Raw genomic sequence first — 55609 nt, forward strand, 5'->3', positions numbered from 1 at the left:
GGGCAAGGTCGCGCTGGTCGCCTGCATGCGCAAGCTGCTGGGCATCGTCAATGCCAGACGGCGTGACGAGCTGCGTGCGGAAGGGGCCTTAACTGCCTGACAGCTGGGCTCACAAGACAGTTGCTGAGTTAAGCCGACTTGCGTAGCGGAGCCAACAACATGGCAAGCTTTTCCTGCCATGTTGTTGGTGTAGCGAAGCAAGTTCGGCTTGAACGAATTGTTAGGCCGCTGCTTGACGCCTATTGCGCCGTGCTGGGGTCTGCTACAGCCGGGAGGGGAGCCAACACTGCGGGCTCATTTGCGCGAATGTCATCAAGGAACTTCTGAAAAATCATGCCGCCTTTCTTCATGGTGCTCTCTTCAGTGCGGCGATGATTCTTATCTTCAGCCGCGACGATCAGCTTCTTTGCTTGGGAGAGGGCTGTTAGATCTTCTGCAGAAATTGGCGCCATTACGGTCCATGACCATGTGCAGAGGTGTCGATTGATGCAATCAACGGTTGGCGTATTGGTGTTGCTGGCGACCAAGCGAATTGTGCGCTGATCATCCAGGCGGAAAAGCAATGCATCAATGTTTAACGGGTCGCCGTTAGTCATGATGAGCTTGCGGTAATACATCTTTCCATCTTTTGTCAGGATTTGATTCCCGACTCCGGCCATTCCAATTGTGTCGGTTCCATAGACACAAGCTTTCTCGCCAGTGAACGTATCAGGCGCACATTTTGGCGCGGCCAATGCCAAGCCCGGCAGCATAAGCAATGCAGTCAATGCCAAAACCCATGCTTTGTTCATTCTGTCCCCCTTCACTACGGTTTGTGTGGTTCGGCGGTGGCCTAACGCCCAAATTAAGCCGCGCCGCGGAGCGGCGGCTTGATTGAATTGTTGGGCAGCGGCCGATTGTTACTCTTCAAGCAGGCCATGGTAGCGACCAACTGAAGCCACAGCGTTTACAAATTCCTTGGCCGTAGCGAGATCCATGATCACGGTCTTTCCGTCGATCGTCAGATAGATGCTGTCCTCCGGGTAAAAGGAAGAGCGACCAAGCCCGATCTCGAACGACAACTCCCCGCCTTGGTCTTTTACGACTTTGTCGAAATACATTGTTGTAGCCATGCTGCTCTCCTTTGAAATGCGAACAAGTTGCCTGCTGCGGCCTAACTTGCTAGTAGACCCCAGATACGGGGTGATATCCGATTCTTGACCGGTCGCCAGGGTCCCGTCAATCGGAAAAATCCTAGCAGTAATCAACGGTCTTCCCGATTCTGACGGAGTGGCTGGGGCGGTCACCATGGTGTGGATTGTGACGAATCGGAGGCGGTATGAAATATCAACCCAGGGACGGGGTGCTATCTGGACGGGAACCCCTGCAGGAGCCGTCGTCCGCTGGGAAGCGTGACGCTGGTGGAATGGGGCTGGTGGGTGTGGAGGGGCCGGCTGCCCGGCCACCGCGCCTGCTTGATCAGGTACGCGCCCGTTGCCGCGTCCTGCACTACAGCATCCGCACCGAGCGGGCTTACGTGGCCTGGATCCGCCGCTTCATCCTGGCCAATGGCAAGCGGCATCCGCGCGAGATGGGACGCAGGGAGGTCGAGGCCTTTCTTTCCAGCCTGGCAACGCAGGGTGGGGTGGCGGCGAGTACACAGAACCAGGCCTTGTCGGCGTTGCTGTTCCTGTACCGGCAGGTGTTGGGCGTGGAACTGGAGTGGATGGAATCGGTGGTACGGGCCAGGCGGCCGGGACGGTTGCCCGTGGTGTTGTCGCGTGACGAGGTGGCGCGCTTGCTGGCCCTGCTGGATGGACAGTGCTGGTTGATGGCGGCGCTGCTTTACGGCACCGGAATGCGCCTGATGGAATGCCACCGGTTGCGGGTCAAGGATGTCGACTTCGAACGCAATGAAATCGTGGTGCGGAACGGCAAGGGAGCGAAGGACAGGCGGGTGCCGTTGCCGCAGCGATTAAAGGACGATCTGCAGCATCAGCGGGACAGGGTGAAGATCCTGCACGGGCAGGACCGGCTCGATGGAGTGCCCGGGGTTTATCTGCCGCACGCGCTGGCGGAGAAGTATCCGGGCGCGGGTTTCGAGCTGGGCTGGCAGTACCTGTTTCCGTCGTCGCGCCTGTCGCGCGACCCGCGCAGCGGGGAGCGGCGCCGGCATCATGCCGACGAGGCAGTGCTTCAGCGCGCGATCAAGGTGGCGAGGGTCAAGGCCGGGATCGACAAACCGGCCAGTTGCCATACGTTGCGGCATTCGTTCGCGACCCATCTGATCGAAGCGGGGCAGGACATCCGCACCGTGCAGGAACTGATGGGCCACAAGGACGTGGCAACGACGCAGATCTATACCCATGTGCTGGGACGCGGTGCGGGCGATGTCCTGAGCCCGCTGGACCGGCCCGGCGTGGCCGAGCCGTCGGTGCGGTACGGCTCTGCCGGTTCGGGAGCGGTGGCGATACCGAAGCCGGAGGAAACAGCGCCGGGTATCGGCTGAACTGACGCCGGATTCGATCAGCCCGCCTTGCCCAGCATCAGCAGCAGTCCCTTGGCGGCGGCCAGGCGGGCGATGGCGTCCGGCAGCTCCAGCGTCACCCGAAGCTTGTCGGGGCCGTCCATCCGGTAGTGCTTCGGCTGGCCCTGGATCAGCTTGATGATCGCCATCGGGTCGACGTCGGGTTTCTCTACGAACTGCACGCGGCCGCCGTTCTCGCCCAGGTCGAGCTTGCGGATCCCCAGCGCGGTGGCATCGAGCTTGAGCTCGGCGATCGCGAACAGGTGTTTGGCCGGGTCCGGCAGCAGGCCGAAGCGGTCGATCATCTCCACCTGCATCTCGCGCAGCCCCTCCTTGTCGCGGGCGCCGCTGATCCGTTTGTACAGGGTCAGGCGGGTATGCACGTCCGGCAGGTAGTCCTCGGGGATCAGCGCCGGGATGTGCAGCTCGACCTCGGCACCGCGCGCGTCGGCTTCGTCCACGTCGGGCAGCTTGCCCTGGCGGATCGACCGCACCGCGCGTTCGAGCAGCTCGGTGTACAGGCTGAAACCGACCTCGGCCATCTGCCCGCTCTGGTCCTCGCCCAGCAGCTCGCCGGCACCGCGGATCTCCAGGTCGTGGGTGGCGAGGGTGAAGCCGGCGCCGAGCTCGTCCATCGAGGCGATCGCGTCCAGGCGCTTCTGTGCGTCCGGCGTGATCGAGCGGCGGTCGGGGATGACGAGGTAGGCGTAGGCGCGGTGATGGCTGCGGCCGACGCGTCCGCGCAGCTGGTGCAGCTGGGCCAGGCCGAACTTGTCGGCGCGGTTGATGATGATCGTGTTCGCGTTCGGGATGTCGATGCCGGACTCGATGATGGTCGAGCACAGCAGCACGTTGAAGCGCTGCTTGTGGAAGTCGAGCATGACTTTTTCCAGCTCGCGCTCGGGCATCTGGCCGTGGGCGATGCCGATGCGCGCCTCCGGTACCAGTTCCTGCAACTGCCGCTGCATGCGGCCGATGCTCTCGACGTCGTTGTGCAGGAAGTACACCTGGCCGCCGCGCGACAGCTCGCGCTGGAACGCCTCCCGCAGCTGGGCGTCGTCCCAGGGCACGACGAAGGTCTGCACTGCGAGCCGGTGCGCGGGCGGGGTGGCGATGATGCTCAGGTCGCGCAGTCCGGCCATCGCCATGTTCAGCGTGCGCGGGATCGGCGTCGCGGTCAGCGTCAGCAGGTGCACGTTCGCGCGCAGCGCCTTCAGCGCTTCCTTCTGGCGTACGCCGAAGCGCTGTTCCTCGTCGACGATCACCAGGCCGAGATCCTTGAACCGCACGTCCTTCTGCAACAGCCGGTGGGTGCCGACGATCACGTCGATCCCACCCTCGGCGAGCCTGTCCAGTTCGGCCTTGATCTCCTTGCTGGTCTTGAAGCGCGACAGCACCTCGACCCGCAGTGGCCAATCGGCGAAGCGGTCGCGGAAATTGCGGTAGTGCTGCTCGGCGAGCAGGGTGGTCGGCACCAGCAGGGCGACCTGGCGGCCGGCGCTGGCGGCGACGAAGGCCGCGCGTACCGCGACCTCGGTCTTGCCGAAGCCGACGTCGCCGCAGACCACCCGGTCCATCGGCTGGCTGGACTGCAGGTCGCGGATCACCGCCTCGATCGCGGCGTGCTGGTCGGGCGTCTCCTCGAACGGGAAGCCGGCCGCGAACGGCTCGTACATTGCGCGATCGACGTCGATCGCCAGGCCGGCGCGAGCCTGCCGCTTGGCCTGGATCTCCAGCAGCTCGGCGGCGACGTCGCGGACTTTCTCGGCCGCCTTCCGCTTCGCCTTCGTCCACTGCTCGCCGCCGAGCGAGTGCAGCGGCGCGGTCTCCTCGGCGGCGCCGGAATAGCGGTTGATCAGGTGCAGCTGGGCGACCGGCACGTACAGACGGTCGCCCTTGGCATATTCGATCTCGAGGTATTCACCGGGCTGGCCGCCGGCCTCGAGCACGATCAGTCCGCGGTAGCGGCCGACGCCGTGGTCCTCGTGGACGATCGGCGCGCCTTCGCGCAGCTCGCCGAGATCGCGGATGATCGCCTCGGGCTCGCGGCCGGCACGACGACGCCGGCGCGGCTGGCTCGCCCGCTCCGGGAACAGCTGGCGCTCGGTGAGCACGACGATCCGGGGCGCATCGAGCGCGAAGCCGTCGTCGAGCGGGGCGACCGCGATCGCGAAGCGCTCGTCGCCTTCGAGGAACCCGCGCCAGCCCGACAGCGTCGCTGGGCGCAGCCGGGCCGGTTCGAGCACTTCCAGCAGCGCCTCGCGGCGGCCCGGTGAGTCGGCAGCGATCAGCACGCGGCCGGGGTAGCTCGACAGGAACGACTTCAGCGCCTCGGCCGGTTCCTGGTCGCGCGCCGCCACCGGCAGCGCCGGCGCGGGCTGCTCGCCCAGCGGCTGCGCACGCTCGCGCTGCGGATGCGCTTCGCCGCAGATTTCCACGCGCGCCGCCTGGTTGAGCCGTTCGCGCAGCGCGTCGGGCGGCAGGTACAGCTCGGCCGGCGCCAGCACCGGGCGCTCGATGTCGTGCCGGCGCTGCTCGTAGCGCTCGCCGGTCTGCTTCCAGAACGCGTCGGCCGCCTCGTTGACGCCGTCGCCGATCACCGGCAACGCGTTCTCGCCGAGATAGTCGAACAGCGTCGCGGTCGCGTCGGCCGCGTCCTTGCCGCCAGCGCCCCTGCCGAAGAACAGCGGCAGGTAGTACTCGATGCCGCCGGGGGCGACGCCGGCCTTCAGGTCCTGGTACAGCGCGCTGTTGCGGGTGTCGAGGTCGAAGCGCTCGCGCAGCGCATCGAGCACGTCCTTGATCGCGCCTTCGTCGAGCGGCAGCTCGCGGCCGGGCAGCATCCGCACTGCGTCGATCTTCTCCAGCGAGCGCTGGGTCTCGGGATCGAAGCCGCGGATGGTGTCGATCTCGTCATCGAGCAGTTCGACCCGGAACGGCTGTTCGGCGCCCATCGGGAACACATCGAGCAGGCCGCCGCGGACCGCGAAGTCGCCCGGATCGAGCACCTGCGGGACGTGACGGTAGCCGGCCGACTCCAGCCTCCGCTTCTCGGCGTCCAGGTCCAGCCGCTGGCCGACCGCGATGTCGAAGCTGGAACCGATCACGTGCCGCTTCGGTGCCAGTCGCTGCAGCAGGGTCTGCACCGGCACGATCACGATGCTGCCGCGCGCGAGGTTCGGCAGCCGGTGCAGGGTGGCCAGGCGCTGGCTGACGATGTCCGGATGCGGACTGAAGACGTCGTAGGGCAGGGTTTCCCAGTCCGGGAATGCGAGTACAGGCATCGTCGCCGCGTCGCCGGCAGCGCCGTCGTTGCCGATCAGGGTGCGCAGGTCGGACTCGAGCTGGTGCGCACTGTGATTGTCGCGGGTGATCGCCAGCAGCGGCCCGTCGTGCGCGCGGGCGGCCCGCGCGATGTGCCAGGCCAGGGCCGACGCCGAAGCCGGCGCGCGCCACCAGGCGCGAAGCTGGCCGGCGCGGCGCAGGGGAGGGACGGGAAGGAGGGACAGGTCGGTCTCGGGTCGGCTCATCGGGGGGCGCAAAACGACGGCAGCGCCGGACACCGGGGTGTCCAGCGCATTCGGGTCGCGCATTCTACCGTGAGCCTGCTGACAGTCCGCGGCAGCAGTCCGCGGCGCGGGGGGCGAAGCTACGGCCTCGCTTCGAGGACCAGGTTGAACGGCGTCTCGGTCGCGCGCCGGAAGCGTCCGAAGCCGGCCTCGTCCATCACCCGCCGCAGCCGTGCTTCTCCGGCCTGGGCGCCGAGCGCCGGACCGTTGCGGGCCAGCGACACCGGCACGCAGATCTGCGACGAGGCGCCGTAGTACAGCCGGCCGACCGGGTTGAGGTTGCTCTGCACGGAATCGCCGGCGAATGGCTCGACCAGCATGCAATGGCCGTCGTCCTTCAGCGCCTGGCGGGCGTGGCGGGCGGCACCGACCGGGTCGGCCATGTCGTGCAGGCAGTCGAAGAACGCGATGACGTCGAAGTCGCCGTCGTCATAGCCGGTCGCGTCGGCGACCTCGAAGCGGGCGTTGCCGAGCCCGGCGTCGTGGGCGCGCTGGCGGGCGACCTCGATCGACGGCGCGTGGTAGTCGTAGCCGACGAACTCGCTGGCAGGGAAGGCCCGCGCCATCAGCAGGGTGCTGGCGCCATGGCCGCAGCCGACATCGGCGACCTTGCCGCCGTCGTCCAGTTTGTCGACGGCGCCCTCCAGCGCAGGCAGCCATTCGCCCAGCAGGTGGGCGTTGTAACCGGCGCGGAAGAAGCGTTCGGTGCCGTGGAACAGGCATGCATGGTGCTCGCCCCACTCCATGCCGTTGCCGCTGCGGAAGTTCTCCCGGGTGCGTTCGAGCGCATGGAATACCGCCTCGATGATGCTGTACGCGCCGGGGACGTCGACCGGACTGTCGGGATCGGCCATGCAGAGGGCCTGTTCCTCGGTCATCGAATAGGTGTCGCTGTCGGGGTCGTACTCGACATAGCCGCCGGCGGCCTGGTTGGCCAGCCATTCGCGCACGTAGCGCTCGTGGGTGCCGGTCGCCCGGGCCAGCCCGGCCGGTGTCGTCGGTTCCTTCGCGAGTGCCCGGTACAGGCCGAGCTGGTCGCCGACCAGGACGAGGGTGGCGCTCATCGCACCGCCGAGGTCGCCCAGCGCGCGGCCGAGGAACTGGTTGAGTCGGTCCTGATCGATCATGTGGGCTCCTGGTGTCGGGCCCATCCGTGGGGATGCGGCGGCGCCCGCCGCAGGCTCCCCCTGTGCTGCGGTCAACGCGGGAACGACGAGGGAACGGCCATGTCCGGAACGGGCGGGAAGGATGACGCCGGCCGCGCGGCCGGGGTCAGGACGCCGCCTGCAGCGGCGGCGGATCGAGATTGAGCACCACCCGTACCAGCCCTGGCGCTTCCTGCACGTGCTCTCGGACGAAGCCCAGCGACTGCGCCAGCTGCAGCATCGGCTGGTTGTGCTCGAACACGTCGCCATAGACGCGGCGCACCTTCTTGCCGCGCGCCCACTTGACCAGGCGGGTCATCAGGTAGCGGCCCAGTCCCATTCCGGCGATGTAATGGCTGACCAGGATCGCGAATTCGGCATCCTGCCCGTCATCGTCGATCGCGATCCGGGCGACCGCGCCGACCAGCGCCTCGCCCGGCGGCAGCGGCTCGGCGGCGACGAGGGCGAACTCGGTCTTGGGATTGATCCGGGCGAAGCGCTCGGCCGCCTCGGGCGTCAGCTCCTTGACCGCGTGCAGGAAGCGCTGGCGGACCTCGTCGGGCTGCAGCAGGCTGAAACCCTCGCGCAGTGGAACCGCGTCCTCGGGCCGGATCGGACGTATCAGGACCTCGCGCCCGTTGGGCAGGCGCTGGTACTCGTGCCAGGGGGGGAGCCGTTCACGCAGGGCCATGGTCGGATGATCGCACAGGGGGTGGGGGCGTCTTCTTCATGCGACTGTCACGTCTCTCTTACATCTCTCTTACATCCGGGAACCGGAGGCCGGCGTCTGCCATCAGTAACGGGAGCGGTGCGATGCAACGGTCGTGGCGGCCGTCGTACCTGCAGGCTGGGTGACGGACGTTCGCCCGCCGGTGCTAGACTCGCCGCCCCGTGGAACCTGCGCGCCCTCGGGCAGTCGCGGATACATGTGCCGGAAGGTCCGTCCGCCACTTGGACGGATGCCGCTCGGGGTCGGGCGGAACCCGCCCGCCTGTACCCTGCCGTCGGCCGCCGTTGCCGGCCCGCGGTGACTTCCATGCCTTGTCGAACCGATATCCCCCCAACCCGATTCCGATGGAGTGACCCGATGGCCGGTGCTGGTGATTCGACCCGAGCGATCTTCTTCGCGCTGGGCGCCAACTTCGCGATTGCCTGCGCGAAGGGCGTGGCGGCGTTCTTTACCGGTTCCGGCGCAATGCTCGCCGAGACTGTCCACTCGCTGGCCGACTGCGGCAACCAGGGCCTGCTGCTGCTGGGCATGAAGCAGGCCACGCGTCCAGCCTCGCCCGACCACCCGCTGGGCTACGGCAAGGCGGTGTACTTCTGGTCGTTCCTGGTCGCGGTGATGCTGTTCTCGGTCGGCGGCATGTTCTCGCTCTACGAGGGCATCCACAAGCTCCAGCATCCCGAGCCGCTGAAGCAATGGTGGTGGGCGGTGGGCGTGCTGGTGTTCGGCATCGTCGTCGAGGGCATCTCGATGCGCGCCTGCATGCAGGAAGTGAACAAGTCGCGTGGCGATCGCGGCATCTGGCAGTGGTTCCGCGAGAGCCGGCAGAGCGAGCTGGTGGTGATCTTCGGCGAGGATCTCGCGGCGCTGCTCGGCCTGGTGTTCGCGCTGGCCGCGGTGGTGCTGGCGGTGGTCACCGGCGACCCCGTGTGGGATGCGATCGGCACGATCGGCATCGGCGTGCTGCTGATCGTGATCGCGGTGCTGGTCGCGGTCGAGGTCAAGGCGATGCTGATAGGGCAGAGCGTGGATCCGGAGCGGCAGCGCCAGATCCAGGCCTTCCTCGACGCGCGGCCGGAGATCGAGCGGGTGATCAGCGTGATCACCCTTCAGCTGGGCAACGACATGATGGTCTCGGTACAGGCGCAGATGCGCGACGTGCCGAAGGACGATGTGCTGGTCCAACGGATCAACGGCGTCGAGCGGGCGATGAAGGAAGCCTTCCCCGAGGTGCGCTGGAGCTTCTTCGAGCCGGACGTGAAGGCCGGCATCTGAAAGCCCGGATTGGCTCCCGGGCTCAGGCCGCCCTCTTCAGCCAGTCCAGGCGCCAGGACGCGCCGGCCCGGCCGAGATGATCGACGAGCACCGGCAGGGCGGCAGCGAGGGCCGTGTCCAGTTGCCAGGGCGGATTGAGCAGCAGCAGCCCGCTGCCGTTCATCCGCAGCGGGGAGTCGTCCGGATGCACCATCAGTTCGGCGACGAAGGACGACTTCGCCGGCAGCGCGGCCGCGCGACGCAGGAACGGCTGCAGGGCGCGCCGCCGCTTGATCGGGTACCAGAGCGCGTAGACCGCTTGCGGCCAGCGCTCCAGCGCCTGTCGCAGCGCCGCGAGCGCGTGGTCGAACTCCTCCAGCTGGGCCTCGTAGGGCGGGTCGATCAGCACCAGGCCGCGGGCGAACCGGGTTTCGCCGATCCGCGGCGGCAGCAGCGCCTTGAGCGCGGCGTAACCGTCGCGCGAATGAACCGCGACCCGGCGGTCGCGGGCGAAGACCGTCCGCAGGGCGGCGGCTTCCTCGGGCTGCAACTCGCACGCGGCGATGCGATCGTGCTCGCGCAGTGCGTGGGCGAGCAGCCACGGCGAGCCCGGGTAGGCATCGGCGCCATGCGCCATCCTGCAGGCCTGCACCGCCTGCAGGTAGCGTTCGACCGGCGCGCACTGGGTGGGCAGCTCGAGCAGCCGTCCGATGCCGTCTGCGGCCTCGCCGGTGCGTCGTGCGGCATCGGCATCGAGCCGGTACAGCCCGCGCCCGGCATGGGTGTCGACAGCGAACAGCGGTGCCGGCTTGGCGATGAGGGCGTCGCAGACAGCCAGCAGCGCGACGTGCTTGAGAACGTCGGCGTGGTTGCCGGCATGGAAGGCGTGGCGGTAGTTCATGCGTCGCTGAGGGCTGGAAAGTGTCCGCATTCTGCCTGCTGTCGAGGCGCGGACGTGAAGATCGGGCGATGAGGCCCGGATTGCATAAGATTGTCCAGCCCTCAGCCCTCAGCCCTCAGCCCTCAGCCCTCAGCCCTCAGCCCATGCGCATCCTCCTGGTCGAAGACGAATCCGCGATCGCCGCGACCGTGCAGTACGCCCTGCAGGCGGCCGGGTTCGGCGTCGACCACTGCCTGACCGGTGGCGAGGCCCTGCGACTGGCGGCGGGCGGTCAGCACGATCTGGCCATCCTCGACATCGGGCTGCCGGACGTCAGCGGGCTCGACCTGTGCCGTGAGCTGCGCCGCCACCGGGACCTGCCGGTGATTTTCCTGACCGCTCAGGACGGCGAGATCGACCGCATCCTGGGCCTCGAACTGGGGGCCGACGATTACGTGACCAAGCCGTTCTCGCCGCGCGAGCTGGTCGCGCGGGTACGGGTGGTGCTCCGGCGCGGCCAGCGCCAGCCGGGACCGGTGCTGACCGCCGGCGACTTCGAGCACGATCACGACGGTCGGCGCATCCGCTACCGCGGCCAGCTGCTCGATCTGACCCGTTACGAGTACGGCCTGCTGGCGGCATTGCTGCAGAGGCCGGGCGCGGTGCTGTCGCGGGCGCAGTTGATGGACCGGGTCTGGGGCGACGCGCTGGAAAGCGGCGACCGTACCGTCGACACCCATGTCAAGACCGTGCGCGCGAAACTGCGCGAACTGCACCCCACCGCCGATCCGATCCGCACCCACCGCGGTCTCGGCTACTCGATCGACGTGGAGAATGGCGACGATGCCGGTGCGATCTGAACGTCGGCGGACCGTGGAGCTCCGCGCCGCTCGCACGGTGACGCGATGAAGATCGGGCTGCGCATCTTTCTCGGCTACTTCCTGATCGTCGCGCTGGCGGCGATGCTGCTGGCGCGCGTGTTCCTGGCCGAGGTCAAGCCCGGCGTCCGCCAGGCGATGGAGGACACCCTGGTCGACAGCGCCAACGTGCTGGCCGAACTGGCGACGGACGACTTCCTCGCCGGGCGCATCAACGACGGTACCTTCGCCGCGCGGATCCGCGCGCTGGACCGGCGCGACCTCGGCGCGGAGATCTGGGGCTTCGGCAAACGGGTCGCCCAGTACCGGATCTACATCACCGACGCGCGCGGCATCGTGGTGTTCGACAGCAACGGCCGCGATCTGGGCAAGGACTATTCGCGCTGGAACGACGTCTACCTGACCCTGCGCGGCCGCTACGGCGCGCGTTCCAGTCCCGAGAGCCCGGATGCTCCGGACTCGACCGTGATGCATGTGGCCGCACCCATCCGCGACGCCGACGGCCGCATCGTCGGTTCGCTGACGGTCGCCAAGCCCAACCGCACGATCGCGCCGTTCATCGCCCGCAGCCAGCGGGTGGTGCTGGCGTGGGGGCTGCTGCTGCTCGGCGTGGCGCTGGCGGTGGGGATCATCGCGGCGTGGTGGCTGTCGCGGCAACTGCGCGGACTTCAGCGTTACGCAAGGGCGGTGACTGCCGGCGAGCGTGCCGTGCCGCCGAAGTCCAGCGGCGAGTTCCGGGCCCTCGGCGAAGCCCTGGAGACGATGCGCGCGCGGCTGGAGGGCAAGCAGTACGTCGAACAGTACGTGCACACGCTGACCCACGAGATGAAGAGTCCGCTGGCCGCGATCCGCGGCAGTGCCGAACTGCTCGAAGGTGCGCCGCCATCCGATGGCGGCGAAGCCGCGGTGCCGATGGCCGAGGCCGACCGCGCGCGCTTCGCGGCCAACATCCGCCACCAGAGCGAGCGCCTGGCGCAGATGATCGACAAGCTGCTGGCGCTGGCGTCGGTCGAGCATCGGCAACGGCTGGACAATCCGCAACCGCTGGCACTGGAGGCGGTGCTCGCCGAGGCGGTGGAGGCGGCCCGGCCGGGACTCGAACGTGCCGGTATATCGTGCCGGCTGCGGTTGGAAGACGCGTCGTCCGGGGCGAACGCGCCGCGCGTACCCGGCGATGCATTCCTGCTGCGCCAGGCGGTGCTCAACCTGATCGAGAACGCAGCCGACTTCGCGCCGCGCGGCAGCGGAATCGAGGTCGCGGTCGAACATGACGGCGGAGGGGTGCGGATCGAGGTGCGCGACCGCGGAGCCGGGATTCCGGGCTATGCGCTGGACCGCGTGTTCGAGCGTTTTTATTCCCTGGCGCGGCCGGACGGCGGCAGCCGCAGCAGCGGACTGGGACTGAGCTTCGTGGCCGAGGTCGCCGCGCTGCACCGTGGGCGCGCGGCGCTGGCCAATCGCGATGGCGGCGGCGCGGTCGCCAGCCTGTGGCTGCCGCTGTCGTCCTGACGGCGACCGTTCCCGGTGCGGCCCTCCGCGACCGGTCCGCGCTTCACCCCCGCTTCACCGTCGCGCCATCGTCGCCCCGCACCCGCGCCCGATCCTGTCGCCCTCGCAACGACAGGAGAAGGGCATGCGACTCTGGCTGAAGGTATTGATGGTGGTCGGGATGACCCTGGCCATCCTGGTGCCGCTGATGATGATCCGCGGCGTGATCCACGAACGGCAGTCCTACCGGTCGGAAGCGGTATCCGAGGTCGCGCGCAGCTATGCCGGCGCGCAGGCATTCTCGGGGCCGGTGCTGGTGGTGCCCTACACCGAGACGGTGCGGGTCGAGGAGCAGGACGCGGAAGGCAAGGTCCGCCAGGTCGAACGCGAGCAGAGCCGGCAGTGGGTGTTCTTCCCGGAGACGCTGGAAGTCGGCGGGCCGCTGCGTCCGGAGACGCGCCGGCTCGGCCTGCACGAGGTCCGGGTCTACGAATGGGAGGCGAGGGCGCAGGCGCATTTCCAGGCCAGGATCCCGGTCGACGAGGACGGCACCGGCAACCGCAGGATCGGCCAGGCCCGCCTCGGCTACGGCATCGCCGACGTGCGCGGGCTGCTGGCGCCGCCGCGCGTACAGATCGACGGCAAGCCGATGGCGATCGAGGACGGCCTCGGCGATGGCAGCGGTGCCGGGGTGCACGTGGAACTGCCGACGCCGGAGCCGGGCGAAGTGCTCGAGCTCGATGCGCGTCTGGAGTTCACTCTCGGCGGCACCGAGTCACTGTCGCTGGTGCCGCTGGGCAAGCACAACGACTTCGCGATCGACTCGAGCTGGCAGCACCCGCGTTTCTCCGGCAGCTTCCTTCCGCGCAGCCGCGACATCGACGGCAACGGCTTCAGCGCCCGCTGGCAGGTCGCCTCGGTCGCGACCAACGCCCAGCGCCAGTACCTGGACGGCCGGCGCCTGCCCAACGTCGGACTCGATCCCTCCGACGGCACGAGCCACCTGTACGACACCTCCGGCGAGCTCGATGCGGTCCGGGTCACCCTGGTGGAACCGGTCAACGTCTATTCGCAGGCGGACCGCGCGACCAAGTACGGCCTGCTGTTCGTGCTGCTGACCTTCGTCGGCTTCTTCATCTTCGAGCTGGTCAAGCACCTGCCGATCCACCCGATCCAGTACGGCCTGGTCGGGCTGGCGCTGGCGATCTTCTTCCTGCTGCTGGTCAGCCTGAGCGAGCACATCGCGTTCGGTTGGGCCTACCTGGCCGCCAGTGTCGCCTGCATCGGTCTGCTCGGGTTCTACCTCAGCGCGGTGCTGCGCAGCATCGGACGCGGACTGGGGTTCGCGACGATGCTCGGCCTGCTCTACGCCGCGCTCTACGGGCTGCTGGTGTCGGAGGACAACGCCCTGGTGCTCGGTTCCGGCCTGCTGTTCGTGGTGCTGGCCGCGCTGATGACGGTGACCCGGAAGGTCGACTGGTACCAGTTGGCCGGACGCGGCAGCCTGCAGGGCTGACGGAGGCGAGGGAGCGCGCGTCCCCGGCTGAACGTGGTCACGGAGCGGTTCCGGTCCATGGATGGGCCACCCGGGCGGCGCAACGGCAGACTTCGCCGCATGGACGGTCTCCGCGGCCTGCCGCCACCCCCTAGAATCGCGTCATGGACGCCCGACTCTCCCCCGACGTCCTCGTGGTCTCCGGCACGGCCATCGCCCCTTACGTGGACGATCTGGCCCGCCTGCGCAGCGAGGTCTTCCGCCAGTGGCCTTATCTCTACGACGGCGACGCTGCGTACGAGGCCGGGTATCTGAAGGTCTACCTGGATTCGCCGTTCAGCGTGGTCGTGCTGGTGCTCGACGGCGACAAGGTGGTGGGGGCCTCGACCGGACTGCCGCTGGCCGATGCTGGAGAGGCCTTCCGCGCCCCCTTCGATCACGCCTCGATCGACCCGCTGGAAGTGTTCTACTGCGGTGAGTCGGTGCTGCTGCCGCGCTATCGCGGACGCGGGTTCGGTCACCGGTTCTTCGAGGAGCGCGAGGCGCATGCGCGGTCGCTGGGCGGCTTTGCCTGGACCGCGTTCTGCGCGGTCGAACGTCGCGAAGACGATCCGCGGCGTCCGCCGTTCCATCGCGACAACGACGATTTCTGGCGCCGGCGCCGCTATGCACCGCATCCACGGCTGTCGGTACAGCTGCCCTGGCGCGAAGTCGGCGGCGGCGAAGTCGACCACACGCTGCGTTACTGGTTGCGGCCGCTGGAGCGGGTGATTTGAGCGCGATGCAGGGACTTCCGGCATTGCGCGTGGCGGCGGCGAAATACCGGGTCGAACCACGGCCGGCGGGCTTCGATTTCGACGCATTCGCCCGCAAACAGGCGGACTGGCTCGGCGAGGCGCGCCGGCTCGGCGCCCGGGTGGCGGTGTTGCCGGAATATCTGTCGCTGGAACTGGCCGCGGCCTTTCCGCCGGCGGTCCATGCCGACCTGGAAGCGTCGCTGCAGGCGATCCAGACCCTGCACGCGCCGTGGATGGCGCTGTTCGCACGACTGGCGGGGGAGCTGGACATGCATATCGTCGCCGGCAGCTTCCTGTGCGCGACCGGCAACGGCCGTTACCGCAACCGCAGCTATCGCTTCGCGCCCGACGGCGGGCATACCTGGCAGGACAAGCTGCAACTGACCGGGTTCGAGAAGAACGTCGCCCGCAGCGGGACCACCACGATCGAGCATGGCGATGCGCTCGCGGTGTTCGCCGTCGAAGACGTGCGGGCCGGCACCGCGGTCTGCTACGACTGTGAATTCCCGTTGCCGGTTCGCGCCCAGCGCGAGGCCGGGATGCAACTGCTGCTGGTGCCCAGTTGCACCGATACCGGGGCGGGTGCGACCCGGGTGCGGGTCGGTTGCCTGGCCCGGGCACTGGAGAACCGCTGTTTCGTCGTGCAGTCGGTCACCGCCGGCGAGGCTCCGTGGAGTCCGGCGCTGGACTGCAATACCGGAGAGGCGGCGGTGTATGCGCCGATGGACGTGGGGCTGCCCGCCGACGGCGTGCTCGCGATGACCGCAGGCGACGCACGCTGGGCAGTGGCCGATCTCGATTTCGCTGCACTAGACGCCAGTCGCGCGCGGGCCCAGGTCGCCAACGACCGGGACTGGCCCGGTCAGCTGGCACCGGCGATCGCCCGGGCCAGGTTCGTGGACCGGTAGAAGAGAAGCGTCGGCGGCGTGAGCCGCGATCGGGCTTCCATGTCACGGTCCCGGCGCGGGGCACCCCACACCTGCGAGGGCGTGCCAGCCCGCCAAAAACACGCACACCCGGCACCAGCCACAGCGACAGCGCAGCCAGGGCGGTGCCGATCCCGGTCGCGGCAAGCACGTCGGTGGGGTAGTGCAGGCCCAGCACGACGCGCGAGAGCGCCACGCTGGCGGTGAACGGCACCAGCAGCCACGCCAGCAGCGGGTAATGGGCACAGGCGACCAGGCTGAACGCCACCGCGTGCAGGGTGTGTCCGGACGGGAAGCTGAATTCGTCGAGAGGTGCGACCAGCGCGCGGATGCGGCGGTCGGAGGCGAATGGTCGCGGTCGTCGGGTCCAGCGCTTGAGCAGCTTGTAGAGGGTCAGCGCGATCAGGCCGGTGGCGGCCATGTGCGCGGACGCCGCCAGTCCGGCCATCCCGTCGGTGAGCACCAGCACCGCCATCAGCGCGTACCAGAAAACGCCGTCGCCGAGCCGGCTGATCGCGGCGAAGTAGCTGCAGGAGGACGAGCGCTGTTCGCCCCAGCGGTTGGCGCGCAGGCACCAGCCCGAATCGCCGTGCAATGCGCCGTCGATCAGTCGTTTATGCAGTGGCAACCGTTGCATGGCGGCTTCTCCTGGAGAGCCCTTCGAGTACGGCGTCGAGATCGGCGGCGACCTGTTCCGGTCGCAATGCGCTGACCGCTTCGCGGCAGGCGCGGGACATCGTTTGCCGCAGTGGATCGTCGGTGGCGATGCGGACCGCGGCCGCGATGAAGGCCTCGTCGTCGCCGTCCGCAACCGCGGCGCCGTCGCGGCCGTCGCGCAGGTGCTCGCGCGCGGCGCCGTAGTCGAAAGCGACCGTCGGCACTCCGCTGGACATCGCCTCCAGGGTCACGTTGCCGAAGGTCTCGCTGCGGCTCGGGAACGGGAACAGGTCGCCGCTGGCGCAGTGCCTGGACAGCGACAGTCCGCGCTGCATGCCGCAGAACACGAAATCGGGATGCTGCTGCTGCAGCCGGGCCCGCTCGGGGCCGTCGCCGATCCAGACGAAGCGGGCTTCTTTGCGGTTCTGCTGGATCTCGCGGAAGGTGCGGACCGCCAGGTCGAGGTTCTTCTCGGCTGCGATCCGGCCGAGATAGAGCACTACCAACCCGTCTTCGCCGACCCCCCAGCTGCGGCGCAGTTCCGCGTCGCGATGGCCCGGGTCGAAGGCGAGGGTGTCGACCGCCCGTGGCAGCCGCACCACGTTGTCGAAGCGGTTGCCGCGCAGGAAACCGGCCAGTTCGTGCGTCGGCACCAGGGTCGCGTCGGCGAGGTTGTGGAAGCGGCGCATCCAGGCCAGCGCGGCACCGGTCATGAACGGCAGTCCGTAGTCGCGCATGTACTCGTCGAATCGGGTGTGGAAGCCAGCGGCGACCGGGATGCCGAGGCGCCTGGCGGTGCGCAGCGCCGACCAGCCCAGCGGGCCCTCGGTGGCGATGTAGATCGCGTCGGGGCGCTGCAGGCGCCAGTGCGAGAGGAGCCGGCGGCGGGCCGGAAGGCCGAAGTGCAGGCCGGGATAGCGCGGCAGCGGCAGCCCGCGGACCAGTTGCTCGTGATCGGCTGCGCTGTCCTCGCCTCCCTGGCGGGGACGGACCACGCCGACGTCGTGACCGCGGGCGCGCAGGCCGCGTTCCAGACCATTGACGGTCAGGGCGACGCCGTTTACCTCCGGCGGGTAGGTCTCGGTGACGATGGTGTAGCGCATGCACGCCTCCCCCGGCCCCTCGGCAGGGTTCCGGGAATCGTGCAGCTGGCAGGTGTAGCCATCGTTGCAGCCAGATGACGCACAGATGACGTGCGCGTCGGTGACCGGTCCGCGGTCAGTCCATGGTCAGGATCCGCATGCGGGAAGCCGTTTCCAGCGTCACCGGAGTCAGTCGGCCGTGAACTCGAACGACACGCCGAGCCCGGCGATGTCTTCGATCTCGCCTTCCAGGTCGGCCTGCAACAGGGGACGCGCCTCCAGCCAGCGTCGCGACAGGGTCAAGCCCAGGTGATTGCCGTCGGCGCTCAGCTCAAGCCGGGGAATCGGGTCAGGCTCGTGGGAACGGTGCATCAGCACCGACAGCCGCAGCAGGGCGGCGCTGCGACGGGCCGGGTCGAGCAGGCGGTCGGGCAGCGAGTCGAACGCGGACTTCGGGATCCGGCGGCGGTGGGTGCGGATCAGGGCCGCCAGGAATTGCTGTTGCTGGCGCGAGAAGCCGGATATGTCGGAATTTTCCGCCAGATAGGCGCCATGCACGTGGTACTGGCTGTGGGCGATCGCCAGGCCGATTTCGTGCAGGCGCGCGGCGTGGATCAGCATCACCCGGTCGTCGTCGTCCAGCGACCAGGCCTCGGCGACCTGGTCGAACAGGCGCAACGCGGTGGTCTCGACCCGGCGCGCCTGGGCGGCCTCGATGTCGTAGCGCTGCATCAGCGCGGCGACCGCCGCCTCGCGCGGATCGTGGACGCCACCGCGGCCGACCATGTCGTAGAGCACGCCCTCGCGCATTGCCGCCTTGCTGACCATCATCCGCTGCAGGCCGAGCGCGTCGAATGCCGCCTCCAGCACCAGCACGCCGCCGGCGATCACTGGTCGACGCTCGCCCGACAGGCCCGGCAGATCGATGTCGGCGATGGTCGAGGCCTGCAGAAGGCGGTCTCGCACCTGCGGCAGCGCTTCGGCCGTCACCGCGCCCTTGGTCAGCTTCATCGAGCGGCAGATCTCGCCGATCGCCTTGCAGGTGCCGGAAGCACCCAACGCCTCGTCCCAGCCCAGCGCCCGGTACGCGCCGGTGAACTGCTGGAACTCGGCGCTGACTTCGGCCAGCGCGGCGTTCCATTTCTTCTTCGACAGCTTGCCGTTGCCGAAGAAGCGGCGCGTGCTGGCAACGCAGCCCACCTGCAGGCTCTCGCGTTCGATCGCATCGAAGCCCGAACCGATGATGCACTCCGTGGAGCCGCCGCCGATGTCGATGACCAGTCGCAGCTGGTCGCGCTTGGGCGGTTGCGCGTGCGCGACCCCCAGGTAGATCAGGCGGGCCTCCTCGCGGCCGGAAACCACCTCGATCGCGTGGCCGAGCGCGGTCTCGGCTGGCACCAGGAAGCCCTGCGGCTGGGCCAGCCGGCGTACCGTGTGGGTGGCGATCGCCCGCACCCGCTGCGGCGGGATGTCGCGCAGCCGCTGGCCGAAGCGGGCCAGGCAGTCGAGCGCGCGTGATTTCACCTCCGGCGCCAGTCCGCCCTTGCCGTCCAGGCCCTCGGCGAGCCGTACCGTCTCGCGCAGGCGGTCGACGATGCGCAGCTGTCCCAGCGTGTAGCGGGACACCATCATGTGGAAGCTGTTGGATCCCAGGTCCACCGCGGCGACGAGGTCGCCGTCTTTCAGCGGGAGGCGTGCCGCGTGGAGCAGTCCGTTCATGCGTGGATGATCGCGCACCGGGCTGTCCAAGAACAGCCCGGCCGGCATGTTCGTCATCCGCAGATCGAAGCCAGCAGCGACGACTGCGCCGAGTGCGGCTGCTGCCCGTCGGCGGGCGCGAGGCGGACGTAGCTTCCATCGGCCTGCAGTTCCCACGCGTTGAGATTGTCGTCCAGATAGTTGGTGATGGTTTCGGCGTACACACGCACCGCGATCTCCGGGTCGAGGATCGGGAAGCAGGTTTCCACCCGGCGCAACAGGTTGCGCTCGAGCCAGTCCGCGCTGGAACACAACAGGTCGGGATTGCCGTCGTTGCCGAACCAGTAGATCCGATGGTGCTCGAGGAAGCGGCCGACGATCGAACGCACCCGGATGTTCTCCGAAACGCCCGGCAGGCCCGGACGCAGGGTGCAGGCGCCGCGCACGATCAGGTCGATCCGCACGCCGGCCTGCGAGGCCCGGTAGAGCGCCCGCACGACCTGCGGCTCGTTGAGAGCGTTCATCTTGGCGACGATCCGCGCCGGGCGCCCGGCCCTGGCATGCTGGGCCTCGCGTTCGATCCGCTTGAGCACGCCGTCGTGCAGGGTGAACGGCGACTGCAGCAGGCGCTTGAGCTTGATCGCCGGCGCCATGCCCGACAGCTGCTGGAACACCAGGTGGACGTCGTTGCCGATCTCCGGGTGCGCGGTGAACAGGCCGAGGTCGGTGTACAGGCGCGCGGTGCCGGAATGGTAGTTGCCGGTACCCAGGTGCACGTAGCGGCGCAGCCGGCCGTCCTCGCGGCGCACGATCAGCAGCATCTTGGCGTGGGTCTTGTAGCCGACCACGCCGTAGACGACCTGCACGCCGGCCTCCTGCAGGCGATCGGCGAAGCCGAGGTTGGCTTCCTCGTCGAAGCGCGCGCGCAGCTCGACCACCACGGTCACGTCCTTGCCGTTGCGGGCGGCCTGAACCAGCTGCTCGACGATCGGCGAATCCTTGCCCGAGCGGTACAGGGTCTGCTTGATCGCCAGCACGTGCGGGTCCTCGGCGGCCTGGCGCAACAGTTCCAGTACCGGGGTGAACGCATCGAAGGGGTGATGAAGCAGCACGTCGCCGTGGCCGATGCGGTCGAACATCGCCTCGCTTCCGGGCAGCTGGCGCTGCTGGAACGGCGGGAATTTCAGTTCCGGACGTCCGACCAGGTCGTAGACCTGGATCACCCGGTTGAGGTTGACCGGGCCGTTGATCCGGTACACCGCGTTCTCGTTGAGGTCGAAGTTCTCCAGCAGCGTGCGCACGATGTCATCGGGGCACTGTTCGGCGATCTCCAGCCGCACCGCGCGCAGGTAGCCGCGGCCGACCAGTTCGTCGCGCAGGGCCAGGGCGATGTTGTCGACCTCCTCCTCGTCGACCAGCAGCTCGGAGTTGCGGGTCACGCGGAACTGGTAGGCGCCCTTGACCTGCATGCCCGGGAACAGCTCGTCGACGAAGGTCGACAGCACCGACGACAGGAACACGAAGTCGTTCGGTCCGCCGGACACGCTCTCCGGCAGCTGGATGATGCGCGGCAGTGAACGCGGTGCGCGCACGATCGCGAGGTTGCCGGCGCGGCCGAACGCGTCGCGGCCCTTCAGCACCACCACGATGTTCAGCGACTTGTTGAGGATCTTCGGGAACGGGTGCGCCGGGTCCAGTCCCAGCGGCGACAGCACCGGCATGATCTCGTCGCGGAAGTACGACAGCAGCCAGCGCTTCTGCCGCGTGTTCCAGGAATCGCGGCTGAGCACGCGCACCCCGGCCCCGGCCAGCGCCGGGCGCAGTACTCCGTTCCAGCATTCGTACTGGGCGGCGACCAGCTCGGCGGCGCGGTCGTGGATCCGCGACAGCACGGTGGCCGGAGTCATCCCGTCCGAGCCGGGCATCAGCCCGAGGTCCTGGGCGTGGCGCAGCGAGCCGGCGCGGATCTCGAAGAACTCGTCGAGGTTGGTGCAGGAGATGCACAGGTACTTCAGCCGTTCCAGCAGCGGTACCTGCGCGTCCTGCGCCTGCGCGAGCACGCGGAAGTTGAAGTCCAGCTGCGACAGCTCGCGGTTGAAGTACAGCGAGCTGTCATGCAGCGATGCCGGCGCTTGCGCGTCGCTCGGCAATGTCGGTTCGGTGGCGTCGTTCATCGGGATTCCAGGCGGGCCGGCCGTCAACAGGCCGACGCGGTGCTGTCGGATTTCGCCGCGTCAGGGGTGCCGTCGCGCCGCCGCACGCGGGAGGGGCCGAAGCGGCAGGCGAACACGCTGCCCCGGCCGACCTCGCTGGAGATCTCGAGCGTGGCCTCGTGCAGGTTCAGCACGTGCTTGACGATCGCCAGGCCGAGCCCGGTGCCACCGCTCTCGCGCGAACGGCTGGTGGAGACGCGGTAGAAGCGCTCGGTGATGCGCGGCAGGTGGCTGGCAGGGATGCCGTAGCCGCTGTCGGAAACCTGCAGCACCGCGCCGCCGTGATCGTCGGCGCGCAGCGCGATCTCGATGCGGCCGCCGACCGGGGTGTAGCGCACCGCGTTGCTGACCAGGTTCGAGAACGCGCTGTGCAGCTCCTTGCTGGAGCCGTACAGGTCGAGATCGACCGCGTCGTCGACTTCGATGTTGTGGCGGCCCTGGCTCAGCGCCATGGCCTCGCGGCGCAGGGTGTTGAGCATCGAGGCCATCGACACGACTTCCTCGCCCTGCAGCCGGTCCTGCGACTCCAGTCGCGACAGCGTCAGCAGGTCCTCGACCAGCTGGGTCATGCGCTGCGACTGTCGTTGCATCTCGGCCAGCATCGGCGCCCAGTCCGGCTGTTCCTCCGGGTCGAGCATGTCGAGGTAGCCATGGATCACCGTCAGTGGCGTGCGCAGCTCATGGGAAACGTTGGCGACGAAGTCGCGGCGCATCTGTTCCAGCTGCAGCAGACGGCTGACGTCGCGCGCCACCAGCAGCCACAGGTTTTCCGAATACGGGATCAGGCGCAGGCTGAGGGTGACGGCTGGATTGAGCGGCGACATCGTCTCCAGCGCTTCGGCATTGCGGCCCGCGGCCATCCAGTGGGCCAGCGGCAACGGCTGCAGCCGCTGCACCAGGGAAGTGCCGATGTCGTCGGGATAGCGCAGGCCGAGCAGGCGGGTGCCGGACTCGTTGAACCACTGGATGCGCTGGCTGTTGCGCTCGACCACGACGATCGCGTCGGGCATGGCGGTGGCGGCGGCGCGGTAGGCGCGCAGCATCTCCATCAACCGCCGCTTGCGGCCGCGCATCTCCGCCTGGCCGCGGTACAGCAGCCGGTCGAGTTCGTTCCAGACGCCCTTGCCGTTCGAAGGGCCCAGCCGCTGGCGGGCGGTCAGCCGGGTCAGCACCTTGCGCAGCCGCCAGTAGTGCCACGCGACGATGCCCAGCGCAGTCGCGGTCAGCACCTGGAACGGGTACCCGAGCAGCAGGCCGACCACGGTGGCCGAGGCCAGCAGCAGGACCAGCAGACCGAGAGTGCGGAACCAGGCGGAGCGTGCGCGGGGAGGCATGGGGCAAGTCTAGTTGTTGTCGGTCCGGCGCGGGGCTTTCGGTAGAAGCGGCGTGGACCGCGGTCGGGTGTCCGCGCAAAGCCCCGTCGCGGCTTGCGCCGCGCCTGCGGGCTCTCGGGCTCAGGCTTCGACCGAGGCCGAGAACCGGTATCCGGAGCCGCGCACGGTCTGCACCATGCCGTCGAGACCGTGCGGCTCGAGGGTCTTGCGCAGACGCCGGATGTGCACGTCCACGGTGCGCTCCTCGACGTAGACGCTGCCGCCCCAGACATGATCGAGCAGCTGGGTGCGCGAGTACACCCGCTCGGGATGGGTCATGAAGAAGTGCAGCAGCCGGTACTCGGTCGGGCCGATCTGGACCGGCTGGTCGCCCGCGAACAGCCGGTGGGCGGCGCCGTCGATGCGCAGATTGCCGACCGTCACGCTGCCGTCCTCGTCGTCGTCGCGCGAACGCCGCAGCACCGCGCGGATCCGCGCCAGCAGCTCGCGCGCCGAGAACGGTTTGACCACGTAGTCGTCGACGCCGGCCTCCAGGCCGCCGACGCGATCGTTTTCTTCGCCGCGGGCGGTCAGCATGATGATCGGGATCTCGCGGGTCAGCGATTCCTTGCGCCAGCGCCGGGCCAGTTCCAGGCCGCTGGTGCCGGGCAGCATCCAGTCGAGCAGGATCAGGTCGGGCACGCGATCGGCGATGGCGGACTGCGCTTCGCGGGCATCGCCGGCGTGGACCGGCTCGTATTCCCCCTTGCGCAGGGCAAAGGAGACCATGTCTCGAATGGCGGGTTCGTCTTCTACGATCAGGATGCGCTTCTGCACGCGGTCACCAGTGGGGGTCGATGCGAGCCATCTCGGGCGCGCCGGCCTGGCGGCTTCCCGAGCCGACGGACTCCGGCCGGGACCGGTTTCCGGCTTCGTCCGGGGGCGACGCGGACGCGGGACCCGTGCCGCGCTCCCGTGAGCGGTGCGTCCAAAGTGCACCGCCGGGCCCGAACCGCCGGGCCTCCGAAGCGGCATCAGTAGACTACGGTTTTATGACTGTCGCATGACATCGCGCTCTGCCGCGGTGCGGCCGACCCGGACTGGCGCTCCTGCGGGCTGTTCTGCCCGCCCGGGCCTCAATATCGCCGCAGATCCTCGTCACGGATGCCCTGCCTTCGCAGCTCGAGCACGGTCGGGGTGATCGCGGCGATCCGCGAATCGATCCTGGCGCGGGCGTAGTAGTCCAGATCGTCCCGCTTCTTGAGGTTTTCCAGGCGCACCAGGGCGAGTTCAGGGCGCCCGTTCAGGTAAGCCGCCTCGGCATAGGCCTCGCCGGCGCGGACCAGGTCGCCGGCAATCTCGCACGCACGTGCGAACACCTGCTGGAACTCGGGGTCTTCGCCGGAACGCGCCAGCAGCGGCCGCAGTATGGCCTGGGCGCGCTGCCCGGCTTCGCGGGTATCGCGCTCGGCCAGCGTGCGGGCGTAGGTGAGCGCGACCGCGCGGTCGTTGGGCGCGCGCCGCAGCAGCGCCTCGAAGCGGTCGTCGGCGGACGCGCGCTTGCCGCTGCGGGCCTCGGCCTCGGCGAGCGCCAGCGTGACCCAGGTGTCGCCGGGACGTCTGGCGAGCAGGGCGGACAGCACCTGAGCGGCTTCGCCGGGCTTGCTCGCCTGCAGCAGGGCGATCGCCCGCCCGTACTGCTGGGGCTCGCTCAGGGCGCGGCTGCCGGCGATACCGTCGTACTCGCGCAGGGCCTCGGCCGGCGTGCGGGCACTGAATACCCGAAGCCGCTCGCGGGCGAAGTCGAATTGCCCGCTGCCGCCCGCCGCCGCGGTCGTGGCCAGATCGGGCTTGAGGTTCTGCGGCAGCAACGGGTTCAGCGTGGTGCCGGTGTCGTAGCGGGGCTGACCGACCGGGTCCTCGCGGCATTCGTCGGGGCCGTCCGGGTCGCGTACGCACACCGAGCCGGCGCCGCTGGCGCGGCGCAGCTGCTCGGCGCGCTGCTTGGCCTCGGTGATTCGCATCGTGGTCACCGGATGGGTACGCAGATAGTCAGGAAAATCGTAGTAACCAGCCGCGTTCGTCCTTGATTTTGCCTGCATCGTCGCAAAAAAGTCCGCCATCGCGACCGGGTCGTAGTCGCTGCGAGCGAGCGTCTGGATGCCGATGCGGTCGGCCTCCTGCTCGTTCGAACGGGTGTAGTCGATCTGCCGCTGTTGCATCAGCCCCATCGCGCCGGCCATCGCCGCCTGCGCGGCGTCGTCGGCGGAGTTGCCGCCAGCGGCCTGGGCTGCGACCAGCGCGCCGAGCATTGCCAGCAGGATCGGGATCTGGTCGCGCTGGGCGCGCTCGACCCCGCGCAGCACGTGGTACTGGGTGACGTGGGCGATCTCGTGGGCAAGCACGCCGGCCACTTCGTCCTCCCGCTCGCCGGCCAGCACCAGCCCTGCGTTGACGCCGATGTAGCCGCCCAGTGTGGCGAAGGCGTTGATCTGGCGGTCGCGCATCATGAAGAAGGTGAACGGCTGGTCCGGGCGGTCGCTGTGCGCGGCCAGGCGGTTGCCCATGCTTTGCAGCCAGCTGTCGATCAGCGGGTCCTCGAGCACGTACTCGTAGTGCCGCAGCTGGGCCAGCATCATCGCGCCGTACTGTTCCTGCTGCACCGGACTGAGCAGCTCGCCGGCGGACGAGCCGATGTCCGGCAGCCGCGACTCCTGCGCATGTGCGTCGTGCGCGGGCGTGCATGCGAAGGCCAGGGACAGGGTGACGGCGGCGGCGAGGGGAGCGAGGCGGGGCAAGGACGTGTCTCTGCGTTGGGGGCGATGGCGGAGCGAAGCAAGGACGATGAACGATGGGCGCTTCCCGAGCATGGGCCGACCCGGCGACGAAGGCATGAACCGGCGGTAACCGGAGCGGCGCCCTCGCCGCACGGCCGTCGCCAGTCTGCCACGCAGCGTTCCATCCATCGGCGTGCCGGACCGGCTGGAAAAAGGAGCCCCGGGGGCCCATATTTTCCGCGTCGGCATGGTTTGACCACGACAAGCGTCACGAGTTTCCACAGGAGTCCGCACTTGAACGCCCCCAGCGACCGCACCGGTCCCGAGATCACCCTCTACACCTCGGCCATCTGCCCGTACTGCGTGGCGGCCAAGAATTTCCTCAGGAGCAGGGGGCAGCAGTGGAAGGAGGTGCGGATCGACCTCGACCCGACCGAGCGCGAGCGCATGATCGAACGCGCCCGGCGCACCAGCGTGCCGCAGATATTCATCGGCGATACCCACGTCGGCGGTTACGACGACATGATCGCGCTGCACCGGGCCGGCGGACTCGATCCGTTGCTCGAGGGCTGAGACGGGCCGCCTGCACGCCGCCGCGCAGGCCCGCGGAGGTCGCCCGCCAGTGGCGGCCGCATCGCCGCAATTCCTCTCCAGAACGGACACACATGAGCAACGACGACACCGACCGCATTGCCGAGTTCACCGCGTTCCGCAAGCGCATGAACGAGCGCATCCTCGCCGAACCCAACCAGGTCGTGCGTCGATTCTTCGCGCTGGACACCCAGACCTACCAGGCCGGGGCGCTGGACGTGAAGACCAAGGAGCTGCTCGGCCTGGTCGCGTCGCTGGTGCTGCGTTGCGACGACTGCATCAGCTATCACGTCGCCCAGTGCCGCGGGGCCGGGGTGAACCGCGAGGAGATGTTCGAGGCGTTCTCGGTCGGCCTGGTGGTCGGCGGGTCGATCGTGATTCCGCACATGCGCCGCGCAGTCGCGTTCCTGGACCAGCTTGAACTCGAACGGCCGGGAGACGGGGGAGAAGCCGCGACGGCGGTCAAGCCCGATCACGACCACACCTGAGCCACGTCGCCCGCCCCGGCTTGCGTGGGTTTTCCCCCTCTGCACGAGCCTGCCGCGGGCCGGTCTGCGGCGGTCTGGTGCGGCGCCCGGTTTCGGTTGGGCCCCGCCCGCAGGCGCTTGCGCGGTGGGATCGGACGATGGTTGCATCTGAAAAGAGACCGCGCCTCAGGCATAATTGCGCGGTTCACCATTCGGCGCCGCATCTCCCCCTGCCAGGCGCCCCAAAGCTGGAAGATCCCCTATGACGCAGACTACAGCGGTTAAACAGACCGTCACGGTCATCCGTGGCGATGGCATCGGCCCGGAGATCATGGACGCCACCCTGCACGTGCTCGACGCGATGCAGCTTGGCCTGCAGTACGAGGAGGCCGACGCCGGCCTGGTCGCACTGGAAAAGCACGGCGAACTGCTGCCGCAGGCGACCCTGGATTCGATCCGCAGGAACCGCGTAGCGCTGAAGAGCCCGCTGACCACACCGGTCGGTGAAGGGTTTTCCTCGATCAACGTCGAGTTGCGCAAGCGCTTCGATCTTTATGCGAACGTGCGCCCGGCCAAGAGCTTCCCGAACACCAGGTCGCGGTTTCCCAGCGGCGTCGACCTGATCACCGTGCGCGAGAACACCGAAGGCGCGTACATCGGCGAAGGCCAGGAGCTGTCCGCCGACGGCGAGACCGCGGTACTGACCCAGAAGGTGACCCGTCGCGGCTCCGAACGCATCGTCCGCTATGCCTTCGACCTGGCCCGCAAGACCGGGCGCAGGAAGGTCACCGTGGTGCACAAGGCGAACATCCTGAAGTCGACCTCGGGCCTGTTCCTGAGGACCGCGCGCAAGGTCGCCGAGGAGTATCCCGAGATCGAGTGCGAGGAGATGATCGTCGACGCCTGCTGCATGAAGCTGGTGATGCAGCCGGAGAAGTTCGATGTGATCGTCACCACCAACCTGTTCGGCGACATCATCTCCGACCTCTGCGCCGGTCTGGTCGGCGGCCTCGGCCTCGCGCCGGGCGCCAACATCGGTTCCGACGCGGCGATCTTCGAAGCCGTGCACGGCACCGCGCCGGACATCGCCGGCCAGGGCAAGGCCAATCCCTGCGCGCTGCTGCTGGGCGCGGCGCAGATGCTCGACCACCTCGGCATGCCGGAGAAGGCGACGAAGCTGCGCGAGGCGATCGTCGCCACGCTCGAGGCCGGGGACTCGCTGACCCCGGATCTGGGCGGCAGCGGCGACACGATGTCGTTCGCCAGGGCGATCGCCAGCCGGGTCTGATCCGGCCGGTCCGGACCGCGAACGGGGCGCCTTCAGGCGCCCTTTTTCGTGTGGACGTTTCCGGGCGGGATGCCGGCGGACCCGAGGGAAACGTCCGGATCGCGCGCCTCACCGTTCCACCGGCCGATCTCGACACCATCCGGTCCGTGCTCCAGAATGACCCGGTTTATTCCTTCATTCGGATGGAAAGATGAAAAAGGATGGCGCCGCTGCCGTGCCGCCGCCCGTGCGCCCCAGCGCGGTCGCGCTGACGCCGCTGCTGCTGTTCCTGCTGCTGTTCTTCGGTGCCGGCATCTATTTCACCAGCCATGGCGAGGCGATGGGTTTCTACCAGTTGCGCGCGCCGGTGGCGGTGCTGCCGGCGCTGGCGCTGGGCGCATGGCTGGCGTGGCGGCGCGGGATCGCGCCGCTGGACACCGTGCTGGCCGGAATGGGCCATCCGAACGTGATGCTGATGTGCCTTGTGTTCCTGCTCGCCGGCGCGTTCGCGACGGTGACCAAGGCCGTCGGCGCGGTGGATGCGGTGGTCGCGCTCGGTCTCGGCGCGCTGCCGGCCTCGCTGATCCTGCCCGGGCTGTTCCTCGTCGCGGGCTTCATCTCGCTGGCGATCGGCACTTCGATGGGCACGATCGCGGCAGTGGTGCCGGTCGCGCTGGGCATCTCCGACGCAGCCGGCCTGGACGCCGGCCTGGTACTCGGCGCGGTCGTCGGCGGAGCGATGTTCGGCGACAACCTGTCGATCATCTCCGACACCACGATCGCCGCGACCCGCAGCCAGGGGTGCCGGATGCACGACAAGTTCCGCGAGAACCTGAAGATCGCGCTGCCGGCCGCGGTGGTCACCCTGGTGCTGCTCGGCGCGATGGGCGATGTCGCGCCGGTACTGCCGCCGGACGATCCGGTCAGCCGTTGGCTGGTGCTGCCATACCTGCTGGTGCTGGCCCTGGCCCTGGCCGGAGTCAACGTGGTGCTCGTGCTCGGCGTCGGCCTGGTGATGGCCGGGGTGCTCGGCGTGGTGGCGGGTGCCGGCTACGACGCGGTCAGCTTCGCCAGCGACATCTACACCGGTTTCGAGGGCATGATCGAGATCACCCTGCTGGCCCTGCTGATCGGCGGGTTGGCCGCGCTGATCAAGGCCTGTGGCGGTCTGGACTGGCTGGCGCAGGCGATTGCGCGATTTGCGCGCGGGCACAAGGGCCGTCGCGCCGGCGAGGCCAGCATCGCCGCGCTCGCGGCCGGCAGCGACGCGCTGACCGCGAACAATACGGTGGCGATCCTGATCAGCGGCAGCCTGGCCCGCGACATCGCCGTGCATCACGGCATCAGCGGCCGGCGCAGCGCCAGTCTGCTCGACATCTTCTCCTGCGTGATGCAGGGCGTATTGCCCTACGGCGCGCAGATCCTGCTGGCCGGCTCGCTGGCCGGGCTGTCGCCGTTGCTGATCGCCGGCAAGGTCTACTACTGCTGGCTGCTCGCGGCCGCCGCGATCGTGTTCATGCTCTGGCCTTCGCGGCAGCGAAGTCCTGCGGAAGCGGCGCCGGCCGGGCAGGGCGGGGCGGCACAATGAGGAAGGGGCGCCGATCGGCGCCCCTTCCGTTTTTTCCGGTCCGCGAGCGCGTCAGTCGCGCGACTGCAGCTTGGCCAGCAGGCGCAGGAACTCGATGTACAGCCAGACCAGGGTGACCAGCAGGCCGAACGCGCCATACCACTCCATGTATTTCGGCGCGCCGTGTTCGACGCCGCTCTCGATGAAGTCGAAGTCCAGCACCAGGTTCAGCGCCGCGATCACCACCACGAACAGGCTGAAGCCGATGCCGACGATGCCCGATTCATGGATCAGCGGGATCTGGATGCCGAACATGCCCAGCACCATGCTCGCCAGGTAGACCAGGAAGATGCCGCCGGTGGCGGCGACGATGCCGAGCTTGAAGTTCTCGGTCGCCTTGATCAGGCCCGATCGATAGGCGAACAGCAGCGCGAACAGGGTGCCGAAGGTCAGCAGCACCGCCTGCATCACGATGCCCTCGTAGAAATGGTTGTACATCGCCGAGATCGCGCCGAGGAAGAAACCTTCGACGATCGCGTACAGCGGTGCGGTCACCGGCGCCCATTCCTTCTTGAACACGGTCACCAGCGCCAGCACCAGGCCGCCAATCGCGCCGCCCCACATGTAGGGGCCGGCGCCGACCGGGCCGTCTGCGGTGAACTCCACCTGGCTCCACGCGAAGGCCGCGGTGATCACGCACAACAGCAGGAGCACGCCGGTCTTGTTGACGGTGCCGTTCAGGGTCATTGCCTCGCCGGGATTGCGGACGACGGTGCCGCTGGCGAGATCGAGAAAAGTGGATTCCTTCAGTGCCGGGTTGCCGCTGCGCATGCGTGCTCCTTGAACGTGACTCGCTGATTGGGGCCGGGGCGGCGGTGACCCCGGCCAGCAGATGGATCCTGACCGCGAGGATACACCGCCCGAGCCGCAACTCAGCTGGCGGTCAGCTTGCGGGGCCGGACCGCGGGCCGGTTCGGGCCATGTTCCGGGCGAAGCCCGGGCACCTGTACGGCACCCGGATGCCGACGCCGGAGCAATGGTGCGATGGCGGCGTTCCACGCGCGGATCGTCCCGGCCGCGCGCGCGCGTTGACAGCAGCCGGGGGCGCGCCCAAAATGTCCGACCTTTCGCGGCGTTGGCGCGCATCGGAAGGCCCGGCTTCGGGGCATAGCGCAGTCTGGTAGCGCATCTGCTTTGGGAGCAGAGGGTCGGGGGTTCGAATCCCTCTGCCCCGACCAACGACCTGCCAATGCCGGTTAAGATTGCGGACCACGCGCCCGTAGCTCAACCGGATAGAGCACCGGCCTTCTAAGCCGGTGGTTGCAGGTTCGAGTCCTGCCGGGCGCGCCAAGAAGCAGTGAAGAGGGAAGGGATCGGAAAAGAGCGGAAAGTGTCGTTGCCGACGTACTCTTTGCGATGCCCCCTCCCGGTTTTTTCAGTGGTGGCTGTAGCTCAGTTGGTTAGAGTACTGGATTGTGATTCCAGTGGTCGGGGGTTCGAATCCCCTCAGCCACCCCACTTCATCCCGGCCTGCGGATTTTCCGGAGCCGGGTGTTTGCCAAAGCGAGCGGGTCTGCTATCATTCCGCTCCTCAGATTTGGGCCGTTAGCTCAGTTGGTAGAGCAGTTGACTCTTAATCAATAGGTCCAAGGTTCGAATCCTTGACGGCCCACCAAATCCGAAAGGCACCCGGCGCAAGCCGGGTGCTTTTTGTTTGTCGGGCTGCCTGACGCGAAGCCGCGTACCTGCCGGGTCGGCGTCGAGGCTTCGGCTGTTGCCCTGAATTCGTCGCTGCGGGGCGACTGGCCCTAGAATGAGCGGGTGTCGCCGGGGCGCTGCCGGTCGACGAGCGCATCGCGAAAGTGGCGGAATTGGTAGACGCCCTGGATTTAGGTTCCAGTGCCGCAAGGCGTGGGGGTTCGAGTCCCCCCTTTCGCACCACGTGCATGCAAGGCAGACCGGCCGCCCGGGTGCTTCGTCCGAGGGCACGGAGCCCCGGGCTCTTCACGTAGACCCACTGGCAACCCCCGCCAAACCGCTCCTCCCGAGGGCCGTTCGCCGTCCGGGGAGCCGTCTGCAGGCGACCCGCTGGCAACCGGCCGCCCGATCGGCGAAAATAGTCCGTTCCGCCGCCCGCACCTGCACGGGTGCCGGCGGCATCATGGACAGCCTCAAACAACATCGTGCCGCGGCGGCCTGCCCCGGTAGCAGGAGTGGATATGCAAGTTTCGGTTGAATCCGTCGGTAACCTCGAGCGCCGCATGACCTTCAGTCTCCCGGCCGACCGGCTGGAGGCCCAGGTGGGTGGACGCCTGCGCGAGATCGCCCGCGGCGCCAAGATCAAGGGTTTCCGCCCCGGCAAGGTGCCGGCCAAGGTGATCGAGCAGCGCTTCGGCCAGCAGGTGCGCGCCGAGATCCTCGACGGCATGCTGCGTGAAGGCTTCCGCAACGCAGTGCGCGAACAGTCGCTGCACATCGCCGGCAATCCGAGCATCGAGCCGGTCGAGGGCGGTGAAGACCTGGCCTATGTGGCCACCTTCGAGGTGGTGCCGGATTTCGGCGACATCGACGTCGAGAAGCTGAACGTGATCCGCCACACCGCCGAGGTCGCCGAGGCCGACATCGACGCGATGATCGAGAACCTGCGGCTGCAGCGCCGCAGCTGGAATCCCGTCGAGCGCGCCGCGGCTGAAGGCGACGCGGTCGAGGTCGAGACCTGGTCGCAGGCCGGCGACCAGCGTGTCCCGGCCGAAGGCGTGGAGCGCGGCACCACGGTGATCGGCTCCGGCGCGATGTTCCCGGCGATCGAGACCGCCCTGGTCGGCCTCAAGGCCGGCGAGGAGAAGCAGGTCGAGGTCGAGTTCCCGGCCGACTGGCGCCTGCCGGCGTTCGCCGGCAAGAAGGTCGACGTGCACCTGAAGGCGGTCAAGGTATCCGAGCCGGTGCTGCCGGAGGTCGACGCCGACTTCATCAGGAGCTTCGGGGTCAAGAGCGGCGAAGCCGAGCAGTTCCGCGCCGACATCCGCACCAACCTGGAGCGCGAGCTCAAGGGCGCTTTGATGACCCGCCTGCGCCGCGAAGTCGGCGAGCAGCTGATCGCCGTGTACTCCAGCGTCGAGATGCCGCCCCGGCTGGTCGAGAACGAAGCCCGCGAGATGGCCCGCCAGGCAGCCGAGCAGGCGCGCCGGCAGGGCCGCAAGATCGGCGAGATCCCGGCCGATGCGCATCTGGGCTTCATCGAGCCGGCGCGCAAGCGCGTGCTGGTCGGCCTGATCGTGGGCGAGGTCGCCCGCCGCAACGAGCTGAAGCTGGACCCGGCCCGGGTCAACGAGACCCTGCGGCTGATCGCCTCGACCTACGAGGAACCGCAGCAGGTGATCGAGCTGTACCGCAACGATGCGCAGCTGATGAGCGGGCTGCAGGCACGGGTGATGGAGGAGCAGGTGATCGACTGGATCGCCGAGCGGGCCCAGCACACCGAGCAGGCGCTGAGCTTCAGCGAAGCCATCCGCCAGTAAGCGGATCCGTCGACGGCGGGCATCCGGGTTCCACGAGTCCGCCCGGGCGTCGACGAGGGGCATGGCCGGCGCCAGCGCCGGGCCGGCCGTTGCCGTTCTGGGACCCGGCAGCCACGTCGCGAGTCGGTTGCCTGAGTGCGAACGCGACTGCCTCTTGCGTCGCGTCGCGATTGGCCCCAACTTTGGACGCATCACCCCACACAGCTTTACAGGTGCCGTACTGATGGACAACCGAATCCAAGCCCTCAACCTGGTGCCGATGGTGGTCGAACAGACCAGCCGCGGCGAGCGCGCGTACGACATCTATTCGCGGCTTCTGAAGGAGCGGGTGATCTTCCTGGTCGGCGGGGTGGATGACCACGTGGCCAACGTGATCGTCGCGCAGATGCTGTTCCTGGAGGCGGAGAACCCAGAGAAGGACATCAGCTTCTACATCAACTCCCCGGGCGGGATAGTGACTGCCGGCATGGCGATCTACGACACCATGCAGTACATCAAGCCCGACGTGAGCACGATCTGCGTCGGCCAGGCCGCGTCGATGGGCGCGCTGCTGCTGGCGGCGGGCGCCAAGGGCAAGCGCTACGCGCTGCCGAACTCGCGGGTGATGATCCACCAGCCGCTCGGCGGCTTCCAGGGGCAGGCGACCGACATCGACATCCATGCCCGCGAGATCCTGGGCATGCGCCAGCGTCTGAACGAGATCCTGTCCAAGCACACCGGGCAGGCGCTGGAAACGATCGCCCACGATACCGAGCGCGACAACTTCAAGGGCGCCGAAGCCGCCCGCGAGTACGGTCTGGTCGATCAGGTGCTCGAGCGCCGTCCGGACGAGTCGATCCAGGCGGGCTGAGCCGCGGACGAAGTTCAGGGCTGTAAGTTTTTGATTCCACACACTTTTAGGCAATCGATCCGACCCGGCTGCCGGGCCGGATCGCTGTGCTATTCTCGGATCGCATCCGTGGCCCCGGTGGGGCCGGAGGCGGTTCACGGCACACGCAACATTTGGGCAAGAGCATGAGCGACGACCGACAGGGCCGACCCCCCACAGACAGCAACAAGATCCTCTACTGTTCGTTCTGCGGGAAGAGCCAGCACGAGGTCCGCAAGCTGATCGCGGGTCCCAGCGTGTTCATCTGCGACGAATGCGTGGAGCTGTGCAACGACATCATCCGCGAGGAGCTCGAGGAGAAGGCGCAGTCGGCGCGCAGCCACCTGCCCAAGCCGAAGGAGATCCTCGAGGTCCTCGATCAGTACGTGATCGGCCAGCAGCGGGCGAAGAAGACCCTCGCCGTCGCCGTCTACAACCACTACAAGCGGATCGAGAGCCGCCAGCGCAACGACGACGTCGAGCTGGCCAAGTCGAACATCCTGCTGGTCGGTCCGACCGGTTCGGGCAAGACCCTGCTGGCCGAGACCCTGGCGCGGATGCTCAACGTGCCGTTCACGATGGCCGACGCGACGACCCTGACCGAGGCCGGCTACGTCGGCGAGGACGTCGAGAACATCATCCAGAAGCTGCTGCAGAAGTGCGACTACGACGTCGACAAGGCGCAGCAGGGCATCGTCTACATCGACGAGATCGACAAGATCTCGCGCAAGAGCGACAACCCGTCGATCACCCGCGACGTGTCCGGCGAGGGCGTGCAGCAGGCGCTGCTGAAGCTGATCGAGGGCACGATCGCCAGCGTGCCGCCGCAGGGTGGCCGCAAGCATCCGCAGCAGGAGTTCCTGCAGGTCGACACCCGCAACATCCTGTTCATCGTCGGCGGCGCGTTCGCCGGACTGGACAAGATCATCCAGCAGCGCAGCACCGAGGCCGGCGGCATCGGCTTCGGCGCGAAGGTGAAGAGCACCCAGCGCAAGGTCGAGATCGGCAAGGTCCTCGCCGACGTCGAGCCCGAGGACCTGATCAAGTTCGGCCTGATCCCCGAGTTCGTCGGCCGCCTGCCGGTGGTGGCGACCCTGGAGGAACTGGACGAGCCGGCCCTGGTCAAGATCCTGACCGAGCCGAAGAACGCGATCACCAAGCAGTTCCGCAAGCTGTTCGAGATGGAAGGCGTGGAACTGGAGTTCCGGCCCGATGCGTTGACGGCGATCGCCCGCAAGGCGCTCAAGCGCAAGACCGGCGCCCGCGGCCTGCGCACGATCGTCGAGTCGGTGCTGCTGGACACGATGTACGATCTGCCGTCGCTGGAGAATGTCAGCAAGGTGGTCGTCGACGAGTCGGTCATCGAGCACAAGTCCGAACCGTACCTGATCTACCAGACCCCCCCGGCCTCGCCGAAGGTCGCCGCGGCCGACTAGGCCACGGCGCTCCCGCATCCGTCGACGCCGCCTGGAAACAGGCGGCGTTTTCATTTGCAAGTGGCTGATTTGGCTGGGGATGCGCGACATGTGCGCGATGCGGGCCAAACATCTGCTTGCATCTGTCCGCGCCGGCCCCCATAACCGTGCCAAAGGGCCGTTCGCCCCTACGAGCCGTGGCTCCCAACCAAGGCTCCATGCGCCGCGGAAAGCGGCTCACGGACCAGGTGCGCAGGCGCCCGGTCCGGCGGGAGCGAGGCCGGGCTTGACCAGCCCTGCGACGTCCGGCAAACCCACCACGGGTTTGTCCGGGCCTTTCCCCAGTTCCGGAGACATCATGACCGACTCCCCCCTCAGCACCGCTCCCGACTTCGACCCCGGTCGCGCGCCGCTGGATCTGCCCGTGCTGCCGCTGCGCGACGTCGTCGTCTTTCCGCACATGGTCATTCCGCTGTTCGTCGGCCGCGACAAGTCGATCCGGGCTCTGGACGTGGCGATGGAGGCCGACAAGCGCATCCTGCTGGTCGCACAGAAATCCGCCGAGACCGACGACCCGGGCGCCGACGACCTGTACGCGACCGGCACGCTGGCGCAGGTGCTGCAGCTGCTGAAGCTGCCCGACGGCACGATCAAGGTGCTGGTCGAAGGCGTGTCGCGGGTGAACGTCGACCAGGTCGAGGAGCGCGACGGCCTGCTGTCGGGCCGCGCCGAAGTGGTGGCGCCGGTACTCGACCGCGATCCGCGCGAACTCGAGGCGATCAGCCGTTCGCTGATGGGCCTGTTCGAGCAGTACGTGAAGACCAACCGCAAGCTGCCGCCGGAGCTGATCCAGACCCTGTCCGGCATCGACGAGCCCGGGCGCCTTGCTGACACCATCGCCGCCCATCTGGGGGTGCGCCTGAGCGACAAGCAGAAACTGCTGGAAACCCATGGCATCGGCGAGCGGCTGGAGCAGCTGGTCGGCCTCGTCGACGGCGAGATCGACGTGCAGCAGCTGGAGAAGCGCATCCGTGGCCGGGTCAAGTCGCAGATGGAGAAGAGCCAGCGCGAGTACTACCTCAACGAGCAGATGAAGGCGATCCAGAAGGAGCTCGGCGAGATCGACGATGCGCCCAACGACGTCGAGGAGCTGACCCGCAAGATCGCCGAAGCCGGGATGCCCAAGCCGGTCGAGACAAAGGCGAAGAACGAGCTCAACAAGCTCAAGCAGATGTCGCCGATGTCGGCCGAGGCCGCGGTGGTGCGCAACTACCTGGACTGGCTGCTGGGCGTGCCGTGGAAGAAGCGCAGCAAGGTGCGCAAGGATCTCAGGGCCGCGCAGGACGTCCTTGATGCCGATCACTTCGGGCTGGAAAAGGTCAAGGACCGGATCCTCGAATATCTTGCGGTGCAGACCCGCGTGAAGCAGATGAAGGGGCCGATCCTGTGCCTGGTCGGTCCGCCGGGCGTCGGCAAGACCTCGCTCGGCCAGAGCATCGCCAAGGCGACCAATCGCAAGTTCGTGCGGATGTCGCTGGGCGGCGTGCGCGACGAGGCCGAGATCCGCGGGCATCGCCGCACCTACGTGGGCTCGATGCCGGGCCGGATCGTGCAGAACCTCAACAAGGCCGGCACCCGGAACCCGCTGTTCATGCTCGACGAGATCGACAAGATGTCGATGGACTTCCGCGGCGACCCGTCCTCGGCGCTGCTGGAGGTGCTCGATCCCGAGCAGAACAATTCCTTCAACGATCACTACCTGGAGGTCGATCTCGACCTGTCGGAGGTGATGTTCGTCGCGACCTCCAACTCGCTGAACATCCCCGGTCCGCTGCTCGACCGCATGGAGGTGATCCGCATCCCCGGCTACACCGAGGAGGAGAAGCTCAACATCGCGATGCGTTACCTGCTGCCGAAGCAGATCAAGGCCAACGGTCTGCACGAAGGCGAGCTGAAGGTAGGCGAGGCCGCGGTGCGCGACATCGTGCGCTACTACACGCGCGAATCGGGTGTGCGCAGCCTCGAACGCGAGATCGCGAAGATCTGCCGCAAGGTGGTCAAGGAGATCGCACTGGCCGGCCCGAAGGCGAAGAAGAGCGCGCTCACCGTGAGCCCGAAGAACCTGGACAAGTACCTGGGCGTGCGTCGCTACGACTTCGGTCGCGCCGAGGAACAGAACGAGATCGGCCTGGTCACCGGCCTTGCCTGGACCGAGGTCGGTGGCGACCTGCTGCAGATCGAATCGACCCTGGTGCCGGGCAAGGGCCAGCTGCTGCTGACCGGCCATCTTGGCGACGTGATGAAGGAATCGGCGTCGGCGGCGCTCTCGGTCGTGCGCGCGCGCACCGAGCGGCTCGGGATCGACCTGGACTTCCTGCAGAAGCACGACGTCCACGTGCACGTGCCCGAGGGTGCGACGCCGAAGGACGGTCCCAGCGCCGGCATCGCGATGGCGACCTCGCTGGTGTCGATGCTGACCCGCAATCCGGTGAAGGCCGATGTGGCGATGACCGGCGAGATCACCCTGCGCGGCCGCGTGCTGCCGATCGGCGGTTTGAAGGAGAAGCTGCTGGCGGCGTTGCGCGGCGGCATCCGCACGGTGGTCATCCCGGAGGAGAACCGCAAGGATCTCGTCGACCTGCCGAAGTCCGTGACCCAGGGGCTGGACATCAAGCCGGTGAAGTGGATCGACGAAGTGCTCGAGATCGCGCTGGAGCGGCCCGTGTCGCCGGCGCCGGTGTCCGGGCAGGGCGAGCTGCCGGTGCGTGGCCAGGATGAGGACGCATCGCGCGCCGGTGTCAAGCACTGAGTCGGCCCGTTCGTCAGAATCGTCCGGCAAACGCTGAAACCCGCGTCAGAGCTAGCTTTCAGGCTTGCTGGGCTCGGCACCCACTGGTATAACGAGCGCAACCTCGCGCTGTCGCAAGCCTGCCCGTGTAAGTGCGCTGCGGTGCGTGGTCAAATCGACCGGTGTCGATTCCTGGCAATGAGGTCGGGAGTCGAGCTTCTCCGGTTTTCAGAACAAGGCGGCCATGACCGCAAAGGGAGTCAAAACGAATGAACAAGGCTGAGCTTATCGAGGCTGTCGCTGAAGCGGCCGATCTGTCCAAGACCGATGCAGCGGGTGCAGTCGATGCGTTTGTCAGCGTGATCACCAAGGCGCTCAAGAAGGGCGACACCGTGACCCTGGTCGGCTTCGGCACCTTCCAGGTCCGTAAGCGCGCCGCCCGTCAGGGCCGTAACCCGAAGACCGGCGAGACCATCAAGATCAAGGCCTCGAAGAATCCTGCATTCAAGGCTGGCAAGGCGCTGAAGGATGCAGTAAACTAACGAGCTCGGCCGGCGGCACTGGTCGGGTCGCGGTCCAGACCGCATCCCGATCGGCGCCGAAGGACACGCCGGGTGCTTAGCTCAGTGGTAGAGCGTCTCCCTTACAAGGAGAGGGTCGGGGGTTCGAAACCCTCAGCACCCACCAGCATCCCGCCACTGATGTCGACGACTCCGATGTCGGTAGCGCCAAGGTGTGATGAAGCAGTTTGGGTTTCAGTAGTGCGGAGCGGTAGTTCAGCTGGTTAGAATGCTGGCCTGTCACGCCGGAGGTCGCGGGTTCGAGTCCCGTCCGCTCCGCCAGTAACACACAGAGGGCGCCCGTCGGGCGCCTTCGTCATTAAGTGAGAGTCCCGGATTTCCATGCCGCATGGCAGGAGGCCGGAGACACGACCCTCCGGGGTCGCGACAATCGATCAAAGACGCGGAGCGGTAGTTCAGCTGGTTAGAATGCTGGCCTGTCACGCCGGAGGTCGCGGGTTCGAGTCCCGTCCGCTCCGCCACTTTTCAACGGCATCCCGGAAGCATCCGGGGTGCCGTTTCTTTTTGATGGTCTCCTTCTGGCGGCCTTCCGGGGCACGGAACGCGCCGCCGGTCCGGCGACGCGGTACGCCCGCGGCGGCAGGGCGCCGCGAATCCCGAAGCGCGGTAGACTGTGCGGCTTCCGCATCGACGCATCCCCGAACATGCTGCAGAAACTCCGCGAGAAATCTTCCGGCCTGCTGGGCACCATCGTCCTCGCCATCCTGATCGTGCCGCTGGGCCTGTTCGGCATCGACCAGTATCTGGTGCAGAACACCAACGACACCGTGGCACGGGTCGAAGCGCCGCCGACTTGGTGGCCGTCCGCGCCGTCGTGGTGGCCGGCTTCGATGCTGTGGCGGCAGGAGGAAGTCACCGTCGGCGACTTCCGCACCCGCTTCGAGCAGGTCCGCCAGCAGACCCGCGCGCAGCAGGGCGACGCCTTCGATCCGCGCGAGTTCGAGAGCCTCGACAACAAGCGGCTGGTGCTGGAGGCGCTGATCGACCAGCGCGTGCAGGGGCTCGCCTCGCAGAGCGCGGGGATCGCCGTCAGCGACGCGCTGGTCCGCCAGACCATCCAGGACATCCCGGCGTTCCAGGTCGATGGCAAGTTCAACGCCGAGCGCTACCAGCTCGCGCTGGCTTCGCAGGTCCCGGCGCAGTCGCCGAAGGCGTTCGAGCAGACCATCCGCGAGGGCCTGCAGCAGACGCTGGTGCCGGTCGCCCTTGGCGGCAGCAGCTTCGTCACTCCGTCGGAGATGGAGCGTCTGATCAGGCTGATCGGCGAGCGACGCGATGCGCACATGCTGTTCCTGCCGCCCCCGGCGCAGGACGAGGCGCCGGTCGGCGATGAAGCGATCAAGGCGTGGTACGAATCGCACGGCGCGGACTTCCGGGCGCCGGAGACGGTCTCGCTGGAGTATGTCGAGGTCAGGGCCTCCGAGCTGCCGCCGCCGGCTCCGGCCGACGAGGCCACCCTGCGCGCGCGCTACGAGGACGAGAAGGCCAAGTTCGTGACCCCGGAGGAGCGCCTGGCCTCGCACATCCTGGTCGAGGTCGCACCCGACGCCGACGAGGCGGCGCAGAAGGCCGCGCAGGAGAAGGCCGTGGCCCTGGCCGCGAAGGCGCGCGCGGCAGGTGCGGATTTCGCCGCGTTGGCCGCGGAAAACAGCGACGACATCGGCTCCAAGGGCAATGGCGGCGACCTGGGGTGGGTCGGCAAGGGCATGATGGTCGAGCCGTTCGAGGAAACCCTGTTCGCGATGGGAGAACCGGGCGTCAGCGACCCGGTCAAGACCGACTTCGGCTGGCACGTGATCCAGCTGCGCGAGATCAGGAGCGGAGAGGTCGAACCGTTCGAGCAGGTGCGCGACGCGCTGGCCCGCGAGCAGGCCGAGACCGACCGCGAGCGTGCAGTCAACGACCTGATGACCCGCGTCGTCGACCAGGTCTACAAGAACCCGAACAACCTCGACGGCGTCGCCGCCGAGGCCAGCCTGGCCGTGCAGAAACTCGGTCCGGTCGGCCGCGACAGCAGCGACGGCATCATGGCCAACCCGGCGGTGAAGCGCGCCGCCTTCGACGAGGCGCGCATCCAGGACGGGACCATCAGCGATCCGATCGAGCTTGAGCCGGGCCACCACGTGCTGATCCGGGTCGCCTCCCACCAGCCCGAGCGCGCACGTCCGCTCGACCAGGTCCGCGACGAAGTCGTCGCCGCGATCCGTGCCGATCGCGCGCGGCAGGCGGCGAAGGCCGAGGCCGAGGCGCTGCTCGCGCGGATGAAGGAAGGAGAGACCTTGCAGGCGATCGCCGAATCGAAGTCGCTGCCGGAACCTCAGCCGATGCCGGGCGTGATGCGCGGCATGCCGATGCCGGACATCGTGGTCAACCAGGCGATGTTCGCCGCCGAGCCGCCGAAGGAAGGCGCCCCGACGCCGGGAATGGCGGTGCTTCCGGGCGGTGGCGCGGTGCTGTTCACCGTCGACAAGGTCCTCCCGGGCGACACCGCGACGATCAGCGACGCCGAGCGCGAGATGTTGCAGGAGCAGCTGCGCCAGGTCGCCGGCGTCGACGACGTCAAGGCGTATACCGCTGCGTTGCGCAAGCAGATGCAGGTGGCGGTGTTCGAGGAGAACCTCTAAGCCTGCGCCTGCGGCGACTGCCACGACACGCTCCGGTTGCGGCAGTTCCATCCGGAGCCGGAAACGACGAAGGCCCGGCGCTTGCCGGGCCTTCCTGTTTCAGCGACCGGATCGTTGATTCCTTCGCCTGTCCCGCATCCGCAAAGATGCCGGGCGCGGCCGGATCACTCGCCGCCGTCGCCGATCCCGGTCATGCCGAGGATGTTGTAGCCCGCGTCGACGTAGGTGATCTCTCCGGTGATGCCCGATGCCAGGTCCGAGCACAGGAACGCGGCGGCGTTGCCCACGTCCTCGATGGTCACGGTGCGGCGCAGCGGCGCGTTTTCCTCGACGTGGCCGAGGATCTTGCGGAAGCCGGCGATGCCGGACGCGGCGAGGGTCTTGATCGGGCCGGCCGAGATCGCGTTGACGCGGATGCCCTCGGGGCCGAGGTTGTAGGCGAGATAGCGGACGCTGGCCTCGAGGCTGGCCTTGGCGACGCCCATCAGGTTGTAGCCGGCGAGTGCGCGTTCGGCGCCGAGGTAGCTGAGGGTGAGGATCGCCCCGTTGCGGCCCTGCATCAACGGTCGCGCGGCCCTGGCCAGCGCCGACAGCGAATACGCCGAGATGTCGTGGGCAAGGGCGAAGTTCTCGCGGGTCAGGCCGTCCAGGTACTGGCCGGCGATCGCCTCGCGCGGCGCGAACGCGATCGCGTGGACGACGATGTCCAGGCTGTCCCAGCGTTTGCCCAGTTCGCCGAAACAGGCCTCGATCTGTCCGTCGTCGGTCACGTCCAGAGGCAGCACGATATCGCTGCCGGCTTCGGCTGCCGCGGCCTCGACGCGCGACCTGAGCTTGTCGTTCTGGTAGGTGAAGGCCAGTTCGGCACCCTCGCGGTGCATGGCCTCGGCGATGCCGCTGGCGATCGAACGCTGGCTGGCGATGCCGGTGATCAGGGCGCGCTTGCCTTGCAGAAAACCCATGGAAACTCCCTCGGTGGTGGGACATGGCCGCGGAGCGCGGCCGAGCAAAGACTCTAGTCTAGAGCCTGCCGGGGACGTTGCGGGAGCAATCCGCCATCGAAGTACCCGCGCAGCCGGGATGCCGGCGCCACCCGCGCCCCATGCCCGTCAATCCACGGTCGTCGTCGTCGCTGCCGTTCCCGCTTCCGGCGCGGGACCGACCTGCAGGCGTTGGCCGGGCTGCAGCACGCTGCTCGTGGTCAGACCATTGCGGGAGAGCAGCTCGCCGACGCGCAGGCCATAGCGACGGGCGATCGTCCAGGGATTGTCGCCGCGGACGACCACATGCTGGCGGGATTCGGCGGCAGTGACGATCGCGGACGCGTCGGCGACCGTCGTTCCCGTTTCCGGTTCGGACGACGTCGCGATCGCCGCCGGCGCGATGCCGGAAGCCGGTGCCAGCAGGTAGGCCGGGCGTCCGTTGGGGCGGTGAATCCGGCCGCTCGCGTAGACCGGATTCAGCCGCTGCAGCCGCCCCGGATCCTGGCCGGCGCGGTCGGCATACTGGGCGACGCTGCGTACGTCGTCGGGCACTGGAATCGCCTGCAGGCGAGGCACCGGCCGGTCCAGTGCCTGCAGCCAGGCTTCGTCCTCGCTGGCCTCGAGCATCAGGCAGGACAGGGCATGGATCTTGCGCACGTAGGCCTGGGTGATGCCGGGCATGCCGGGCAGCTGTTCGGGCTCGGCGTCACGCGCCGCCACGCCGCCGCGACGCAGCGCGCCCAGCACCCGGTACTCCCCGGCGTTGTAGGCCATCACCGCCAGTCGCCAGTCGCCGGCGAACATGCCGTGCAGGGTCTTGAGGTAGCGCACCGCGGCCCGGGTCGAGTCGACCGGCGACAGGCGCCCGTCGTAGCGGGCGCCCACCGGGACCTTGTGGTTGCGCGCGGTGACCTGGACCATCTGCCACATCCCGACCGGCCCGGCCGGACTGCGCGCGCCCGGCTTGTAGCCGCTCTCGATGAACGGGATCAGCGCGTATTCGGTGGGCAGGTGCGAATCGCGCAGCGCATCGACGACGTATCCGAACAGCGGCAGCAGACCGTCGCCGGGCGTGGCGAGCCGGTCCGGCGCATGCGCGAAGTGACGGCTCCAGCGTGCGCTGGTGTCGGCCTCGCATTGCGGGTCGGCAAGGCCGTCGCGGAACCGGTCGAAGATCTCGCGGCCGTTGCGGGTCCCGGCGGGCTGTGCCGGTCCGGCGTCCGTCGCGGCGGTTCCGGCCGCGGTCGCACCATCGACGCCGGTTGCGGTGTCTCCGCCGGCGGGGCCGTCGGCCGCGTGGGCGACCGCCGAGGATGCCAGCAGCAGCGCCGCGAGCCCGGCCAGCCGGCAACCGGCCCTGCGTCCGTTGCGGCCGCTCATGCGACGAACCCGTCTTTCCAGCGCCGCAGCTCGGCGAAGGTCTCCACCGCGTCGTGCGGAGGGCGTCCCAGCCGCCGCGCGACCGCGGCGTTGACATCGGCCTGCTCGCAACGCAGGAACGGATTGCAGGCGCGCTCGCTGGCGAGCGTACTGGGCAGGCTGGGACGTCCGGACTGGCGCATGGCCTTGGCCTCCTCGATGCGGCGCAGCAGCGCCGGATTGTCGGGTTCCACCGCGCGTGCGAAGGCGGCATTGGAAAGCGTGTACTCGTGCCCGCAGCAGACCAGGGTCCCGGCAGGCAGCACCGCGAGCCGCTGCAGCGATTGGTGCATCTGGGCCGGGGTACCTTCGAACAGGCGCCCACAGCCCAGGCTGAACAAGGTGTCGCCGCAGAACAGCCAATCGTCTCCATCATGGGTGAGATGAAACGCGATGTGGCTGGACGTATGGCCCGGAACCTCGATCACGGAGGCGGCCATGCCCAGCACGTGGAAACGGTCGCCGTCGCCGACACGGTGATTGGCTGGAAGGATCCGGGGATCGTGCGGGGCGTACACCGGCAGCTCCGGCCAGCGCTCCAGCAGCGCGCCGGCGCCGTCGATGTGGTCGTAGTGGTGGTGGGTCAGCAGCACGGCCGCGGGACGCAGGCCGGCATCGGCGGCGGCGAGCACCGGTTCCGCCTCGCCCGGGTCCACGACGATCATGCGGCCATCGTCGTCCGAAAGCGTCCAGATGTAGTTGTCCTGGCGCGAGGGCAGGGCGCGCAACCGCATCTCAGGGCCTGCCTGCGCCTGCGGGAGACGACACGCGGGAAGGCGCGCTCGAGCGCAGGCAGTGCGACATTCTCCCCCGATCGTTCATGGACATCGTTCCTCGCTGTTCCCTGCGCCGCGCGCCTGCTCTGATCTGTCACTGCATCGTCGCGGGGTCGGCCAGGCGCTCGAATCCCGCGCGCAAATCCCGCAGAATCGGAGGCCCTCCCTTTCGCCATGCGGACCGTCCCTGGCCGACTCCGGCGACCGGCGGCCGCCGCCGGTCCGACACGATTCCGCGACCATGCCCGCGCTGCACCCGTCACGTCAACCTGAACAGCCGGGGACCGGTCCGGCCTGGTTTGCCGGGCCGCGCGGAGCGGGCTTGCTGCGGGCGGAGGCACGCGCGATGGAGCGCGTGCTGGCCGGTATCCCCGCGCTGCCCTGGCTCTGCATCGGCGCCGAAGGTGCCGACTGCCCGTACAGCGAGGCAGGCCGTGGACTCTACCTGCGTCGGGGCGGGGGCGGCTTCGAAGGAGCGCTGCGCTGCGGCCTGCCGTGGCCACTGGCCAGCGAAACCTTCGGCGCGGTGCTGCTCCAGCACGTGCTCGACGACAGTCTTGGCGACACCGCCGCGGTGCTCGACGAGTGCATGCGGATACTCGCGCCCGGCGGAGTGTTGTGGCTGGCGGCGCTCAATCCGTGGAGTTCGTACCGGACGCGCTGGTGGCGTGCCGGGCTCAGCGCGCACGGCCCGGGATACTGGCAGACGGCACTGGCCCGGGCCGGCTTCGCGGCCGATGCGGTCAGCCTGCAGTGGCTGGGCCCGCGCTGGCATCCGGAAGACGCCGAGGCGGGGGTCGGCGCCGCCGACCGCCTGCGCGCCGCCATCGCCCTGACCGTCAGCAAGCGCGTGCATGCGGCGATTCCGCCGGCCGCGCTGCGCAAGCTGCGGTTGCGGACAGGGCTCGGATCGGCGCGAACACATGCGGGCGCCTTGCGGCAAGGGCCGGGGCCGAAGCCATAATCCGGCAATGACATCCGAACAACCGAACAAGGCCGTCGAGATACATACCGACGGCGCCTGCCTGGGCAACCCCGGTCCGGGCGGCTGGGCCGCCCTGCTGCGCTACCAGGGCCGCGAACGCGAACTCAGCGGCGGCGAGGCCGACACCACCAACAACCGCATGGAACTGATGGCGGCGATCATGGGCCTGGAATCGCTGAAGGAGCCGTGCCGGGTCGTTCTCACCACCGATTCCCAGTACGTCCGCCAGGGCATCACCCAGTGGATGGCGAACTGGGTGCGGCGCGGCTGGAAGACCGCCGGTGGCGATCCGGTCAAGAACCGTGACCTGTGGGAGCGCCTGCACGAGGCGGCCGGCCGCCACCGGGTCGACTGGCACTGGGTCAGGGGCCATTCCGGCGATCCGGACAACGAACGCGTCGACGTGCTGGCACGCGCGCAGGCCCTGCGCTACAGGAATGGCGGCTGACCGGGCGCCCGCTTCGCCTTGCAGGGCCTGAGATGACAGGCCGCACATATCCGGGCACAGTTCCCGAGTCCCGAACCTCAGCCCTCAGCCCACAAACATGCGCCAAGTCATTCTCGATACCGAAACCACCGGCCTGAGCTGGGAGCGCGGCAATCGCGTGGTCGAGATCGGCTGCGTGGAATTCGTCGAACGGCGGCCGACCGGCCGCAACTTCCACCGCTATCTCAACCCGCGCTGCGAGTTCGAGGCCGGCGCGCAGGAAGTGACCGGGCTGACCCTGGAGTTCCTCGCCGACAAGCCGTTCTTCGAGGACATCGTCGACGAGTTCATCGAATTCATCGACGGTGCCGAACTGGTCATCCACAACGCCGCGTTCGACGTCGGCTTCCTCGACAACGAACTGCGCCTCGCCGGGGCCGGGTATGGCCGGCTGGCGGACCGCTGTGCGATCGAGGACTCGCTGCTGCTGGCACGACAGAAGTTTCCCGGCCAGCGCAACTCGCTGGACGCGCTGTGCAAGCGTCTGGGCGTCGACAACGCCCATCGCCAGCTGCACGGAGCGCTGCTCGATGCCCAGTTGCTGGCCGAGGTCTACATCGCGCTGACCTCGGGACAGGAGGAGATCGGCTTCGCCGACGTGGCTTCGGCTGCCGGCGCCGACCCGTCTTCTGCCGCGGCTATCTTCCAGCGGCGCATCGACCGGCCGCGACCGCGGGTGATCGTCGCCGAAACCGAGCTGGCCGCGCACCAAGCCCGGTTGGCGGTGCTGCGAAAGAAGGCCGGCCATGCGATCTGGGATCAGGAGACGACCGGCGCCGAGGCGTGAGGGGACCGCTGGTCCGTTCCCCCTCCCAACGGTTTCATCGTCGGGGGGATGTGGCCAGGGTGAGGAGACTCTTGTCGCTGCCCTTCGAGCCGTTGAGGAAAAACAGTTGCGGCGCCTGGCGCCTCACCTGCTCGTCCCGGCGCTCTCTCCCGATCGTCGTCGGCGGAGGGGACATCGTCCGGGGTCTTCCTAGTGGCTGCGGACCAGCACCACGGTGATGTTGTCCGAACCGCCCCCGTCGAGGGCCGCGGCGACCAGGGAATCGACGCATTCCTGGGCACTGCAGTCCTGCTGGGCGAGCACCCGGGCGATGATGCTGTCGTCGACTTCCTCGGTCAGTCCGTCGCTGCACAGCAGCAGTTGCATGCCCGGGCGCAGCTCGCCGGTCATGGTCTCGACATTGAGGTTGCGCGGGTCGGTCACGCCCAGCGCCTGGGTCACCACGTTGCGATGGGGGTGATGGCGGGCCTGCTCGTGGGTGATCGCACCGGTGGCGATCAGTTCCTGGACGTAGCTGTGGTCCTGCGACAGCTGCGCCAGGTGGCCGTCGCGCCACAGGTAGACCCGGCTGTCGCCGACCCAGGCCACCTCGAACAAAGTGCCGCTGACCCGCGCCGCGACCACGGTCGTGCCCATCGGCAGGGCATCGTGGCGCCGCCGCGAGTTGCGGATGATCTCCTCGTCGGCGATCCGTATCGCCTGGATCAGCGGCGTGCCGTCGCGGACCTCGCGGACGATGGTCTCGCGCGCCAGTGCGCTGGCGACCTCGCCGTACTCGTGTCCACCCATGCCATCGGCGACCAGCCACAGTCCCATCTCGCTGTCGCCGTAGTAGGTGTCTTCGTTCAGGTCTCGGCGCAGGCCGGCGTGCGTCAGGTGTCCGAATTCAATCATCGTGGGGCATGCCGGTCGCGTCAGAGCCTCTAGCGGAACCAACGGAATGATCGGTGCCCGGCGGCCTCGTGGCAAGGCGGACGACACGGTTCGCGGCGACGGCGTGACCGACGTGCGGTTGTGGGCGGGGAGAAGGGGAGGCAGGGGGCTCGGGCCATTTATCGCCCTCGCCCCTTCGGGGCGGCCTTCGGCCGTCCAGATCGGCGGCCCGGCCCTCAGGCATAGCCTTCGGGCGTTCGGCGCTGCGCCTGCCAGTGGCGGGCGGGCAGCAACGCCTCACCCTGCCGATCTGTCGAACCGCGCCTGCGGCGCGGGTTCTTATCCAAGTCCCCGCACTCCGCAGATACGAAAAACGCCCCACTAGGGGGCGCTTTTCGTATCTGGCGGAGAGGGGGGGATTCGAACCCCCGAGGCGCTATTAACGCCTGCCTGATTTCGAGTCAGGTACATTCAACCGCTCTGCCACCTCTCCGGGTGTCCTGCCGCTGGTTAATGCAGCGGGCGCGGGGGCGCCATGATACGGGCCGGGGCCGGGGCCGGCAAGCGGCAGCGGTACCCGGCGCCGGGGCCATTGCCGCGTATGGGGCGGCGTTCAGTTCGCCAGGGGATGCGGGAACCGGGCGCGTTACACTGCCGGTTCTCCCAAAGGCATCCATTCCGCATGTCCGAAATCCTCGTTCCCGTCTCTTTCGGTGAATTGCTCGACAAGATCGCGATCCTGCAGATCAAGTCCGAGCGCATGAGCGACGAAGCCAAGCTCGCCAATGTCCGCAACGAGCTGTCGGCGCTGGAGAAGACCTGGATGGCCCATCCGGCCGCGGGCAAGGACATCGTCCGCCTGCGCGCCGATCTGAAGGCCGTCAACGAGCGGTTGTGGGAGATCGAGGACGACATCCGGCTCAAGGAGAAGGCGCAGGCCTTCGACGAGGAATTCATCCGCCTGGCGCGCAGCGTCTACTTCGAAAACGACACCCGCGCCCGGATCAAGAAGGAGATCAACCTCGCGCTGGGTTCCTCCTACGTCGAGGAGAAGTCCTACCAGGACTACGGCAGCGGCAGCGGCGCCTGAGCGCCGGGCAGGCCGTGCGGTCCGCCTTTGCCGGTCGCGTTGCGGATCAGGCAGGCGCAGCTTCCGCCGACACCCGGTCGGCACGCTCGACCCGGCACAGGTAGCAGCCATGGCCGGCGTGGTGCAGGTGCAGGCAGTCGACTTCGGAAACCTCCAGCATCCCGGATACGCAGCTCTCCAGTGCATCGCCGGTGACGACGTCGGCGCGGACCAGGTCGCCGTCGTGGTTGTAGGCGCGTACCGACAGCCGCTTGCGGCGGAACTGCGGCGGCACTTCGTCGACAGCGAAGTCCGCACGGACCGCGCCGCGACGGACGAAGATCGGTCCGGAAGCGCGGTATGGCGACGCCGTCGCATGGTGTTCGAACGGCAACAACAGGACTTCTTCGCCGACCGCTGCGTTCTGCAGGCTGACCCGGCAGGGATATGCAAGCGGATGATCGGCGGTGCAGCGGCGGATGCCGCGTGCGGCAAGGGCGCCGTCGTCCAGTTCGAACAGGGGAGCGAACGGTTCGGCCGGCAGGGCGACGATGCGGAAGGCGGGTGTGTGGGCGGACATCTCGGACTCCGGTGAACGTGGCGGGCTTGCGGCCATGCTCGCGCCCCGCAGCCGGTCGTTCTGGCCGGATCCGGACATCGAGTGCCGTCGGCCGGTGTCGTGCCGCCGCGCGCCGGCCGCTCCGCGTCGGCCGCATCGCCCGTGGTCAGCGGCCCAGCGCGTAGGCGGCGGTCGCGAATGCCAGCACTGCGGCGGTGGCCGCGATGGCGGCGACGACGTTCGCACGCCGCAGCCTCCGCTCGAGTTCTCCCTGCGTGTGTCGCAGCCCGAGCAGGGTGGTTTCGAGTTCCTGCGAAGCGCGGGTGAGTGCGCCGAGGGTCTGCTCCATCTCGGCGGCGACGGTCTTGATCGCCTGGTCGTTGTGGAGCACCGCGTCCTGCAGCTCGGCGATCTGTTTGGGGATCTGGGAGGGTTCCGCATTGCGGGTGAAGATCGGCCGCGCCGCGCGGATCAGCTCCGGCAGCAGCGGCGCCATTACGGTGAACCATGAAGCCATCAGCGAGCCTCCCGTGCGGTGATCGAAGGATGGTCGGCGCGAAAGCGCTCGAATGCCGCGACCGCGTCGTCGACGGTGACAAGGTCCATCACGCCCTCGTGCTCGATCCGGCTGCCCCAGCGCAGCTCGGATGCCGGGCGGCCGCGGTATCTGCGGGCGGCGTCGTCATAGCGGTCGACGCAGTAGCGACGGTCGCTGTAGGGCCCGCTGCGGTTCGGGTCGGTCGCCGCGTGCAGGCCGAGGACCCGGGTGCCCATCGCGTTGGCGATGTGCGTCGGGCCCGAGTCCGGGCTCATCACCAGGTCGGCGCGCTCGAGCAGGGCAGGCAGTTGCTTGAGGGTGTCCTTGCCGACCAGGTCCAGCACCGGCTGCCTCATCGCCGCGACGATCGCGTCGGCAGTCTCGCGTTCCAGCGTGCTGCGCCCGCCGCACAGTGCTATCCGCCAGCCGCATGCCGCTGCGTGATCGGCGACCGCGGCATAGCGTTCGGCGCGCCAGTTGCGCAGCGTATGGCTGGAGCATGGGGAGATCAGCAGGACCGGTCCGCCCTCGGCGGGCCACTGCGCGGCGGCCCATTCGCGGGCGTCGGCGGGTACCGGCAACTCCCAGCGGACCGGTCCGCGCTGCAGGCCGAGCGGCTCGCAGAAACTGCCGAGCACGTCCAGAACGTGCGGTCCCGGCGTTCGGAGGGGGGAGCGGCCGGGAATACGTTCGTTGACGAACAGCCCGTGCAGTTCCTTCGAACGCCGGCGGTCGTAGCCGATCCGGCGACGGGCCGGCACGAACGCGGACAGCAGGTTCGCGCGCGCGGCCAGCTGCATCTGCAGCAGCGCATCGAAGCGGTCCGTCGTGCCGAGGTACTGCCGCAGCTCGCGGCGCAGCGCACGCATCCCGGCCAGGCCGGTCTTCTTGTCGTACTCGAAGAAGCTCACCCCGGGCAGACCGTCCAGCAGGCGGTGCTCGCCGCGTCCGATGACCCAGGCCAGCCGCGCCTGCGGCCAGGCATCGCGCAGGGTGTGGACCAGCGGCAGGACATGGGTCACGTCGCCGAGGGCGGACAGCCTCAGCAGGCAGATCGATTCCGGTGCACGGGCGTCGGGTGTGGGTGGCGTTTGAATTGTTAGACTCCAGAGGATGAACGGTTACGACGCCACCGAAGGCCTGACGCCTTTCCGCGACGACAGCGGCTACGGCGCGATTCTGTTCGACCTCGAGCGCACGCGACAAGTCGGCCCGGAATGGTTCTCGCCCGGATACTGGGGGCAGGCTGCGCGCCCGGTCGACAGCGGCGGGCGCGGCGGTGCGTGGTTCGTCGACACGCCGCTGGGGCCGGCGCTGCTGCGCCACTACCTGCGCGGCGGGCTGGCGGCGAAGGTGAGCCGCGACCGCTATCTCTGGCACGGTGCGCGCCGGACGCGCAGTTTCGCCGAGTTCCGGCTGACCCGCGCGGTCGCCAGGCGTGGCCTGCCGGTGCCGCGCCCGATTGCGGCCTGCTACCGGCGGGTCGGCATCCATTACCAGGCGGCGATCCTGCTCGACCGGATCGATGGCGTCGCCTCGCTGGCGGACCGGGCCGCCGAGGCGGCCGAGAAGGCCCCGTGGGAGGAGGCCGGCCGGCTGATCGCCAGGACCCACCGGGTCGGTCTGGACCATGCCGATCTCAATGCCCACAACCTGCTGTTCAATGGCGCAGGCAACGGCTGGGTGATCGATCTCGACCGCGGAGCGTTGCGGATACCGGCGACCGGCTGGCGCGAGCGCAACCTCCGGCGGCTGCGGCGTTCGCTGCTCAAGCTGCGCGGGGAACGGCCGGTCGACGATGTCGAACGCGACTATGGCCGGTTGCGGAGCGCGTACGATGCGGTGTGGGCGCGCGGGTACTGAGAACGTGAACGGATTCGAGACGGACAGGGACGACGGGGATACCGGGATGGCGTGGCAACTGCGATTGCAGGGAGTCGGCAACGCGGCCGCGGTCGAGCTGGGTTCGGCGATGGCGACGATCGAGCGCGACGGCGCACCCTGGCTGACGATCGACTGCGGCGCCGAAGGGCTGACCGCCTTCCTGGCCCATTACGGCCATCCGCCGCGTGCGCTGTTCATCACCCATACCCACCTGGATCATGTCGCCGGCTTCGAACGTCTGTTCGTCGACAGCTGGTTCGACCCGAAATGGCGCGGACGGACCCGCGTGTACGTGCCGGCGGCGTTGATTCCGCTGCTGCACCAGCGGGTCGGCGGCTACCCGAACGTGCTGGCCGAAGGCGGCGTGAACTTCTGGGACGCGTTTCAGGTGGTGCCGGTCGACGATGCGTTCTGGCACGAGGGCGAGCGCCTGGAGCTGTTCGCGACCCGCCATCACTGGCCCGGCACCTCGTTCGGCCTGCGCCTGCCCGGCAGTCTGGTCTGGACCGGCGATACCCGGCCGATTCCGGAGCAGCTCGCGCGCTGGGCCGACGACGACGAGCTGATCGCGCACGACTGCGCGGTCGTGGGCAACCCATCGCACAGCGGCATCGAGGACCTCGAACGCGAGTATCCACCGGCACTGCTCGCCCGCTGCGTGTTCTACCACTACGCCAGCCGCGAGGACGGCGAGCTGCTGCAACGTCGCGGCTACCGGATCGCCAGGCCCGGCGAGGCGATCGGGCTGGCGCCGCCGCGCGCACTGCCCGTGGAGCACGTATGAGCATCGGCCGTCCGTCCGCTTCGGCTGGCGGGCAGGAAGCCCGGATGGATGCCGAGGAGCCGGCGATGCGGGGTGATGCGGGCGGCCGGATCCTGGATCGTCGCGGGCGGCCGATCCGCGACCTCCGCCTGTCGCTGATCGAGGCCTGCAACTTCCGTTGTCCGTACTGCATGCCCGCCGACCGCATTCCCGACGATCACGGCCTCGATGCCGCGGGTCGGCTGGACTTCGACCAGATCGAGACCCTGGTTCGCGCCTTCGTCCGCGTCGGCGTGCGCAAGCTGCGCCTGACCGGCGGCGAACCGCTGCTGCGCAAGCGCTTGCCGCTGCTGGTCGCGAGGCTCGCCGCGATCGACGGTCTCGACGACATTGCGCTGACCACCAACGGCGTGCTGCTGGCGGCGCAGGCGCGAGCCCTGCGCGAGGCCGGGTTGGGACGGGTCACGGTCAGTCTCGACGCGCTCGACCCGGCACTGTTCCGGACGATGTCCGGCGGGCGCGGCGAGGTCGCCGACGTGCTGGCCGGGATCGAGGCGGCGCGGGCCGCCGGGTTCGACGCCATCAAGCTCAACTGCGTCGTCCAGCGCGGCGTCAATGACGACCAGGTGTTGCCGCTGCTCGCGCACTTCCGCGGGACCGGAGTCGTGGTGCGCTTCATCGAATACATGGACGTGGGCACCTGCAACGACTGGCGGCGCGAGCATGTGATGCCGTCCGCCGAACTGCGCGACCGCATCCATGCGCGGTGGCCGCTGCGTCCGCTCGATCCGCACTACGTCGGCGAGGTCGCATCGCGTTACGCGTTCGAGGACGGCAGCAGCGAGGTCGGCTTCGTCAGCTCGGTCAGCGCGCCGTTCTGCGGAGACTGCCACCGCGCCCGGGTTTCCGCCGACGGACATCTGTACACCTGCCTGTTCGCGGATCGCGGGCACGACCTGCGGCCGGCGCTGGCCGCGGGCGAGGACGCGCTGGTCGAGGCCGCGACTGCGATCTGGAGCGGCCGGGATGACCGCTACAGCGAACTGCGCGGCAGCCGCGGCGCATCGCGCAGGCATGTGGAGATGTACCTGATCGGGGGATGAGCGAAGGCGCTGGCGTCCAAGGGGGCGCTCTCCCCGGGGGAGCCCCTACAATGTGTTCCATGTCCCGCCCGACCGCCAAGCTCACCCATCTCGATCCACAGGGTCGCCCGGCCATGGTCGACGTATCCGACAAGGCGGTCAGCGCGCGCGAGGCTCGGGCCGAATGCAGGGTCCGGTTCCCCGCCGACGTCGCGAGGCAACTGCACGCCAGCGACCTGCGCAGCGCCAAGGGGGGGATCGTCGACACCGCGGTAATCGCCGGCACGATGGCGGTCAAGCGCACTTCCGAGCTGATCCCGTTCTGCCATCCGCTGCCGATCGACGGTTGCCGGATCGGCGTCGACTGGGACGGCGAGAACGTGTTGCGGATCGAGTGCAGCGTACGCACCACCGGGCGTACCGGCGTCGAGATGGAGGCGCTGACCGGCGCGACCGTCGCCGCGCTGACCGTCTACGACATGTGCAAGGCCCTCTCGCACCGGATCGTGCTCGGTCCGGCCCGGCTGCTGGGCAAGCGCGGCGGCCGCCGCGACGTGGGAACATTGCGATGAGCGACAGCGTCCGCCTGACCGTGCTGTATTTCGCCAGCCTGCGGGATGCCGCGGGCCGCGCGGAGGAGACCGTGCAGACCGATGCCGGCAGCCTGCGCGAAGTCTACGAACACCTGCGCGACTGCCATGGGTTCGCGCTCCCGGTCGAGCGCCTGAGGGTGGCCGTCGATGGCGCGTTCGCGCGCTGGGACGATCCGCCGCGTGCGGGCAGCGAGGTCGCGTTCATTCCGCCGGTAAGCGGTGGGTGAGCGGTGGTGTTGGCGGGTCAAGGGCCCGCGTCGCCGCGACCCCCGACGAGGAAGCCCGGGATGGACGAACCGCTCGTGGCGCACGATGAATGGCTGCGGGAAGCATGAGGTCGGCGCCGTTCCTCCCGTGAAGAAGAACTACGACCTCGGCCCCGCGAAGATGAACAATGATGCAGGTTGAAAAAGTGATCACGCGCTTCCGTCTGGCCGCCGAACCGTTCGACATCGCGCCGCTGCGCGCCGCCCTGCTCGACGACCGTGCCGGTGGCTACGCCAGTTTCGAAGGCTGGGTCCGCGACCACCATCAGGGTCGCGCCGTGAGCGGGCTGTACTACGAGGCCTATCCTGCGCTGGCCGAGCGCGAGGGTGCCGCGGTGATCGACGAAGCGCTGGCGCGTTTCGACATCATCGACGCCTGTTGCGTCCATCGCCACGGCGAACTCGCGACAGGCGAGCTGGCGGTCTGGGTCGGCGTCAGCGCCGCCCACCGTGATGGTGCGTTCGCCGCATGCCGTTACATCATCGACGAGGTGAAGGTACGGGTGCCGATCTGGAAGCACGAGCGCTATCTCGACGGGGACGCCGGCTGGCTGCATCCCTAGGCTGGAATTCCCGGCCGCTCCCGCTTCGACAGGCGCGGGAACAGCGGTTGTCGTCCGAAGCGACGATGGTGAGCCTGTCGAGCCAGCAATGGCGACAGATGGAGCCGGGCCCCGGATCTTTACCGGTCGAACCCATGCCCTCCACGCGGGCGGAGCGGCACTCGAGGAGTCGATCATGCAGAAGCCTTCCCGAAATCCGCATCGCCGTTTGCCGGCGTTCGTATTGCCCCTGCTCGCAGCGTTGCTGCCGCTTGCCACCGACGTGACGGCGGGCGAGCTGATGGTCGGCAACAAGTCGGCCGACTCGGTCTGGTTCCTGTCGCTGGAGGACGGCCGCCGCACCGCGGTGGCGCAGACCGACGCCGGACCGCACGAGATCGCGGTCAGTCCCGACGGCCGCCGGGCGGCGATCACCAACTACGGCGCCGGCACACCCGGACATACCCTGACCGTGCTTGACCTGGCCGGCGCCGCCACGCCGCGCACGATCGACCTGGGCCCGCACGGGCGGCCGCACGGCGTGCGTTTCCTGCCCGACAGCCGTCGCCTGGTGGTGACCACCGAGGCGTCCGGGCACCTGCTGGTCGTCGACCTGGATGCAGGGGCGGACGATGATCCGATCGAGGCGGCGATCGGGGTCGGCGAAGGTGTCGGTCACATGGTCGCGCTGTCGGATGACGGCAGTGTCGCCTACGTGAGCAAGATCGCGGCCGGCACGGTCAGCAGGGTCGACCTGGCCAAGGCGCGCAAGACCGGCGAACGGACGAGTGGCGAGGGTGCCGAGGGTATCGCGTTCCGGCGCGGCCACGGCGAGCTGTGGGTCAGCAACCGTGCCGCCGGTACGGTCACCGTCCACGATCCGGTTTCGCTGGAGGTCCTGCATACGCTGGA

48 protein-coding genes, 9 tRNA genes and 1 pseudogene (1 of these 58 cut by a window edge) are annotated in these 55609 nt (G+C 68.5%); 36 read left to right on the forward strand and 22 right to left on the reverse strand.

Annotated elements, in window-relative coordinates; genetic code table 11:
• Positions 1 to 239: 239 nt before the first annotated feature.
• Both L3V18_RS16705 and L3V18_RS16710 read right to left on the reverse strand, forming a co-directional pair.
• The gene (locus tag L3V18_RS16705; RefSeq protein ID WP_237056436.1) at positions 240 to 791 is read right to left on the reverse strand and encodes a hypothetical protein; all 552 of its coding nucleotides are present in this window, start codon (positions 789 to 791) and stop codon (positions 240 to 242) included.
• Positions 792 to 899: 108 nt separating this feature from the next.
• Entirely contained in the window at positions 900 to 1112 is a 213-nt protein-coding gene (locus L3V18_RS16710; RefSeq protein ID WP_237056437.1) for a hypothetical protein, read from the reverse strand.
• Positions 1113 to 1405: 293 nt separating this feature from the next.
• Here L3V18_RS16710 and L3V18_RS16715 point away from each other — a divergent pair, with 293 nt between their 5' ends.
• Entirely contained in the window at positions 1406 to 2488 is a 1083-nt protein-coding gene (locus L3V18_RS16715) for an integron integrase (protein ID WP_305068988.1), read from the forward strand.
• A 17-nt stretch (positions 2489 to 2505) separates the two neighbouring features.
• Here the strand turns inward: L3V18_RS16715 and mfd are convergent, their stop codons facing one another.
• The 3 genes from mfd to L3V18_RS16730 form a co-directional block, all read right to left on the reverse strand.
• Complete coding sequence (gene mfd, locus L3V18_RS16720; protein ID WP_237056438.1) at positions 2506 to 6036, reverse strand: transcription-repair coupling factor; 3531 nt, start codon at positions 6034 to 6036, stop codon at positions 2506 to 2508.
• Positions 6037 to 6155: 119 nt separating this feature from the next.
• The gene (locus L3V18_RS16725) at positions 6156 to 7202 is read right to left on the reverse strand and encodes a class I SAM-dependent methyltransferase (RefSeq protein WP_237056439.1); all 1047 of its coding nucleotides are present in this window, start codon (positions 7200 to 7202) and stop codon (positions 6156 to 6158) included.
• A 145-nt stretch (positions 7203 to 7347) separates the two neighbouring features.
• Entirely contained in the window at positions 7348 to 7911 is a 564-nt protein-coding gene (locus L3V18_RS16730; RefSeq protein WP_237056440.1) for a GNAT family N-acetyltransferase, read from the reverse strand.
• A 396-nt stretch (positions 7912 to 8307) separates the two neighbouring features.
• Between L3V18_RS16730 and L3V18_RS16735 the strand changes: the two genes are divergently transcribed.
• On the forward strand, positions 8308 to 9222 hold the full coding sequence (locus L3V18_RS16735; RefSeq protein WP_237056442.1) for a cation diffusion facilitator family transporter: 915 nt from the start codon (positions 8308 to 8310) through the stop codon (positions 9220 to 9222).
• 22 nt (positions 9223 to 9244) lie between these two features.
• On the opposite strand, the gene L3V18_RS16740 is transcribed toward L3V18_RS16735, so the two are convergent.
• Positions 9245 to 10102 (reverse strand): 23S rRNA (adenine(2030)-N(6))-methyltransferase RlmJ, encoded by an 858-nt coding sequence (locus L3V18_RS16740; protein ID WP_237056444.1) that lies wholly within the window; start codon positions 10100 to 10102, stop codon positions 9245 to 9247.
• Positions 10103 to 10245: 143 nt separating this feature from the next.
• Between L3V18_RS16740 and creB the strand changes: the two genes are divergently transcribed.
• From creB to L3V18_RS16765, 5 genes are all read left to right on the forward strand, one after another.
• Positions 10246 to 10941 (forward strand): two-component system response regulator CreB, encoded by a 696-nt coding sequence (gene creB / locus L3V18_RS16745; RefSeq protein WP_237056446.1) that lies wholly within the window; start codon positions 10246 to 10248, stop codon positions 10939 to 10941.
• Between the two features lie 45 nt (positions 10942 to 10986).
• Positions 10987 to 12468 carry a two-component system sensor histidine kinase CreC gene (gene creC / locus L3V18_RS16750; protein WP_237056448.1) on the forward strand — a complete coding sequence of 494 codons (1482 nt, stop codon included), beginning with the start codon at positions 10987 to 10989 and terminating at the stop codon, positions 12466 to 12468.
• 124 nt (positions 12469 to 12592) lie between these two features.
• A complete protein-coding gene (gene creD, locus L3V18_RS16755; RefSeq protein ID WP_237056450.1) occupies positions 12593 to 13963 on the forward strand; it encodes a cell envelope integrity protein CreD in 1371 nt (456 codons plus the stop codon).
• 143 nt (positions 13964 to 14106) lie between these two features.
• Complete coding sequence (locus tag L3V18_RS16760; RefSeq protein WP_237056452.1) at positions 14107 to 14718, forward strand: GNAT family N-acetyltransferase; 612 nt, start codon at positions 14107 to 14109, stop codon at positions 14716 to 14718.
• Between the two features lie 23 nt (positions 14719 to 14741).
• Complete coding sequence (locus tag L3V18_RS16765) at positions 14742 to 15647, forward strand: carbon-nitrogen hydrolase family protein (RefSeq protein ID WP_237056575.1); 906 nt, start codon at positions 14742 to 14744, stop codon at positions 15645 to 15647.
• A 103-nt stretch (positions 15648 to 15750) separates the two neighbouring features.
• On the opposite strand, the pseudogene L3V18_RS16770 reads toward L3V18_RS16765, so the two are convergent.
• From L3V18_RS16770 to L3V18_RS16800, 7 genes and pseudogenes are all read right to left on the reverse strand, one after another.
• Positions 15751 to 16302: pseudogene (locus L3V18_RS16770) on the reverse strand (phosphatase PAP2 family protein); the annotation flags it as partial.
• Positions 16280 to 17425 (reverse strand): glycosyltransferase family 4 protein, encoded by a 1146-nt coding sequence (locus tag L3V18_RS16775; RefSeq protein ID WP_237056453.1) that lies wholly within the window; start codon positions 17423 to 17425, stop codon positions 16280 to 16282. The pseudogene L3V18_RS16770 and the gene L3V18_RS16775, both read right to left, overlap by 23 nt.
• Before the next feature lie 168 nt (positions 17426 to 17593).
• Complete coding sequence (gene ppx / locus L3V18_RS16780; RefSeq protein WP_237056455.1) at positions 17594 to 19123, reverse strand: exopolyphosphatase; 1530 nt, start codon at positions 19121 to 19123, stop codon at positions 17594 to 17596.
• 53 nt (positions 19124 to 19176) lie between these two features.
• The gene (gene ppk1, locus L3V18_RS16785) at positions 19177 to 21276 is read right to left on the reverse strand and encodes a polyphosphate kinase 1 (RefSeq protein ID WP_237056457.1); all 2100 of its coding nucleotides are present in this window, start codon (positions 21274 to 21276) and stop codon (positions 19177 to 19179) included.
• A 23-nt stretch (positions 21277 to 21299) separates the two neighbouring features.
• Positions 21300 to 22649: a phosphate regulon sensor histidine kinase PhoR gene (phoR, locus tag L3V18_RS16790; RefSeq protein WP_237056458.1), complete on the reverse strand. Its 1350-nt coding sequence runs from the start codon at positions 22647 to 22649 to the stop codon at positions 21300 to 21302.
• Positions 22650 to 22769: 120 nt separating this feature from the next.
• Positions 22770 to 23465, reverse strand: a complete 696-nt coding sequence (gene phoB, locus L3V18_RS16795) for a phosphate regulon transcriptional regulator PhoB (protein ID WP_237056461.1) — start codon at positions 23463 to 23465, stop codon at positions 22770 to 22772.
• Between the two features lie 299 nt (positions 23466 to 23764).
• Positions 23765 to 25426 carry a M48 family metalloprotease gene (locus L3V18_RS16800; protein WP_237056463.1) on the reverse strand — a complete coding sequence of 554 codons (1662 nt, stop codon included), beginning with the start codon at positions 25424 to 25426 and terminating at the stop codon, positions 23765 to 23767.
• A gap of 273 nt (positions 25427 to 25699) precedes the next feature.
• On the opposite strand from L3V18_RS16800, the gene grxC reads away from it, so the two are divergent.
• The 4 genes from grxC to L3V18_RS16820 all read left to right on the forward strand — a co-directional run bounded on the left by grxC (position 25700) and on the right by L3V18_RS16820 (position 29318).
• A complete protein-coding gene (gene grxC, locus L3V18_RS16805) occupies positions 25700 to 25978 on the forward strand; it encodes a glutaredoxin 3 (protein WP_237056464.1) in 279 nt (92 codons plus the stop codon).
• 92 nt (positions 25979 to 26070) lie between these two features.
• Positions 26071 to 26484, forward strand: coding sequence for a carboxymuconolactone decarboxylase family protein (locus L3V18_RS16810; RefSeq protein WP_237056466.1), 414 nt, complete (start codon positions 26071 to 26073; stop codon positions 26482 to 26484).
• Between the two features lie 241 nt (positions 26485 to 26725).
• The gene (locus L3V18_RS16815) at positions 26726 to 27751 is read left to right on the forward strand and encodes an isocitrate dehydrogenase (protein ID WP_237056467.1); all 1026 of its coding nucleotides are present in this window, start codon (positions 26726 to 26728) and stop codon (positions 27749 to 27751) included.
• 190 nt (positions 27752 to 27941) lie between these two features.
• Complete coding sequence (locus L3V18_RS16820; RefSeq protein ID WP_237056469.1) at positions 27942 to 29318, forward strand: Na+/H+ antiporter NhaC family protein; 1377 nt, start codon at positions 27942 to 27944, stop codon at positions 29316 to 29318.
• A 51-nt stretch (positions 29319 to 29369) separates the two neighbouring features.
• Here the strand turns inward: L3V18_RS16820 and L3V18_RS16825 are convergent, their stop codons facing one another.
• Positions 29370 to 30128 (reverse strand): Bax inhibitor-1/YccA family protein, encoded by a 759-nt coding sequence (locus L3V18_RS16825; RefSeq protein ID WP_237056471.1) that lies wholly within the window; start codon positions 30126 to 30128, stop codon positions 29370 to 29372.
• Between the two features lie 330 nt (positions 30129 to 30458).
• Between L3V18_RS16825 and L3V18_RS16830 the strand changes: the two genes are divergently transcribed.
• The 14 genes from L3V18_RS16830 to L3V18_RS16895 all read left to right on the forward strand — a co-directional run bounded on the left by L3V18_RS16830 (position 30459) and on the right by L3V18_RS16895 (position 41091).
• Positions 30459 to 30535 (forward strand) — tRNA-Pro (locus tag L3V18_RS16830).
• Positions 30536 to 30570: 35 nt separating this feature from the next.
• A tRNA-Arg gene (locus L3V18_RS16835) sits at positions 30571 to 30647 on the forward strand.
• A gap of 91 nt (positions 30648 to 30738) precedes the next feature.
• Positions 30739 to 30815, forward strand: a tRNA-His gene (locus tag L3V18_RS16840).
• Positions 30816 to 30896: 81 nt separating this feature from the next.
• A tRNA-Lys gene (locus tag L3V18_RS16845) sits at positions 30897 to 30972 on the forward strand.
• A gap of 181 nt (positions 30973 to 31153) precedes the next feature.
• A tRNA-Leu gene (locus L3V18_RS16850) sits at positions 31154 to 31238 on the forward strand.
• A 278-nt stretch (positions 31239 to 31516) separates the two neighbouring features.
• Positions 31517 to 32815: a trigger factor gene (gene tig, locus L3V18_RS16855; RefSeq protein WP_237056473.1), complete on the forward strand. Its 1299-nt coding sequence runs from the start codon at positions 31517 to 31519 to the stop codon at positions 32813 to 32815.
• 223 nt (positions 32816 to 33038) lie between these two features.
• A complete protein-coding gene (gene clpP, locus L3V18_RS16860; protein ID WP_237056474.1) occupies positions 33039 to 33665 on the forward strand; it encodes an ATP-dependent Clp endopeptidase proteolytic subunit ClpP in 627 nt (208 codons plus the stop codon).
• A gap of 164 nt (positions 33666 to 33829) precedes the next feature.
• Positions 33830 to 35119: an ATP-dependent Clp protease ATP-binding subunit ClpX gene (clpX, locus tag L3V18_RS16865; RefSeq protein ID WP_237056476.1), complete on the forward strand. Its 1290-nt coding sequence runs from the start codon at positions 33830 to 33832 to the stop codon at positions 35117 to 35119.
• 337 nt (positions 35120 to 35456) lie between these two features.
• Positions 35457 to 37907: an endopeptidase La gene (lon, locus tag L3V18_RS16870; RefSeq protein ID WP_237056478.1), complete on the forward strand. Its 2451-nt coding sequence runs from the start codon at positions 35457 to 35459 to the stop codon at positions 37905 to 37907.
• Between the two features lie 248 nt (positions 37908 to 38155).
• Positions 38156 to 38428: an HU family DNA-binding protein gene (locus L3V18_RS16875; protein ID WP_237056479.1), complete on the forward strand. Its 273-nt coding sequence runs from the start codon at positions 38156 to 38158 to the stop codon at positions 38426 to 38428.
• A gap of 70 nt (positions 38429 to 38498) precedes the next feature.
• A tRNA-Val gene (locus L3V18_RS16880) sits at positions 38499 to 38573 on the forward strand.
• A gap of 78 nt (positions 38574 to 38651) precedes the next feature.
• Positions 38652 to 38728, forward strand: a tRNA-Asp gene (locus tag L3V18_RS16885).
• Between the two features lie 123 nt (positions 38729 to 38851).
• A tRNA-Asp gene (locus tag L3V18_RS16890) sits at positions 38852 to 38928 on the forward strand.
• Positions 38929 to 39111: 183 nt separating this feature from the next.
• Positions 39112 to 41091: a peptidyl-prolyl cis-trans isomerase gene (locus tag L3V18_RS16895; protein WP_237056482.1), complete on the forward strand. Its 1980-nt coding sequence runs from the start codon at positions 39112 to 39114 to the stop codon at positions 41089 to 41091.
• 164 nt (positions 41092 to 41255) lie between these two features.
• Here the strand turns inward: L3V18_RS16895 and L3V18_RS16900 are convergent, their stop codons facing one another.
• The 3 genes from L3V18_RS16900 to gloB all read right to left on the reverse strand — a co-directional run bounded on the left by L3V18_RS16900 (position 41256) and on the right by gloB (position 44227).
• Positions 41256 to 42053: an enoyl-ACP reductase FabI gene (locus tag L3V18_RS16900; RefSeq protein ID WP_237056484.1), complete on the reverse strand. Its 798-nt coding sequence runs from the start codon at positions 42051 to 42053 to the stop codon at positions 41256 to 41258.
• 147 nt (positions 42054 to 42200) lie between these two features.
• The gene (locus L3V18_RS16905) at positions 42201 to 43454 is read right to left on the reverse strand and encodes a lytic transglycosylase domain-containing protein (protein ID WP_237056485.1); all 1254 of its coding nucleotides are present in this window, start codon (positions 43452 to 43454) and stop codon (positions 42201 to 42203) included.
• Positions 43451 to 44227 carry a hydroxyacylglutathione hydrolase gene (gloB, locus tag L3V18_RS16910; protein WP_237056487.1) on the reverse strand — a complete coding sequence of 259 codons (777 nt, stop codon included), beginning with the start codon at positions 44225 to 44227 and terminating at the stop codon, positions 43451 to 43453. The genes L3V18_RS16905 and gloB overlap by 4 nt, the downstream gene beginning before the upstream one ends.
• A gap of 364 nt (positions 44228 to 44591) precedes the next feature.
• Between gloB and L3V18_RS16915 the strand changes: the two genes are divergently transcribed.
• From L3V18_RS16915 to dnaQ, 3 genes are all read left to right on the forward strand, one after another.
• Entirely contained in the window at positions 44592 to 45233 is a 642-nt protein-coding gene (locus L3V18_RS16915) for a methyltransferase domain-containing protein (protein WP_237056489.1), read from the forward strand.
• Between the two features lie 7 nt (positions 45234 to 45240).
• On the forward strand, positions 45241 to 45702 hold the full coding sequence (gene rnhA / locus L3V18_RS16920) for a ribonuclease HI (protein WP_237056491.1): 462 nt from the start codon (positions 45241 to 45243) through the stop codon (positions 45700 to 45702).
• 97 nt (positions 45703 to 45799) lie between these two features.
• Positions 45800 to 46528, forward strand: a complete 729-nt coding sequence (dnaQ, locus tag L3V18_RS16925) for a DNA polymerase III subunit epsilon (RefSeq protein ID WP_237056493.1) — start codon at positions 45800 to 45802, stop codon at positions 46526 to 46528.
• Positions 46529 to 46717: 189 nt separating this feature from the next.
• Here the strand turns inward: dnaQ and L3V18_RS16930 are convergent, their stop codons facing one another.
• On the reverse strand, positions 46718 to 47422 hold the full coding sequence (locus L3V18_RS16930) for a PP2C family protein-serine/threonine phosphatase (protein ID WP_237056494.1): 705 nt from the start codon (positions 47420 to 47422) through the stop codon (positions 46718 to 46720).
• 381 nt (positions 47423 to 47803) lie between these two features.
• A tRNA-Ser gene (locus L3V18_RS16935) sits at positions 47804 to 47894 on the reverse strand.
• Between the two features lie 189 nt (positions 47895 to 48083).
• On the opposite strand from L3V18_RS16935, the gene L3V18_RS16940 reads away from it, so the two are divergent.
• Positions 48084 to 48491 (forward strand): DUF6165 family protein, encoded by a 408-nt coding sequence (locus L3V18_RS16940; RefSeq protein ID WP_237056497.1) that lies wholly within the window; start codon positions 48084 to 48086, stop codon positions 48489 to 48491.
• A 46-nt stretch (positions 48492 to 48537) separates the two neighbouring features.
• Here L3V18_RS16940 and L3V18_RS16945 read toward each other — a convergent pair whose 3' ends face one another.
• From L3V18_RS16945 to L3V18_RS16955, 3 genes are all read right to left on the reverse strand, one after another.
• Positions 48538 to 49050 carry a DUF1203 domain-containing protein gene (locus L3V18_RS16945; protein WP_237056499.1) on the reverse strand — a complete coding sequence of 171 codons (513 nt, stop codon included), beginning with the start codon at positions 49048 to 49050 and terminating at the stop codon, positions 48538 to 48540.
• 145 nt (positions 49051 to 49195) lie between these two features.
• On the reverse strand, positions 49196 to 49546 hold the full coding sequence (locus L3V18_RS16950) for a hypothetical protein (protein ID WP_237056501.1): 351 nt from the start codon (positions 49544 to 49546) through the stop codon (positions 49196 to 49198).
• Positions 49546 to 50664 carry a glycosyltransferase family 9 protein gene (locus L3V18_RS16955; RefSeq protein WP_237056576.1) on the reverse strand — a complete coding sequence of 373 codons (1119 nt, stop codon included), beginning with the start codon at positions 50662 to 50664 and terminating at the stop codon, positions 49546 to 49548. The genes L3V18_RS16950 and L3V18_RS16955 overlap by 1 nt, the downstream gene beginning before the upstream one ends.
• A 16-nt stretch (positions 50665 to 50680) precedes the next feature.
• Here L3V18_RS16955 and L3V18_RS16960 point away from each other — a divergent pair, with 16 nt between their 5' ends.
• The 7 genes from L3V18_RS16960 to L3V18_RS16990 form a co-directional block, all read left to right on the forward strand.
• Positions 50681 to 51430 carry a 3-deoxy-D-manno-octulosonic acid kinase gene (locus tag L3V18_RS16960; RefSeq protein WP_237056502.1) on the forward strand — a complete coding sequence of 250 codons (750 nt, stop codon included), beginning with the start codon at positions 50681 to 50683 and terminating at the stop codon, positions 51428 to 51430.
• Positions 51431 to 51476: 46 nt separating this feature from the next.
• Complete coding sequence (locus tag L3V18_RS16965; RefSeq protein WP_237056577.1) at positions 51477 to 52235, forward strand: MBL fold metallo-hydrolase; 759 nt, start codon at positions 51477 to 51479, stop codon at positions 52233 to 52235.
• Positions 52236 to 52300: 65 nt separating this feature from the next.
• Entirely contained in the window at positions 52301 to 53317 is a 1017-nt protein-coding gene (gene moaA / locus L3V18_RS16970; protein WP_237056578.1) for a GTP 3',8-cyclase MoaA, read from the forward strand.
• A 59-nt stretch (positions 53318 to 53376) separates the two neighbouring features.
• A complete protein-coding gene (gene moaC, locus L3V18_RS16975; protein WP_425493554.1) occupies positions 53377 to 53868 on the forward strand; it encodes a cyclic pyranopterin monophosphate synthase MoaC in 492 nt (163 codons plus the stop codon).
• On the forward strand, positions 53865 to 54116 hold the full coding sequence (locus L3V18_RS16980; RefSeq protein WP_237056505.1) for a MoaD/ThiS family protein: 252 nt from the start codon (positions 53865 to 53867) through the stop codon (positions 54114 to 54116). The genes moaC and L3V18_RS16980 overlap by 4 nt, the downstream gene beginning before the upstream one ends.
• A 170-nt stretch (positions 54117 to 54286) precedes the next feature.
• Positions 54287 to 54718: a molybdenum cofactor biosynthesis protein MoaE gene (locus tag L3V18_RS16985; protein WP_425493555.1), complete on the forward strand. Its 432-nt coding sequence runs from the start codon at positions 54287 to 54289 to the stop codon at positions 54716 to 54718.
• A 175-nt stretch (positions 54719 to 54893) separates the two neighbouring features.
• Positions 54894 to 55609 carry the 5' portion of a YncE family protein gene (locus L3V18_RS16990; protein WP_237056506.1) on the forward strand. 334 nt of this gene lie beyond the right edge of the window, so the window shows 716 of its 1050 coding nt (coding positions 1-716); its start codon is at positions 54894 to 54896; the stop codon falls past the right edge of the window.

Origin of the sequence: Marilutibacter chinensis, from assembly GCF_021725675.1 — a bacterium.
Taxonomy (GTDB): domain Bacteria; phylum Pseudomonadota; class Gammaproteobacteria; order Xanthomonadales; family Xanthomonadaceae; genus Marilutibacter; species Marilutibacter chinensis.

Bases quoted from the DNA above. Each gene is read 5' to 3' on its own strand.
- lon (WP_237056478.1), top strand. From the start codon at position 35,457: ATGACCGACTCCCCCCTCAGCACCGCTCCCGACTTCGACCCCGGTCGC.
- L3V18_RS16940 (WP_237056497.1), top strand. From the start codon at position 48,084: ATGTCCGAAATCCTCGTTCCCGTCTCTTTCGGTGAATTGCTCGACAAG.
- L3V18_RS16905 (WP_237056485.1), bottom strand. From the start codon at position 43,454: ATGAGCGGCCGCAACGGACGCAGGGCCGGTTGCCGGCTGGCCGGGCTC.
- L3V18_RS16715 (WP_305068988.1), top strand. From the start codon at position 1,406: ATGGGGCTGGTGGGTGTGGAGGGGCCGGCTGCCCGGCCACCGCGCCTG.
- L3V18_RS16900 (WP_237056484.1), bottom strand. From the start codon at position 42,053: ATGGGTTTTCTGCAAGGCAAGCGCGCCCTGATCACCGGCATCGCCAGC.
- clpX (WP_237056476.1), top strand. From the start codon at position 33,830: ATGAGCGACGACCGACAGGGCCGACCCCCCACAGACAGCAACAAGATC.
- tig (WP_237056473.1), top strand. From the start codon at position 31,517: ATGCAAGTTTCGGTTGAATCCGTCGGTAACCTCGAGCGCCGCATGACC.
- mfd (WP_237056438.1), bottom strand. From the start codon at position 6,036: ATGAGCCGACCCGAGACCGACCTGTCCCTCCTTCCCGTCCCTCCCCTG.
- rnhA (WP_237056491.1), top strand. From the start codon at position 45,241: ATGACATCCGAACAACCGAACAAGGCCGTCGAGATACATACCGACGGC.
- L3V18_RS16875 (WP_237056479.1), top strand. From the start codon at position 38,156: ATGAACAAGGCTGAGCTTATCGAGGCTGTCGCTGAAGCGGCCGATCTG.
- L3V18_RS16895 (WP_237056482.1), top strand. From the start codon at position 39,112: ATGCTGCAGAAACTCCGCGAGAAATCTTCCGGCCTGCTGGGCACCATC.
- L3V18_RS16960 (WP_237056502.1), top strand. From the start codon at position 50,681: ATGAACGGTTACGACGCCACCGAAGGCCTGACGCCTTTCCGCGACGAC.
- L3V18_RS16980 (WP_237056505.1), top strand. From the start codon at position 53,865: ATGAGCGACAGCGTCCGCCTGACCGTGCTGTATTTCGCCAGCCTGCGG.
- L3V18_RS16705 (WP_237056436.1), bottom strand. From the start codon at position 791: ATGAACAAAGCATGGGTTTTGGCATTGACTGCATTGCTTATGCTGCCG.
- ppk1 (WP_237056457.1), bottom strand. From the start codon at position 21,276: ATGAACGACGCCACCGAACCGACATTGCCGAGCGACGCGCAAGCGCCG.
- L3V18_RS16820 (WP_237056469.1), top strand. From the start codon at position 27,942: ATGAAAAAGGATGGCGCCGCTGCCGTGCCGCCGCCCGTGCGCCCCAGC.
- L3V18_RS16710 (WP_237056437.1), bottom strand. From the start codon at position 1,112: ATGGCTACAACAATGTATTTCGACAAAGTCGTAAAAGACCAAGGCGGG.
- L3V18_RS16985 (WP_425493555.1), top strand. From the start codon at position 54,287: ATGCAGGTTGAAAAAGTGATCACGCGCTTCCGTCTGGCCGCCGAACCG.
- L3V18_RS16730 (WP_237056440.1), bottom strand. From the start codon at position 7,911: ATGGCCCTGCGTGAACGGCTCCCCCCCTGGCACGAGTACCAGCGCCTG.
- phoR (WP_237056458.1), bottom strand. From the start codon at position 22,649: ATGCCTCCCCGCGCACGCTCCGCCTGGTTCCGCACTCTCGGTCTGCTG.
- dnaQ (WP_237056493.1), top strand. From the start codon at position 45,800: ATGCGCCAAGTCATTCTCGATACCGAAACCACCGGCCTGAGCTGGGAG.
- L3V18_RS16735 (WP_237056442.1), top strand. From the start codon at position 8,308: ATGGCCGGTGCTGGTGATTCGACCCGAGCGATCTTCTTCGCGCTGGGC.
- L3V18_RS16965 (WP_237056577.1), top strand. From the start codon at position 51,477: ATGGCGTGGCAACTGCGATTGCAGGGAGTCGGCAACGCGGCCGCGGTC.
- L3V18_RS16760 (WP_237056452.1), top strand. From the start codon at position 14,107: ATGGACGCCCGACTCTCCCCCGACGTCCTCGTGGTCTCCGGCACGGCC.
- L3V18_RS16815 (WP_237056467.1), top strand. From the start codon at position 26,726: ATGACGCAGACTACAGCGGTTAAACAGACCGTCACGGTCATCCGTGGC.
- moaC (WP_425493554.1), top strand. From the start codon at position 53,377: ATGTCCCGCCCGACCGCCAAGCTCACCCATCTCGATCCACAGGGTCGC.
- creC (WP_237056448.1), top strand. From the start codon at position 10,987: ATGAAGATCGGGCTGCGCATCTTTCTCGGCTACTTCCTGATCGTCGCG.
- L3V18_RS16775 (WP_237056453.1), bottom strand. From the start codon at position 17,425: ATGCGCTACACCATCGTCACCGAGACCTACCCGCCGGAGGTAAACGGC.
- creB (WP_237056446.1), top strand. From the start codon at position 10,246: ATGCGCATCCTCCTGGTCGAAGACGAATCCGCGATCGCCGCGACCGTG.
- ppx (WP_237056455.1), bottom strand. From the start codon at position 19,123: ATGAACGGACTGCTCCACGCGGCACGCCTCCCGCTGAAAGACGGCGAC.
- L3V18_RS16740 (WP_237056444.1), bottom strand. From the start codon at position 10,102: ATGAACTACCGCCACGCCTTCCATGCCGGCAACCACGCCGACGTTCTC.
- L3V18_RS16725 (WP_237056439.1), bottom strand. From the start codon at position 7,202: ATGATCGATCAGGACCGACTCAACCAGTTCCTCGGCCGCGCGCTGGGC.
- L3V18_RS16945 (WP_237056499.1), bottom strand. From the start codon at position 49,050: ATGTCCGCCCACACACCCGCCTTCCGCATCGTCGCCCTGCCGGCCGAA.
- L3V18_RS16810 (WP_237056466.1), top strand. From the start codon at position 26,071: ATGAGCAACGACGACACCGACCGCATTGCCGAGTTCACCGCGTTCCGC.
- creD (WP_237056450.1), top strand. From the start codon at position 12,593: ATGCGACTCTGGCTGAAGGTATTGATGGTGGTCGGGATGACCCTGGCC.
- L3V18_RS16950 (WP_237056501.1), bottom strand. From the start codon at position 49,546: ATGGCTTCATGGTTCACCGTAATGGCGCCGCTGCTGCCGGAGCTGATC.
- gloB (WP_237056487.1), bottom strand. From the start codon at position 44,227: ATGCGGTTGCGCGCCCTGCCCTCGCGCCAGGACAACTACATCTGGACG.
- L3V18_RS16930 (WP_237056494.1), bottom strand. From the start codon at position 47,422: ATGATTGAATTCGGACACCTGACGCACGCCGGCCTGCGCCGAGACCTG.
- moaA (WP_237056578.1), top strand. From the start codon at position 52,301: ATGCGGGGTGATGCGGGCGGCCGGATCCTGGATCGTCGCGGGCGGCCG.
- clpP (WP_237056474.1), top strand. From the start codon at position 33,039: ATGGACAACCGAATCCAAGCCCTCAACCTGGTGCCGATGGTGGTCGAA.
- L3V18_RS16825 (WP_237056471.1), bottom strand. From the start codon at position 30,128: ATGCGCAGCGGCAACCCGGCACTGAAGGAATCCACTTTTCTCGATCTC.